Annotated in this window: 42 protein-coding genes and 1 pseudogene (2 of these 43 cut by a window edge); 12 read left to right on the plus strand and 31 right to left on the minus strand. The window is 47.1% G+C overall.

The features are described from left to right. Together ACX0G9_RS16635 and ACX0G9_RS16640 are read right to left on the minus strand one after the other, a co-directional pair. Positions 1–2,399: the 5' portion of a glycosyl hydrolase family 28-related protein gene (locus ACX0G9_RS16635; RefSeq protein ID WP_459066065.1), read on the minus strand. It extends 268 nt beyond the left edge of the window; the window shows 2,399 of its 2,667 coding nt (coding positions 1–2,399); the start codon lies at positions 2,397–2,399; the stop codon falls past the left edge of the window. A gap of 151 nt (positions 2,400–2,550) precedes the next feature. Then, positions 2,551–2,757, minus strand: coding sequence for a hypothetical protein (locus ACX0G9_RS16640; RefSeq protein ID WP_459066066.1), 207 nt, complete (start codon positions 2,755–2,757; stop codon positions 2,551–2,553). Positions 2,758–2,849: 92 nt separating this feature from the next. Between ACX0G9_RS16640 and ACX0G9_RS16645 the strand changes: the two genes are divergently transcribed. Next, positions 2,850–3,524, plus strand: a complete 675-nt coding sequence (locus ACX0G9_RS16645; protein WP_459066067.1) for a DUF4242 domain-containing protein — start codon at positions 2,850–2,852, stop codon at positions 3,522–3,524. Here the strand turns inward: ACX0G9_RS16645 and ACX0G9_RS16650 are convergent. From ACX0G9_RS16650 to ACX0G9_RS16675, 6 genes and pseudogenes are all read right to left on the minus strand, one after another. Beyond that, positions 3,521–3,865 (minus strand): cytochrome P460 family protein, encoded by a 345-nt coding sequence (locus ACX0G9_RS16650; protein WP_459066117.1) that lies wholly within the window; start codon positions 3,863–3,865, stop codon positions 3,521–3,523. The two genes, ACX0G9_RS16645 and ACX0G9_RS16650, sit on opposite strands and share 4 nt — an antisense overlap. 33 nt (positions 3,866–3,898) lie before the next feature. Then, positions 3,899–4,089 (minus strand): annotated as a pseudogene (locus ACX0G9_RS16655) (cytochrome P460 family protein); the annotation flags it as partial. Next, positions 4,076–4,408 (minus strand): heme-binding domain-containing protein, encoded by a 333-nt coding sequence (locus tag ACX0G9_RS16660; RefSeq protein WP_459066068.1) that lies wholly within the window; start codon positions 4,406–4,408, stop codon positions 4,076–4,078. The gene ACX0G9_RS16660 and the pseudogene ACX0G9_RS16655, both read right to left, overlap by 14 nt. Before the next feature lie 80 nt (positions 4,409–4,488). Then, a complete protein-coding gene (locus ACX0G9_RS16665) occupies positions 4,489–5,172 on the minus strand; it encodes an START domain-containing protein (RefSeq protein WP_459066069.1) in 684 nt (227 codons plus the stop codon). Positions 5,173–5,378: 206 nt separating this feature from the next. Continuing rightward, positions 5,379–5,663 carry a hypothetical protein gene (locus tag ACX0G9_RS16670; protein ID WP_459066070.1) on the minus strand — a complete coding sequence of 95 codons (285 nt, stop codon included), beginning with the start codon at positions 5,661–5,663 and terminating at the stop codon, positions 5,379–5,381. Between the two features lie 30 nt (positions 5,664–5,693). Then, positions 5,694–6,104, minus strand: a complete 411-nt coding sequence (locus tag ACX0G9_RS16675; protein WP_459066071.1) for a globin domain-containing protein — start codon at positions 6,102–6,104, stop codon at positions 5,694–5,696. A gap of 217 nt (positions 6,105–6,321) precedes the next feature. Between ACX0G9_RS16675 and ACX0G9_RS16680 the strand changes: the two genes are divergently transcribed. From ACX0G9_RS16680 to ACX0G9_RS16695, 4 genes are read left to right on the plus strand one after another with little or no spacing between them, the layout of a single operon-like run. Next, on the plus strand, positions 6,322–7,338 hold the full coding sequence (locus ACX0G9_RS16680; protein ID WP_459066072.1) for an NAD-dependent epimerase/dehydratase family protein: 1,017 nt from the start codon (positions 6,322–6,324) through the stop codon (positions 7,336–7,338). A gap of 9 nt (positions 7,339–7,347) precedes the next feature. After that, complete coding sequence (locus ACX0G9_RS16685) at positions 7,348–8,439, plus strand: dihydrodipicolinate synthase family protein (RefSeq protein ID WP_459066073.1); 1,092 nt, start codon at positions 7,348–7,350, stop codon at positions 8,437–8,439. Between the two features lie 37 nt (positions 8,440–8,476). Next, entirely contained in the window at positions 8,477–9,682 is a 1,206-nt protein-coding gene (locus ACX0G9_RS16690; protein WP_459066074.1) for an MFS transporter, read from the plus strand. Further along, the gene (locus tag ACX0G9_RS16695; RefSeq protein WP_459066075.1) at positions 9,679–10,620 is read left to right on the plus strand and encodes a GNAT family N-acetyltransferase; all 942 of its coding nucleotides are present in this window, start codon (positions 9,679–9,681) and stop codon (positions 10,618–10,620) included. Before ACX0G9_RS16690 ends, ACX0G9_RS16695 begins: the two co-directional genes overlap by 4 nt. Positions 10,621–10,671: 51 nt before the next feature. On the opposite strand, the gene ACX0G9_RS16700 is transcribed toward ACX0G9_RS16695, so the two are convergent. From ACX0G9_RS16700 to ACX0G9_RS16755, 12 genes are all read right to left on the minus strand, one after another. After that, positions 10,672–11,853, minus strand: coding sequence for a hypothetical protein (locus tag ACX0G9_RS16700; RefSeq protein ID WP_459066076.1), 1,182 nt, complete (start codon positions 11,851–11,853; stop codon positions 10,672–10,674). Positions 11,854–11,981: 128 nt separating this feature from the next. After that, entirely contained in the window at positions 11,982–13,787 is a 1,806-nt protein-coding gene (locus ACX0G9_RS16705; protein WP_459066077.1) for a DUF4082 domain-containing protein, read from the minus strand. Positions 13,788–13,937: 150 nt separating this feature from the next. Continuing rightward, positions 13,938–15,080 carry a M24 family metallopeptidase gene (locus ACX0G9_RS16710; RefSeq protein ID WP_459066078.1) on the minus strand — a complete coding sequence of 381 codons (1,143 nt, stop codon included), beginning with the start codon at positions 15,078–15,080 and terminating at the stop codon, positions 13,938–13,940. 48 nt (positions 15,081–15,128) lie between these two features. Continuing rightward, positions 15,129–16,253: a mandelate racemase/muconate lactonizing enzyme family protein gene (locus ACX0G9_RS16715; RefSeq protein WP_459066079.1), complete on the minus strand. Its 1,125-nt coding sequence runs from the start codon at positions 16,251–16,253 to the stop codon at positions 15,129–15,131. Positions 16,254–16,291: 38 nt separating this feature from the next. Beyond that, positions 16,292–17,251, minus strand: coding sequence for a DMT family transporter (locus ACX0G9_RS16720; protein WP_459066080.1), 960 nt, complete (start codon positions 17,249–17,251; stop codon positions 16,292–16,294). Positions 17,252–17,330: 79 nt separating this feature from the next. Next, positions 17,331–18,158, minus strand: coding sequence for an SDR family NAD(P)-dependent oxidoreductase (locus ACX0G9_RS16725; protein ID WP_459066081.1), 828 nt, complete (start codon positions 18,156–18,158; stop codon positions 17,331–17,333). Further along, on the minus strand, positions 18,158–18,850 hold the full coding sequence (locus tag ACX0G9_RS16730; RefSeq protein WP_459066082.1) for an RraA family protein: 693 nt from the start codon (positions 18,848–18,850) through the stop codon (positions 18,158–18,160). The genes ACX0G9_RS16725 and ACX0G9_RS16730 overlap by 1 nt, the downstream gene beginning before the upstream one ends. Before the next feature lie 157 nt (positions 18,851–19,007). Continuing rightward, a complete protein-coding gene (locus ACX0G9_RS16735; RefSeq protein WP_459066083.1) occupies positions 19,008–20,432 on the minus strand; it encodes a RagB/SusD family nutrient uptake outer membrane protein in 1,425 nt (474 codons plus the stop codon). 57 nt (positions 20,433–20,489) lie between these two features. After that, a complete protein-coding gene (locus ACX0G9_RS16740; protein WP_459066084.1) occupies positions 20,490–23,591 on the minus strand; it encodes a SusC/RagA family TonB-linked outer membrane protein in 3,102 nt (1,033 codons plus the stop codon). A 198-nt stretch (positions 23,592–23,789) separates the two neighbouring features. Continuing rightward, complete coding sequence (locus ACX0G9_RS16745; protein WP_459066085.1) at positions 23,790–25,535, minus strand: GMC oxidoreductase; 1,746 nt, start codon at positions 25,533–25,535, stop codon at positions 23,790–23,792. 3 nt (positions 25,536–25,538) lie between these two features. Next, positions 25,539–27,443 (minus strand): hypothetical protein, encoded by a 1,905-nt coding sequence (locus tag ACX0G9_RS16750; protein ID WP_459066086.1) that lies wholly within the window; start codon positions 27,441–27,443, stop codon positions 25,539–25,541. A gap of 10 nt (positions 27,444–27,453) precedes the next feature. After that, a complete protein-coding gene (locus tag ACX0G9_RS16755) occupies positions 27,454–30,306 on the minus strand; it encodes a CehA/McbA family metallohydrolase (RefSeq protein WP_459066087.1) in 2,853 nt (950 codons plus the stop codon). A 152-nt stretch (positions 30,307–30,458) separates the two neighbouring features. Between ACX0G9_RS16755 and ACX0G9_RS16760 the strand changes: the two genes are divergently transcribed. Continuing rightward, positions 30,459–31,334, plus strand: coding sequence for an AraC family transcriptional regulator (locus tag ACX0G9_RS16760; protein ID WP_459066088.1), 876 nt, complete (start codon positions 30,459–30,461; stop codon positions 31,332–31,334). A gap of 44 nt (positions 31,335–31,378) precedes the next feature. Here the strand turns inward: ACX0G9_RS16760 and ACX0G9_RS16765 are convergent, their stop codons facing one another. From ACX0G9_RS16765 to ACX0G9_RS16795, 7 genes are all read right to left on the minus strand, one after another. Next, entirely contained in the window at positions 31,379–32,635 is a 1,257-nt protein-coding gene (locus tag ACX0G9_RS16765; RefSeq protein ID WP_459066089.1) for a glycoside hydrolase family 71/99-like protein, read from the minus strand. Between the two features lie 6 nt (positions 32,636–32,641). Next, positions 32,642–33,634: a family 43 glycosylhydrolase gene (locus tag ACX0G9_RS16770; RefSeq protein WP_459066090.1), complete on the minus strand. Its 993-nt coding sequence runs from the start codon at positions 33,632–33,634 to the stop codon at positions 32,642–32,644. 12 nt (positions 33,635–33,646) lie between these two features. Then, positions 33,647–34,789, minus strand: coding sequence for a hypothetical protein (locus ACX0G9_RS16775; protein ID WP_459066091.1), 1,143 nt, complete (start codon positions 34,787–34,789; stop codon positions 33,647–33,649). A 103-nt stretch (positions 34,790–34,892) separates the two neighbouring features. Next, complete coding sequence (locus ACX0G9_RS16780; RefSeq protein WP_459066092.1) at positions 34,893–36,215, minus strand: glycoside hydrolase family 71/99-like protein; 1,323 nt, start codon at positions 36,213–36,215, stop codon at positions 34,893–34,895. A 60-nt stretch (positions 36,216–36,275) separates the two neighbouring features. Further along, positions 36,276–37,001 (minus strand): DUF3823 domain-containing protein, encoded by a 726-nt coding sequence (locus tag ACX0G9_RS16785; protein ID WP_459066093.1) that lies wholly within the window; start codon positions 36,999–37,001, stop codon positions 36,276–36,278. Positions 37,002–37,020: 19 nt separating this feature from the next. Next, positions 37,021–38,880: a RagB/SusD family nutrient uptake outer membrane protein gene (locus ACX0G9_RS16790; protein WP_459066094.1), complete on the minus strand. Its 1,860-nt coding sequence runs from the start codon at positions 38,878–38,880 to the stop codon at positions 37,021–37,023. Positions 38,881–38,890: 10 nt separating this feature from the next. Next, on the minus strand, positions 38,891–42,046 hold the full coding sequence (locus ACX0G9_RS16795) for a SusC/RagA family TonB-linked outer membrane protein (RefSeq protein ID WP_459066095.1): 3,156 nt from the start codon (positions 42,044–42,046) through the stop codon (positions 38,891–38,893). A gap of 678 nt (positions 42,047–42,724) precedes the next feature. On the opposite strand from ACX0G9_RS16795, the gene ACX0G9_RS16800 reads away from it, so the two are divergent. Further along, positions 42,725–46,192 (plus strand): transglutaminase family protein, encoded by a 3,468-nt coding sequence (locus ACX0G9_RS16800; protein ID WP_459066096.1) that lies wholly within the window; start codon positions 42,725–42,727, stop codon positions 46,190–46,192. A 72-nt stretch (positions 46,193–46,264) separates the two neighbouring features. Here ACX0G9_RS16800 and ACX0G9_RS16805 read toward each other — a convergent pair whose 3' ends face one another. Beyond that, the gene (locus ACX0G9_RS16805) at positions 46,265–47,485 is read right to left on the minus strand and encodes a zinc-binding metallopeptidase family protein (protein ID WP_459066097.1); all 1,221 of its coding nucleotides are present in this window, start codon (positions 47,483–47,485) and stop codon (positions 46,265–46,267) included. A 201-nt stretch (positions 47,486–47,686) separates the two neighbouring features. Here ACX0G9_RS16805 and ACX0G9_RS16810 point away from each other — a divergent pair, with 201 nt between their 5' ends. From ACX0G9_RS16810 to ACX0G9_RS16825, 4 genes are all read left to right on the plus strand, one after another. Next, on the plus strand, positions 47,687–49,075 hold the full coding sequence (locus ACX0G9_RS16810) for an alpha/beta hydrolase family protein (RefSeq protein WP_459066098.1): 1,389 nt from the start codon (positions 47,687–47,689) through the stop codon (positions 49,073–49,075). Between the two features lie 84 nt (positions 49,076–49,159). Next, the gene (locus tag ACX0G9_RS16815) at positions 49,160–51,118 is read left to right on the plus strand and encodes a T9SS type A sorting domain-containing protein (RefSeq protein WP_459066099.1); all 1,959 of its coding nucleotides are present in this window, start codon (positions 49,160–49,162) and stop codon (positions 51,116–51,118) included. A 162-nt stretch (positions 51,119–51,280) separates the two neighbouring features. Then, the gene (locus ACX0G9_RS16820) at positions 51,281–51,793 is read left to right on the plus strand and encodes a hypothetical protein (protein WP_459066100.1); all 513 of its coding nucleotides are present in this window, start codon (positions 51,281–51,283) and stop codon (positions 51,791–51,793) included. Next, positions 51,790–52,059 carry a hypothetical protein gene (locus tag ACX0G9_RS16825; RefSeq protein WP_459066101.1) on the plus strand — a complete coding sequence of 90 codons (270 nt, stop codon included), beginning with the start codon at positions 51,790–51,792 and terminating at the stop codon, positions 52,057–52,059. Before ACX0G9_RS16820 ends, ACX0G9_RS16825 begins: the two co-directional genes overlap by 4 nt. 486 nt (positions 52,060–52,545) lie before the next feature. On the opposite strand, the gene ACX0G9_RS16830 is transcribed toward ACX0G9_RS16825, so the two are convergent. From ACX0G9_RS16830 to ACX0G9_RS16840, 3 genes are read right to left on the minus strand one after another with little or no spacing between them, the layout of a single operon-like run. Then, positions 52,546–53,454, minus strand: coding sequence for a transglutaminase family protein (locus ACX0G9_RS16830; protein WP_459066102.1), 909 nt, complete (start codon positions 53,452–53,454; stop codon positions 52,546–52,548). Continuing rightward, complete coding sequence (locus ACX0G9_RS16835; protein WP_459066103.1) at positions 53,451–55,997, minus strand: circularly permuted type 2 ATP-grasp protein; 2,547 nt, start codon at positions 55,995–55,997, stop codon at positions 53,451–53,453. The genes ACX0G9_RS16830 and ACX0G9_RS16835 overlap by 4 nt, the downstream gene beginning before the upstream one ends. A 51-nt stretch (positions 55,998–56,048) precedes the next feature. After that, positions 56,049–56,843: a hypothetical protein gene (locus ACX0G9_RS16840; RefSeq protein WP_459066104.1), complete on the minus strand. Its 795-nt coding sequence runs from the start codon at positions 56,841–56,843 to the stop codon at positions 56,049–56,051. Positions 56,844–56,987: 144 nt separating this feature from the next. On the opposite strand from ACX0G9_RS16840, the gene ACX0G9_RS16845 reads away from it, so the two are divergent. Continuing rightward, positions 56,988–57,671: the 5' portion of a DUF6090 family protein gene (locus tag ACX0G9_RS16845; protein ID WP_459066105.1), read on the plus strand. It continues 75 nt past the right edge of the window; 684 of the gene's 759 nt are visible here — the first part of the coding sequence; the start codon lies at positions 56,988–56,990; the stop codon falls past the right edge of the window.

A 57,671-nucleotide genomic window follows, 5' to 3' on the forward strand; every position in this document is an offset into this window, starting at 1 on the left:
TTAATGGTAGGATCAACTTCATTCCATTGTGCCTGTCTGGTCTCTCCCCCTCCAATTGCGGCTGCATTCAAAAATCCTTCCCTTGTCACCAGATATCGTTTTTCGATTCCAGGAATTTCGGAAACAAAAATCTCGCTGCGAATCGTTAACAGGGTATTACTTGGGAAAGCATTAACACTGGCTCCCGGACTACCTTTTAAGGTTTTTTTTACTTCTCCGAGACTGAGATAAGCTCCTTTTTGACTAAGATTAGGCGCTTGGTCCAGCGTGATCGTCCGGGTCCCGGAGTTATAAGCTATAATTTTGGCTATATTTTGGTAATACCCGGTAAATGCAAAATTGACAATAAACGGGAATTCTATCAGCGTACCGACAATCCTCGTTGTATCTACTCCATATTTATCAAACACCACATTAGTGATCGAAGTGCTGTTGGCGGTTATGTCACCCAAAAATGCTCCAAAATAGGCCTTAGGATATACACAGGCCAATACATAACTATTCCCGCTGACAATTCCTGGCGGGATATAGTTGATTGTAATCTGATTTGTGGTGAAATTAATGGTTCCCACTATGCCAACAATACCATTATCCTTTTCTACTACAATGTTACCCAACTGAAATTTATTGATATGAATAGCTCCTACCGTCACAACTGCATTTCTGTTGGCATCAATATTTATTTGGAACTGCCCAGTATTGTTATATACTGTTGCCCAATATTCCAGGGTAGGGCTTTGGCCTCCGTCAATTTCCAATGTTTCCCAGCGCCCGGATCCATATTGAACGACATCGGTTGTTTTTACCTTGCCGTAAATGAGTTCGCCCTCAAAGAAGGTAGGCTGAATAAACATCTCTTGTTGCATTCCCAGATTGACGGCTCCAACTATACAATTTGTAAATACGGAAATACCGTATTGATTTTGATTGCTGACCAATTCTGAAGGGCAATAAGGAGTGGCTTCGAATGAACAATTTTGAAAATAGTGGCGCCCTTTTATTGATACTGGCAAGCCTGTGTTGTACATCCGCAGCATACAATTAAAAAACAGGGTATTGAAACCATCAATGTGATAATCATATAAGCCTGATTCCGTTTCTGGAATTGCAAAATTAATAACACCATTACAGATGGAAGACTGCAAATTCGATCCTATAAATCCAATCTTTCCCAGTTTTTCTGCATAAATTTTTTCAAAATGAGATGGAAAATACCCCGCACCATTGTTATAGACGAATTGATTTACGTTTCCGGCTAAATTTACCAGCTCGCAAAACCAGTTTCCAGGAGTTCTTGCACCATATAATCCAGTTGCAAAAACAGTATGGGTATTTGACCAGCACATAATATCATAAAATTTGCAGGATTTTTCCTGGGGCTGCCCACCGGATATCGCTACTTTACAATTCCCAAACCTGACCTTTTCAATGGCCGTAAATTCCGCATTACTGGTAAACGGATTGGGTGAAGAACATATCCCCACTACAAAATTGAATATCATGCAATTTTTAATGGAAATAGCGGTACTACCATTATTACTTCCGCGATCACCGCTATACCAATCCGTAAAACCTGGATAGGCATTTGCCATCCCTCCCGGAAGAGGCAAATCCTGCCCATTGGTAAACGGATCGATTACGATACCCGAATAGGGTGAATATCGATTATCACGGGACACCCCATCCGTAAATTGATCCAGGGTAAGGGAATACCATGAATACTCAACAGGACCGGTAACAGCCGGAGGTTCGAATTTGCCTAAAATATTCAGGTTGGCTATTTCACAGTTTTCTCCCTGCTGTATTCCTATAGCAAAGGTGTCTCTAAAATTAGTATAAATCCGGCTGCCATTGCCGCTTTGAGAGAAATCCGTTTCTCCCTGAAGTCTGATAGAAACCTGTTGATATATTGCCGACCGGCGAACTCCTATCGATTTATAGAGAATAATCGGACTAAAGATCAAATAACTTCCCTGCGGAAAAAAGATCGTTTTTATCTTATTTTGATTGGCGATAACCGTATCGATTGTTTTCTGAATGACCGGCTGATCATCTCCCGAATCATCTCCTCTGGCTCCGTACCAAAGAACAGAAAACATCTCTCCGGCAATTTTGCAATTGGTTAGGGTAATGGTGATATCAAAAAGTTTTTGGCGGTAACCTGCGTCAATAATGTGATTGTCAATAGTACCTGCCCCTGTAAAATAATTACCGGAGTAATATAGTATGGTTTTTCCATTGGCATTAACAGTAGTTGAAATATATACGGCTCCACCTACATCCAGTATTAATCCTGTGTAACTGGGGTTTAGGAGCAATGCATTGATAGCCGGCGCCTGATCGATAGTACCTCCTAGCGCTATTCCGCTGGCTTGGGCTGAAACATAAGAAGATGGCATAGAAACTGGTTTATTTAGATAAACTAAATTTAATAGCTTTCAAGTATGTGAAAACGTTATATTTTGTTTGTTTAACAAAAATTTAATGTAAACCTCAGGCGATTGATTTATTTAATTCGTGGCGGAGAGAATAAAATTTTGCGGGAAACCCTTACTTGAAAGCAAACGTATAATATACCTGCCAATTATCTGTCCTGAAAGGGGCGACAGGCAAACTTTCCGTATTACACAGGTCGCCTGGCAGCCAATCCTTAAATCCATAGCGTACAGCGACAGGTGCCTTTACGCTATCACATTCTACGGAGATCCCCTTAACGGTGATCCTGATCCTTACCGGAAAAATGCCAGGAACTGCCATTGGGAAGTTGGAGGAGCATGGACTCGTAACAGCTATATACTTTCGCACCTGAAAAGAGGAATCTCATTTCATCATTCTTAAATCAATTTATCATGAAGGTTTTTTTAGTGTTGATCCTGCTTGTTGCTGTCAACCTTTATTCGTCCCACATTTTTGCCCAAACGGCTAAAACACAAACTGCTAAAATAGATACGGAAACCGGTAAAACAGTTGCATCTTCCAATTCAACTGCAGCTCCTAAATATTTGTATTTGGATGTCCATCACCTGGAGCCGGGAAAGGTAACTTATGAAGGGGTTGCAATGGCGCACGCCAAAGATCTGGCTACCCAACATAAATATGGCGCAAATTTCCTCAAATTCTGGGTGGATGAACCCGGAGGAACAGTTTATTGCCTTGTATCCGCAGCCGATTCGCAATCCATCCGCAAAACACACGGAGAAGCACATGGGCTTATGCCTGATCAGATCTTTTTGGTGACAGGAGGTCAGGATGCTCTGGCTAACAATGGAAAGGATTTTTACCTGGACATTCATGAATTGGGTGCGGGAAATGTTACGGCGAAAGATGGAGCCGCTACACATCAAAAGGATCTGGCAGTGCAGTCAAAGTATGGAGTGAACTTTGTTAATTACTGGGTGGATGAAAAAGAAGGCCGCGTATATTGTTTGGCGCAGGCATCGGATTCTTCAGACATTATCAAAGCCCATAAAGAAGCACACGGACTGATCCCCGTGTCAATCGTAAAAGTCAAACAGGGTAATTAGGGCATCACTGAAGGTTTTTGACTTACGACGTTGGCTACATGTATTTCTTCGATAGATTTAATTGCCGCAGGAATATTGGCGCCGAAATAATGTTTGTCTGCCTTTTGAAACCAGGTAACCAGGGACAGGACCGATCCGGGGGGGTAGGCTACCGTTGTCCCTGCCCTGGCGGCAGACACCGCCAAATCATTCCCATAAAGGGTGGACATGGTTTGATCGCGTTTGTTAACGGAGGTATTGATCACCTTCCATTCGAAAAGATTAACAGGCGGGGATTTTTCCTTTTTTGTTTTTTCACTGAGATCCAGCGGTATCGTAAATACAAAATCGTTTTCCTTCATCGGCTGATGGCAATTCACGCACTCGGTGGTAAAAAGGGCGGTCTTACCATAAGGCACTAACTCCAGACCCTTCACCCACCGGGCAAAACCCCATCCGGCCAGGGATTGGTCTGCTGATGGCTGATCGCCTTCACGGCTATATCGTTGCCCACGATCAGCCGGAGGGAACCATTATCAAATCTTTCTGTAGTACTGATGGCTGTCCAGTTCTTATAATCCGGCAAGAAATCGATTCCGTTCAGGCTGGGCTTTGGTCAGGCTGTCCCAGTTCGAAAAATTAAGCACAGCTCTTCCCTCTTTTATATGACCGGTAACCAACCAATTGGCGGGAGTTATCTGATCGAACCAGGCCAGTTTGGTTTGATTCGAATGACAATCATAACAAGCTTGTCGAAGAATCTGTTTTATTTCATCCGGGGCCTGCAAATCCGCTGTTACCGGCGGGTTATCCAGCCTGGGCCTGATGAATTGTAGGGCTCCGAAGACCAGCAATAACAAGAGGAGTATCCGGGGCCATTTCGTTTTAAAGAAAGGTGTCGCCATATATTTCCTGTTATAATTTGCTAACAAAGATGAACATAAAAATCTTAGCCAGGGTAATTTTTCTGCCAACGGCCTAAACGCTAGTTTACAATGAAGGGAAGACGAGCCTGTGTATAAACAGGTTTTTGCAGGTGTACCTTTAATTTTTTGAAGGATTCATAAGGCCCTTTAGTGGCAAACATATTGATCAGCCAGGCCGGAACATTCCCCCCCGGATCTACACGTAGTGTATATTCTACTTTAACCCGGTTTCCTGCAATAGGCGTGATTATCCATTTTCCTTCTGATCGCAATACCCGTACAATGTCTTTTTTTTCGGGGATATAATCCGGAATGGTAGGACCGTAGATGGTAACAACCTTGGTACCGGGATCCTGGACTGCTTTAAGATGGGCGATAAAATCGCGGTTGCTGACTGGCCAGGGAACGCTTACTTCCGAATAATAATACAATTCCGATGGGGAAACTTGTTTTAACAGAATAGAGGACTTGGTGCTGTATTCCCATTCCGTTCCGGTATTTACGTCCAGGATAACGGCGACAAACTGGCTAAGCGTTGCGGTCAGGGTGCATTCCACTTTAACGGCATTAAACCGGGAATCCGGTAATGTCCGCGTATAGATAGCAATGCCTTCCTTATCGGCCTTTAATTTCCAGTTCTCCTTTACGTTTGCCTGCCCATTCCCTTGTCCAAATCCCTGAAAATAAAGCCCTGCCAACAACAGTCCATAAAAAATAGCCCTTCCGATAGCACTTCCAGTCATAGGCAACAAAATAAATATTTATTTACGTACCGGCAACCCTGATCAGATCCATTTATCACAATTAGATCTGTTTCTCCTTAAAAACTAATAGTTTATAACTTTTAAGGGATGCTGCCGGCTGGTAAACAAACTGTGCCTTGAAAAGTTGTCGGAAATGAACGCTTTCTTTATTATTCCGGGCCTTATCCCGGCCTAATGGCCGTCCATTAATTCCATTTTGGATTGGTTATAAGAAGGATCAGAAAAAAGGCGGCAAACAAAAAAGACGGAATGGCAAGCATCAGCAATACTCCTTTTGCTGCAAGCGGATGCTGATGACCATGCAGCCACCAACTGCCACCTAATATACCTATACAGGCGGCGACAATCAGGAACCAAAGACCCGCATTACGCTCGCCAACCGAACCATCCGTCAGACCGGTTATGAAAAACCCGAGAATGATGATTACGACAAGCGCATCAAAGGCCAGTAAAAACCTGAAAAATGTCATATGCTTTGGGGTTATGGGGTTGAAAAGGGTTTAAGCGGCCTGGGCCACTTCATAGACCATGGAGCGAAGGGTGAAATAGAATGATTGCCAGGCCCGCACCGTTTGCCTGTCCCAGGATGAACCCAGTCTTTTTTCCACCGCCCATAAAAGGGAGGTGCCTATAGCGGAATAATGCATGGCCCTCAGCCCTTCGGGTACGAAGGTATCGGCAATATGCGTAACCTCATAGATCGATTCTTCCAGGACTTCCAGTTTGTTGATCAACCTTCCGGCTGTCTCCATTAATTTGGAGGTTTGCAGTGAAACGGGACTGCGGAATATCGCCCTCGTTTCGGGGGATAAGGAGAAAAGGCGGTCGTAAAAAAGGATGCCCAGCATCAGTGGTTCTTCCCCCGCCGTTTGCCAGGAATTTCTTACGAGTTTTATTTGCCTTCTGGTCATGATGGATTGTTTTTTTGGTTATGTGTGTATTCTGGTTAAGGAAGGTAAAATTCGGATACTAAACCGAAATTTTTACAGGGAATCGAGCCAACGGTAGCAATTATCTATTGAATTGAGGAGTTTGGCCGTTCAACGGTTTGCCCATTACCAAAAAAGGTAAGGATTGGCCGGTATCGGGTAAAAGGCCGCCTGTTCCAGAAGGTAAATTTGCCTTACCATGAAGCCCATAGAAATAGCCTATCATCAATTGTTAGCCCCGTCCGATGCCCTTCTCCATGACATGACCAATACGGAAGGAGATATTATAATCCTGGGAGCCGGGGGCAAAATGGGTCCTTCCCTGGCCAGACTTGCCCGCCAGGCCATTGATCAGTCCGGGATCAAAAAAAAGGTGATCGCCGTCTCCCGTTTCTCCGAGCCTGGCTTAGTAATGGATCTGGAGGAATCAGGTATTCAAACCATTAGCGCCGATCTTTTGGATGACCGGCAGCTTCAGTCTCTTCCCGATGTTAAGAACGTACTTTATCTGGCTGGTACCAAGTTTGGCACTACCGGTAAAGAATCCTTCACCTGGGCGATGAATGCTTATTTGCCTGGACGCGTCGCAGACAAATACAGGGATTCCAATATCGTGGTTTTTTCAACAGGGAATGTATATCCGTTTACGCCCGTAGTAGCGGGTGGAGCATCGGAAGCCAGTCCGCCTGAGCCTCTGGGAGAATACGCGCAGTCCTGCCTGGGCAGGGAGCGCATTTTTCAATACCAATCTTCCAGATACGACACACCCCTGCTGATCTACCGGTTGAATTATGCCAATGATCTCAGCTATGGCGTATTACTGGAAATCGCTAAGTCCGTAAACGCAGGTAAACCCATCGATTTGAAAATGGGAAATGTAAATGTGATCTGGCAGGGGGATGCCAATGAGATAGCACTTCGCTCCTTACTTCATTGCTCCGTCCCTCCGAAAATTCTAAATGTTACCGGTCCGGAAATTTTATCTGTCCGGTGGATTGCAGAACAATTTGGAATGTTATTCGGGAAAAATCCCGTTTTTGTTCAGGAAGAACAGGCTACCGCACTCCTGAGCAATGCATCTGAATGTACCCGTCTTTTTGGTTATCCCCGGGTACCTCCAAAAAAAATAATTGAACTGCTCGCCGAATGGCTGGAAGCAGGAGGCAAAACTATAAATAAAGAAACCCATTTCCAGGAAAGAACCGGGAAATACTAATCCGTACCCATGAACAATCAAACAGCAACCCGTCTACCAGGGGACGGCGGAATCAAAGAGCTGCTAATGCAGGGAACCGTTATACCGGCGCACCCACTCGCACTTAATCAGGATCTGAGCCTGAACGAAACCCGTCAGCGTTTGCTCACCCGGTATTACCTGGCGAGCGGTTCAGGGGGAATTGCCGTAGGAGTACATACGACGCAATTCGAAATCCGAAAACCGGAATTCAATCTGCTGGAAAAAGTTTTCCGGCTGGCAGCCGAAGAAATAGACCAGGCCAGACCGGGAAGACCCTTTATCAAAGTGGCGGGTATCTGCGGCCCCACCGGACAAGCGATTGCCGAGGCCAGGCTGGCCGCAGACTATGGATATCACCTGGGCCTGGTAAGTATGGGTGGATTAAGGGATTATTCCGAGCAGGATCTTATCGAGCGGACAAGAGCAGTTGCGAAGATCATTCCTGTTTTTGGGTTTTATCTGCAGCCTGCTGTAGGCGGCCGTCTGTTAAGTTATGATTTCTGGCGGGCCATGGCAGAGATCCCCAACGTACAAGCCATTAAAGTAGCTGCCTTTAATAGATATCATACCCTGGACGTGGTCCGCGCTGTATGTGATTCTTCCCGGCGCGATGATATTGCCTTATATACCGGTAACGATGATAATATCGTGGCCGACTTGCTGACGCCTTACCGTTTTGTGGTAAAAGGAGAAACCGTTGAAAAAAGATTTGTCGGCGGCCTGCTGGGACATTGGGCAGTATGGACCCAAAAAGTAGTATCCCTTTTTGCAGGTATCAAACAATGTATCGCCAATGATTATGAGAACACAGAAAAATGGTTACAGGCCGGAACCGAAGTGACAGATATGAATGCGGTGATCTTCGATGTCAAACATTCCTTTAGGGGCTGCATCGCAGGCATTCATGAAATACTGAGAAGACAGGGATTGCTGGAAGGCTTATGGTGTTTGGATCCTGCCGAAAAATTATCGGAAGGCCAAACCGAAGAGATCGACCGGATACTAAATGCATATCCTCAATATTTGGATGACGATTTTGTAAAGGCCTTCCTGGAGGGGAGTCCTAAGGGGTTCAAATAAGATCAGGCCGGAACAAAGGAAACCGGGCAAATATACCATGACAAGAAAAAAAACCAAAACAACCAGACTGGATTCCGGGCAATATGTCGTTAGCGCAACTGCTTTTTTCAGCCTCTTCTCCCTCGTGGGTATTATGTTCTACGGGCTTCCATTTTTTTATGATTTCTGGGTGAAGGACTTTGGATGGTCCAGAGCTACAGTCACCTCCGGAAATGCCTTTGGAAAGGTCATTGTCGGTCTGTTCGGGTTTGGTGCGGGATGGCTGATCGATCGTTTCGGCCCACGCCGGCTGCTCCTGTCCGGGATCCTGTTAAGCGGCGTTTCGCTGATGGCTTTAAGCAGGATGAATTCGTTGCCCCAATTTTATTTTTTTTATATACTCAGCGCGCTGGGTTACATGTGCGGCGGCCCTTTACCCAACCAGGTACTGATTTCCCGATGGTTTGCCAGCGCCAGGGGAAAGATGATGGGCCTTGCGTATATCGGAATTGGTATCGGCGGTATGCTGGTTCCACAGATTGCAAAAAAACTTTGTCTGGCTTTCGGCTGGCGTGAGGCGCTTTTTATCCTGGGTTTGCTGATCATCCTTATCGCCTTCCCAATAGCCTGGTTTGTCCGTGACAATCCGGAAAGGCTGCAGGAAAAGGAACCCGGCAGATTGCCGGCCCTGGGCACCATTTTAAAAAGCAGGTCATTCTATTTGCTGCTGACAGGAAGCATGTGTGCTATCGGAGCCGTAAGCGGAACTATCCAAAATCTGAAATTGTATTTCAGTCTTGATCTGAAATTCACGCAGGAGCATGCTGCCAATATTTTATCCCTGATCCTTTTGTCCAGTATCCTGGGTCGTCTTCTGATGGGCTGGCTGGCGGACCAGGTCCCGAAGAAATTTGTGATGATACTGATATCTCTTATCGTCGCAGCCTCCATCCTCCTTCTTTATTTTGTTTCCATTCCCTGGATCATTTATCTTTTTTCTTTTCTTTTTGGCATCGGGCTGGGCGGGGATTACATGATCATTCCCTTAATGGCTGCCGAATTATTCGGCGTAAAGGTTATGGGCCGTATCATGGGGCTTATTCTCGCAGCAGATGGATTTGCAGATGCCCTGGCGCCAACCCTGGTGGGCTGGTTACGCGACCGGCTGGGAAGTTATACCAACGGGTTCGCAGCCATGATCCTGTTTGCCGCTATGGGAATAATAGCCGTAAGCGGGTTACCCCGCAAAACTGCCAGGTCATGATCCGTTTGCGTATCATGAAACCGGAAGATATTCCTGCGGGTCTGTACCTCTGCCGCGCCAATCACTGGAATCAACTTGCCCGTGACTGGGAACTGTTCTTACAACTCGGCCCTGAAGACTGCCGGGTTGCCATAAAGGAAGGACCGGAAAACCAGGAAGACGGGGAAGATAAGGGTGGCCTTGAAAAAAACATCGTAGGTACGGTTACTACTCTTCGTTACCAGGACGCCTTTAGCTGGATCGGTATGGTACTCGTCGATCCGGTCTGTCAACGGCAGGGGATCGGCAAACAGTTACTCCGCGAAGCATTGCAGCTCTTAAGCCGGGAAGAAACCATAAAGCTGGACGCTACTCCTGCGGGTCGGGAAGTCTATCTAAAACTTGGTTTCAGGGATGAATACCCGCTGAGCAGGATGCAGGCTTATATTAAGGCCGAAAATCAGCCCCAAAAACGATTGTCGGAGAGAACCAGTATAAGACAGGGATACCATATCAGGCCAATACACAGAATCAGGCCGGTACAAAAAAATGATCTGCCCGCTATAGCCACCTTTGACCGGGCTATTTTTGGCGCTGACCGGCAAGCTCTTTTGGAATGGATGCAGACCGGAGCGCCTCATCTGGCTTTCCTGGCGGAAGAAAAGAACGAAATACAAGGTTATTGCCTGGGGCGTTATGGTCATACATTTACCCAGCTGGGGCCGGTCATTGCTGACAATGCAACCATTGCACAGGAGCTTGTTTCGGCAGCGCTTCCCCATTGCACCGGGCAATCGGTTATCCTCGATATTCCCCTCCATGATCCGCAATGGTCAACCTGGATGACCGCTGCCGGTTTTTCGCAGCAGCGGCCTTTTATCCGGATGTTCAGAGGTAACAATTCCTTTCCTGGTATGCCTGAAAAACAATTTGCCATTGCAGGCCCGGAATTCGGCTGATTACCAGGCAATCAGCCAGAACCCTTCCAGGGTCTGCTGATCGGTCTCTGGTCAGGGCAGCACTTTTCCGCTCCATCTCCACACTTCACCTCCGTAAAAATTACGCGCGTCCACAAAGCCATTGGGAAGATGCGGCATGCCGGCAGGCACATCGCCGGAGGGTGCAGTAGCCGGGTTGGTTACATGTTCTCCATTGGGTGCCCAGGCATTCGTACTGTCCCAGTAAATGACCGTAGGATTGGCAAGTGCATATGTTTTATTATAGGTCACGTTCATGGAATTAAAATCGCATTCGCGGCCCCATTTACTGGAATCCCCGAAAAAGTTGCCGGTATAACGCACATTTTTGATATAGGTCCCAACCCCTTGGTTGAACCAGCGGGTAAGCACCGGCGAAGTTCCGCCATCAATATAATTATCCTGGATGACAACCGGGTTCCCTGTGGTGCAATTACCAAAGTCCGTGGTGATATTGACACAGGACTGATCTGTATTGGTTGCGATCTCCAGACGGGAACGCAGCACCAGGATATTGTCTGAGGAATAGATCTCCATCCCGTCGGGATGTGTGCCACCTCCGCCTGTAGGAGAAGAGATAAAACATTCCGAAACGGAAGATCCGGAAGAACGATACTGGTGAATGCCGATATTATTACCGCACCCCTGCAAACGGCAACGGTAAAGCGTAAAAGAAGCTCCGGTCGTGGAGGGATTGGCATCGCCGCGTTCGCCAAACTGGGCGTTGCAGGTCTCGAAATTGCCTTGTGGTCCGCGCAGACCCGGATCAAAATCACACCAGTTGCAGATCACTGAACCGGCAGCGGCTCCTCCGTTATATTGCTGAAGCTGCGCCGATGCTTCGGGCGGAGCATAAGTGAATGAACAAAATTCGAAGGTGACTTTTCCTCCGGTAACCAGGACCTTTCCGGTAAATTGTTTGTTACGGATAGTTTGCGTGGTAGAATAGGTTTTGTTGCCGCTGACGGCAGTCAGGGTCGGGTTATAGTTGACGATATTAGCGGCTGCAGCACCGGCGCGTCCCACATTCGCTGCCGTAATCTGCTGTCCATGTATAACGGGGATAACTCCACCCGGACCATTGGGTAAGGGATTTCCTCCGGGAAATGGCAATTCATTCTTACATCCGGCGACGTTGATGCCTGTGCAGACCAGGAAAAGGGCAGCCGCTGCTAAAAATGATTTGGGCCGTTGAAGGCTATAGATTTTATCCATAAAAAAATAGTCATTGTTTTGGTGAAATGATGCAAAATGAAATGATGTAAAATAGAGGCTGCCCTGTCTAAAACCAGGGCAGCCTCACTAAAAACAAAACGAACATTGTTTTATTCAACCTTCCGGTTTTAGTATTCAGAGGTAGAGGTAGAATCATTTGGTTTGAGATACTGACCGGAATAGGGTCCGTCAGACCATTTGTTGTTCGACCAGGCGTTACCCCCCGTCTTGTAATTCGGCAGGGAAAGGCTGGTATTGACATAGACTGCCGGAGAATGATCCTTGTCCGGAGCCCCATAGGTCCATTTCCAGCGGTTGCCGGTAACCTTCATATTGGTAACGGGTTGTCCCAGCGGAGCATGTAAGCCGATACCGGTACTGTCCAGAATAATATAGTTATCCTTTATCGTTATATGATCGTAGCCGGAATAACCGACCTGGGAACCGTCGGTATACATGGCGATAAGACCGGAGAAAGAACCGTACGGATCGGGCGCATGGAACTGAAGATGGTTACGGGAAAAGTTCAGATAACGCTGTCCGCCCCAGGTCTGAATGCCATCAACATGTTCACCGGTCGAACTTGGGTCGGCAAATATCCAAGACTCAGTTACCGTGATATTATCCGCATACACATTTTCCAATCCGCTATGGGGGAAATAACAACGGTGGACGATGGCTTCGACTGGTTGTTCTCCGTCTTTCCGTCCGTTCGTATTGAATAATGTCAACTGACTGTAAAGAGCGGCTCCACCTCCTCCGGCGATGATCGAATTACGATATATGACTCCACCCTTGCAACCGCGAAGGACCAGCCAGCCGGAATAGACGGTGATCTGGGAACTTATGTCAGCCGCTTGCAGCACTACCGTTCCTGCAGGGAACCAGAAACCATCGATCGTCTCTCCACCCGCGGCAACGGTGCGGGCCAGGCTGCCCCATCCGGAAAGCGCGGTACCATAGAATGATCCGCCGGCAACGGTGGTGAATGAACTGATGGATATACCGGCTGGCCCAACCAGCGAAGTGGTCAGTTGTGACCCCTGTGTGATGGTTCCCGGATTGGTGGTGGTAAAATCGGCAAGATTGCTGGCAGTAGAGCGGTTACCGAAGGCATCCCTGGCAACTACCCAAAAACTATAGGGCGCGGCCGCGTTCAGATGAGGGATCGATTTGGTGGTGGCAGTGGTAGTATCGATCAGAAGGCCGTTTCGGTATATTTCATACCCGGTGACCGCGATGTTATCCGTAGAAGCCGTCCAGGTCAGTGTGACACTGCTGCTGGTTATACTGGATGCCGTCAGGCTGCCCGGAGCCGAAGGAGGGGTCGGATCGTCATTAGTGGGTACAAATACAATATCCCGGAAATAATTATTCCCGTTATACGTGTTGGTGGGGAAAGTACCAACTGAATAGGTATAAACGCCATTGTTATCGGCGATACTGCTCAGAGGGCCATTACTAATGACGGCGCCCAGCCCATAAGCCTTTGCCGCGTATTTGGTATTGGAATTTACGGAAACCACAAAGGTATCGGCTGAAACAGAAAAGGGAGTAGGCAGGGTAACGATCTGCCAGCCCGAGTCAATATCAGAAGAAAGGGGAAAGGAAATGGAATCCAGGAGTGACCCGGTCTTCGACCACAGGCTTGCCTTATGCGACCCTGTTTCACCGGGCAGTCTGAAGAACCTGAACTTGGTAATTGTACCGGGTACCAGGATTTTAAATTTCATCCCCAATTCCAGAGGACTTTCAGACACGTTCAGATCGGGAACCTGCGTGGTCAATACCGTATAGGTTCCGTCAAGCGACAGGGTATGTAACCCACCACCACTGCCGGACCGAAGCAAATCTCTTTTGCAACCCAGTACCCAGCATCCAGCGAGTAAAAAAATTATAGCTGTTCTGCTATAAAAACTGTTAATCTTTTTCATAAATAATAGTTGATAATTAAAGGTTTTTAAAATCGTGTTTGTTGTGGTTTTTTTGTTGTGGTTTTTTTTCGTGAGGTAGGGGCAATAGAATACCCTACCAATAAATTGGCTTTTTTTTTGAAGAAATATATTATAGGGTTTATTGTATGATTAACCGCTCAAACGGTCAGGTTGATTATCCTGTGTAAAACAATGTTTAAATTGGGTAAGAATTTCAGATCCTGTCTCTGTTACGAGCACAAGGTGCTCCAATCGTATTCCATAATCTTTCTTATAAATGGCAGGTTCCAGCGCAATGATCATGTCCGGTACCAAAACGGTTTTATTATGGGCCACAATCCGGGGCTCTTCATGATATAATACGCCTACCCCATGACCACCATGATGAGGATAGTCCCCGGTAAGCCCGCGCATTCTGGCATCTATTTCCAAAGCCTTTATTCCCGGACGGATTGCCTCGATGCCTGTAGCCAGGGCCTCTTTTACCCTTTCAAAATCTTTATTCCTGACGGCATCCGGCTGTCCGACCGACAGGGTGCTGCAGGAGTCGCCCCAATAACCATCCAGACAAACGGTCAGATCGGTCAGCAGCAAATCTCCCTTGTCCAATAACTTATTCGTCGGACCGCCGCCTCCGGAAGATGTCCTGGCTCCGCTGATAAAGTCTGCCATCAGGGGTACCCTCTTGCCGGCAGCTGCCTCCATTTCTGCACGAACAAGCGCAAACAAGTTCAGCTCGCTTATCCCCGGCCTCGCGTTTTTCAATACAGCGGTCTGCCCGATATCACACAGTGTGGCTGCTGCACGGATCCCTTCTATCTCATCTCTGTCCTTGACCGCACGGATCCTGGCGATATCGGATCCGATATCCACCCATCCTATTTTTTGAAATTCATGGCCCAGGGTTTGGCCGATAATAAAAGGCAAAGAATTAGCCTCGATACCGATATGGCCATCCCAAAGCTTATGGCTGGTAATCAGTTTATGGAGGATACTCAGGAATTGTTTGGTAAAATCAAGGGGCTTGGTATACACGTAACTTGAACTGTGAAGGATAACCATGTCGGAATCCAATCCGTGCGCCTGATCCAGTTCATTATCGGCAAGGATAAGAAATCCTCCCTTCCCCGGTATGACGAGTAAAGCCGAAGGCAAAAGATGAAAGGGGGAAGGCCCGGTCTCGAAATTATAAAAATAGCCGCTGAAATAATTTACCGAGGCAGGAGAGGTTACCAGGAAAGCATCCAGTTTCTTTGATTTAGCGATCTTGTTAAGTTTGTCAATTCGTCTCATTAGCCTTTTGTTATCGTCGTTATTCTTAACCTTTTTTTTCGGTTCGGCTTATTTGTCCATCCTGACCCCATATTTTCGGATCACTTCCTGGTTTAATTCAATTCCTAATCCCGGGGTTTGCGGGACGTCCACGAATCCATCTTTTTGTACAAAGGGTTTACTTAATAATTCTTTACGGATAGCCGACGAGGTGACTGAGAACTCCAAAAAGGGAGCATGCGGTACAGACGCGATCAAATGGATGGAGGCTGCAACAAGCACTCCCGTCTTGAACGCATGGGGAACGCAAAGGATATTACTATCCTCGGCCAGCATGGCAATTTTTTTTGCTTCGGTCAGTCCTCCGCAACGCGACATATCGGGCTGAATCACATCCACATGGGTTTCCAGGATCAGGCGTTCAAAGGCCCTTCTCCCACTTTCTTCCTCGCCCGTGGCAATACGCAGTGTCGTCGATTCGGCCAGCCTTTTATACCCCTGGTAATCTTCGGCAGGCAGGGGTTCTTCCAGCCAATAAATATTAAGCTGTTCCAGGGCCTTAGCCACATAGATGGCCTGCTTGAGCCGGTAACGTTTGCCGATATCGATCATCAGCTCCACCTTATCCCCGGCAGCCTTCCTCGCCGTTCTGACCAGATCGATATCCAATTCGGTATTAAAACCCAAGGGGCCCCATCCGAACTTAATAGCTGTGAACCCTTGTGCGACATAGGTATCCACCGCCTTTTTTACCTCGTCCTTCGTGGACGGCATCAGCGCACTTGCATAGGCCCTCACTTTATCCGTATAGCTGCCCCCCAATAATTTATGTACAGGTTTTCCCGTTGCCTTACCCATTATATCCCAGATGGCCATGTCAATGCCGCTCATCACATGCATGACCGGGCCGCTGCGGCCATAATAATAGGTTTTATCCCACATATCCCTCCAGATCTGTTCGTAGTCAAAAGGGTCCGCACCCACTACAACTTCCCGCAGACCATAACAGGTCCCGTGAGACATATACGCATCAACAACCGCCTTTCCGACATAGGGAGCTGTATCTACTTCTCCATATCCCGTGATTCCTTCGTCCGTTTCGACAATAATGATAAGGTCGTCTTGTGTTCCATCCGCCTCACTGGATATCTCCGGTAGTTTCAGCACGATGGCCTGAACATTTGTTATTTTCATTTGGTAATTTTCAGTTTATATTTTTTACTTGATTGCTTTCATCGGGTAATTTTAAATCGCTTAAAAAAGGCCAGCAGATATTCCTCGGAAACAGAGACCATCAATGTGCTTACCATGATGATCGAACCACCGATCACCATCAGGGGCGTTATTTTTTCACCCAGCAGGAAGATTCCCATCAAAGCAATAAAAAAGGGAAGTAAATAATTACCCAAAACGGCCTGGGTTACATCCATCCTTTTCAACACATAAAAGAACAACAACATGGAAAAACCATACACCACCACACCTAATTCCAAAATAGCGAAGAGAGTAAGTTTTCCGCTATTCATAAAAGTGGAGAAATGAAAAGGCTCCACCCAGATCAACAGCGGGATACTTGCGATACTCCCTACCAGGGAGCTGTATACCAATATTTCCAGCTCTGTATATCCTTTGTCGACCAGTCTTTTACAAAAAGTATTAAAAAAACCACAGCAGCAACAGGCAAACAAAAAAATCAGATCACCCTGCAGGTATTGACCCTGTTTGAAATCCGCACCGGAAATATCGGATATGGAGGTCATCAGCACGCCTGCGATAGCAAGGATAAAACTCAGGATACGGATAAAATTCAGTTTTTCCTTCAGCCAGATCGTCGCAAAGATGGCGACGATCACGGGTATGGTCAGGGTAATGATCCCCGCGTTCGCTGCCAACGTCATTCGGGATCCCAGGGTATAGGCATATTGCATCACAAAGACCCCGATCAATCCGGGCAGGATAAAGTATTTACTATCATTCCATCTCCAGCGCATCTTTATATTGCGTTTACGGTTTTCCATCCAAAGGGCGGGTAAAAAGATAAGCGTGCTCAGGATCATGGGTACAAACGCGACGGTAATAGGCCCAAGGCTATCGCCGATCAACCTGATGACAGGAACCTGTGTCGCCCACATAAAATTTACCAGAATGACGATCGACCAGTCTACCGTTTTTTGCCTCCCGGAAATATGCATAATTAATGTCAAAGGGTTAAACCATTAAAAAAAACGAACAGCCTCTTTCTGTCCCGCCTGTCTCTTTCTAAAACCGGCTTTAAAACTTCGGCGGCAGGCCCGAGCCAAACCCGCCATCCACTACCATGGAAGAGCCTGTGATAAAGGAGGCGTCGTCACTGGCCAGGAAAACGGCCAGTTTGCCCACTTCCTCCGGTTTGCCGATACGGTTCAATGCATGGAGCTTGCCTGCTTCGGAACGTGCCTTCACAGGATCTTGCTGGACCCGGAAGTATTCTTCCGCCAGGCCTGAATCTATATAACCGGGGCAAATGCAATTCACGCGGATACCATCCTGGCCATGATCGATGGCCATCGCCTTGGTAAGACCGATAATGGCTGCCTTGGTAGCGCAATACCCCGCGCAGGTCGGTTCCACAAAAAAACCATTGACAGAAGACATATTTACAATACTTCCCTTTGACTCCCGTAAATGGGGAAGGAAATATTTTGAACATAAAAAAACACCTCCCAGGTTGATGGAAAGCTGTCGGTTCCATTCTTCCCAGGTAGTATGCTCCACCGTTTTATTCACCTGGATAGCGGCATTATTCACCAAGGTATGGATAGAGCCATATTTTTTTATGACCAGTTCTGCCAGCTGTTTGACGGATCCCGGTTCAGATACATCCGTTTTAACAGCAAGGGCATGACCGCCTGCATCCTCTATCAGGCTGACCGTTTGTCGTGCACCTTCCAGATCGATATCGGCAATTACGAGGTTAGCCCCTTCCCTGGCAAATTCCAGGGCGCAAGCTCGTCCGATCCCGGAGCCGGAACCAGTAATCACCACGGTACGGTCTTTGAATTTATTCGTTCCCACCGCCCCTCCCGAAGAACCGCTTGTCTTTCCTTTTGTAGCTTCCATTAGAGTGATTTATATTTATCATATACCTTACGTAACGATATTCCTTCCATAAGCTCAAGGCGAGAAAGGTTTTCACTATGTACCTTTTCCCTGGCCAGCCTGATCACTTCCTTCTCCACAAGCTTGGGTATCACGATGATGCCATCGAAATCGGCATAAATCAGATCCCCCGGGTTCACCAATACGCCTCCGCAATTGATGGGTACATCATAGGCGGTAACATAACCCCGACCCTTCGAATTCACCGGTCTGATCCCCGTATAATATACGGGAAAACCCATTTCGATGATCTTGACACAATCCCTTATCTGGCTGTCGCAAACGCAGCCGGCCACCCCCTTTTGTTTGGCCACGGTCGACATCAATTCTCCCCATGGTGCGTTCGTCCCGTTCCAGTCCGTATTATGTACAACGACATCTCCCGCATTCAAAGAATCCATGGCTTCTATCTCCAGTTTAAAGGTCTCTTCTTCATCTATTAACTCCGACTCCACCCATTCAAAGGTCCTTGCCCTGCCGATCAGACCGCAATTATTGATATCCGGCAAAATGGGTCTCAACCGCTGATGCATGGCCTGATGGCGGTAGCCCAGGTCGTCCAGGATATCACAGATCGCAGCCACGTAAATTTGTTGTTTGATCTCCGCTAAAAAAACAGCTTCCCCCTCCTTTAACGCTCCATCCTGTAACATAATAAATAAGGTTTGATTTTGTTTAATATTACAAATTTTAATATAGGTTATTCCACGAGTATTAATCTATTGGCTGTTCCGCAACGCGAGGCTGTTCTGCGACGCATAGGATATTAAAAATGCAGTGCGACATCTTTTACAAAGGAGCACAGCGTTTTCAATATCCTTTATTCTGTGAAAGATTGGGGTTTACATCAAGTTCGGTTTGCGGAATCGGCATCAGTAAATGATTCTCGTCGATAGTAAACCCTCCGGCTGCTTTTATCTGCTGGAATTTTTTTAACCGGATCAGGTCATTACGACGGAGCCCTTCCGTGGCAAATTCCCAAAGCCTCTCATTGACGAGCGCGTTGATAAAATCATCGCTGCCTGCCGTATTAGACAAGGAAAGTAATTTGGCTCCCAGACCCGCCCTGGTCCGGACAGCATTTATTCCATTGAATTTACCGGCATCGGCAGGGTTCAGGTTATTCATCGCCTCGGATTGCATTAGCAATACATCGGCAAACCGTAAAATGATCCAGTTGTTGCGGCCTAAAGAACCTGGCGATACACCGGGATCGCGAAACTTGGATATATAGGCGACCCCATTGTCGACAGTGCCAACATTCCCCGCTTTGCGCAGATCATCCGCATCAAAGGAATTAACAAAAGCAGGCAAGGGAAGGAACGAAGCAAACCCACCCAGCGATTCCGGATCGAACATCAGGTTGGTTATATTGATATTATTCGGAGGATCGCCATATTGTACGGCAAAGATGCTTTCCGGACCATTCTTCGTATCTACGCTAAATATATCCTGATAAACAGGGCTCAGCGAAAGTACAGCCGGATGGCCGGCCGAATAAGCAATAACCTTATTACATGCATCCAGGGCATCCTGGTTATCCGATGCTTTGGCAAAAGCCGAAGCCGCTCTTTTTAAATAGACACGTGCGAGCATGGCAGAAGCCGCTTCGGAGGTTACCCTGCCCACATCGCTGGCGGGAAGGCCATCGATGTGCCAACAATTCGTTTCGGCATATTTCAGATCGCTGATAATCTGCTGAAATACGGAGTCCGCGGATTTACGGGCCGGGAAAAGTTCCGGATTCTTACCATCGACAAGAAGAGGCACTGCCCCGTAAAGAGTAGACAGATCATAATAAGCCATACCTCTCAGAAAATAAGCATTGCCGGTAAGGTTATTCCGTTTGGCACCATCCATACTAATACCAGGCACATAGGCAATCACCTCGTTGGCATTTTTTATCAACACATACGAGTTAAGCCACCAGGCGTTGAGCACGGCATTATTCGCGGTGTATTTGCCCGTGTACAATTCCTGTCTGTCGGAGTTGGCATTGTTAGGCTGGAAAACATCTCCGGGCAATTCATTGACAAGATATACTCCTCTTTGATAATAGGGCTGGAATTGCATATTGGAAAAAACCCCGTTTACCGCTGATTCTGCATCTGCCTCATTCCTGTAGAAATTATTCGGGGTTAAGGTACTGTGTAATTTTTCCGTCAGGGCCTTTTTACAGGATCCTATACTGACCACCGTGAAGATAACCGCTGTGAGGATTATATATTTTTTCATGTTTTTAGAATTTATTGCAGATCTGTTCTTGTTGATCAGGCATTTGAAAAGATGGTTTTAAAACCCAAGTTTAACGCCAATTAAATAGGTTCGGTAATTCGGATAGGCATTATAATCCGTACCTAAGGAAAGGGAATTACCATCTGTAAAAGAGTTCACTTCCGGATCATAGCCGCTGTATTTGGTAAAGGTCACCAGGTTCTGCGCGGTCACATAAATATTAGCCGTCTTAAATACATGGGTGATCTCCGGCAGGGGCAGGTTATACGACAGCGTGACTGTCTTCAGCCGGAGGAAACTTCCGTTCTCCAACACATCGCTCGTAACGCCCAAGGCTCTCCGCAAGGTGCTGCTGACCGCCGGCAAGGTATTGCTGGTTCCGGCACCATGCCAGGAGTCTTTTCCTACATAAGCGAGTTTATTAAAGGTAGGATCGCCATTCTGGATCTCATACAAATTCTCGTTGAGGATTTTATTTCCGTATACGCCCTGGAAAAAAACATTCAGGTTGAACCGGCCAATGCTAAGGTTATTGGTTATTCCATAGATAAATTTAGGAAGGGCCTGACCGATGATTTTCCGGTCATTACCTGTTGTCAGGCTGTCTCCATCAAGATCCCTGAAAATGGGATCTCCCGGATTAACCGCATCTTTTGTTCCGCTCTTGGTAATCTGGTCCTTCGATTGCCAGATACCATCGAATACATATCCGTAAAAAGAACCGATGGGCTTACCTGGAGTCAATATCCCGGAATAACCACCGCCGCCGTTAAATACACTGGCGCTAAGTTCACCGGCAAAAATATGTTTGTTGGTAGACACACTGATCACTTTGTTTACATTCGTCGAAAAGTTTAGGGTGGTGCTCCATTTGATATTACTATGCTCGATATTCCTGCTCGTCAATGAAAATTCAAAACCCTTGTTGGAAACGGATCCAGCATTGACCAGTGTGGTGGTGTAACCGGATGTTTCCGGGATATTGATATTCAGCAGCAGGTTGGACGTTTTTTTATAATAAATATCCGCTGTGACATAAATCCGGTTTTCCCATAGTCCCAGGTCCACTCCAAAATCGGAAGAGGCTGTCGACTCCCATTTTAAATTGGGATTGGGAATATTAATGGGTGAAAGGCCAACGACGAGCGATGGAGTAGATCCTAAAGAATATTGATTGGAGCCATACTGACTCAGGGAATTGTAATTACCTATTTCCTGGTTACCTGTAACGCCATAACTGGCCCTTACTTTCAGATCGCTGATGGATCTGACGCTCTTCATGAAATTTTCCTGCGACAAACGCCAGGCAAAAGCTCCCGACGGGAAATAACCCCATTTACTATTCGCACCGAACCGGGATGAACCATCCGCCCGCATAGTAACAGTAAAGAGGTATTTATCCATCAACCTGTAATTGGCCCTGCCAAAATAAGAGGCCAATACATTCTCTTCAAAATGGGACGAAGGACTGGAGGGGATACCAATCCCCAGGTTATCAGACCCCAGTATGTTCGTTGACAGGTTCGTGATCCCGGTATTAAAAGATTTATTATACCAATGCTGAAAGGTAAAACCGCCCGACAGATCGATAAAGTTATTTCTGTCGATCTCTTTGGAATAGGTCAGCGTATTCTCATTCAGCCATTCGTAATACCTGCCGGAAGACTGGGTGGCGCTTCCGATACCGGAGGCAACGAACAGATAAGTAGGCAGGAATCCTTCCCTGCCGGCACTGGTATAGTTGGCTCCGATACTGCTTTTAAACTTCAGGCCTTTGATAATTTCATATTCGCCGTAAAAATTGGCAAATACACTCAGGTTATAAATGCCATCCTTGGCTTCATTGATATAGGCGATAGGGTTGCCAAGCGGCGAAACCAATCCTGAAGGGCCATGGTTCACATAGGTATATTCGCCGGTATTGTCTCTGGGGGCAAGGATCGGGTTAAATCGAACAGCATCCCATAAGACGCTTGCCTGGGTTGAACCTCCGGAGGTATTGACAGTGGTCAGGTTCTGATAATTGTAACCGATCTGTGAAGACATTCCAAATTTTACTTTTGAGCTGACCTGCTGATCGATATTATACCTGATGGTTCCCTTACGGTATTGAGACCCTTTGATGATACCGCCCTGGTCAAAGAAATTAAAGCTCAGATAATGTTTGGATTCGGCATTCCCTCCGTTAAAGGAAACGGAATAGTTGGAGATAGGCGCTGAACGGAAGATCTCTTTTTGCCAGTCCGTACCTGCACCCAGGGTATCGAGCCCCGCCTGCGTATAGGGAATGGGGGCGCTGGTATTGAGCAATTCATTTTTCTCGGTCTGCAGGGTATTCATAAAATCCCCATATTGCCGGGCATTCATCATTTTATATTGTTTGCCCACTTTTTGGAAACCTGTATAGGCATCCACGATGACCTTTGGTCCATTGGAGCTTCCTCTTTTTGTAGTGATGATGACCACGCCGTTGGCACCTCTGCTGCCATAAATGGCGGTTGCAGAGGCATCTTTTAGCACATCGATGGATAAGATATCGCTGGGATTCAGACCGCCGGCATTGCCGCCGGCATAACCGTCCACTACGAAAAGAGGGCCGCTACCTGAATTTATGGAATTCGTACCGCGGATACGGATAGAGAATACGGCCCCGGGCTGGGATTGATTCTGCGAGACCTGTACGCCGCTCACCCTTCCTTCCAGGAGTTGCTCTACCCCGAGTACCGGGGTCTTTTCCTGTTCATTCAATTTTACAGAGGCCACTGAACCGGTCAGGTCCTTTTTACGGGCTGTGCCATACCCGATTACAACCACGCTGTCGATCTCCTGGCGTTTTTCTTTAAGGATAACAGATAAAGTGGTCCGGTTAGCCACTTTTATACTGACCGTTTCATGATTGACTAAAGAGAAGATCAGGGTATTCCCCGGTTCGGCATCGAGCAAAAATTGCCCCCCGCTGTTGCTGGCCGTTCCTTTACCCGTTCCTTTTATGGTAACGGAAACAAGCGACAAGGGATTTCCCTGTTCATCTTTTACGGTCCCTGAAAATTTTTGTGTTTGTGCGATGGCAATTCCCGGGACAATCAAAAATGATCCCAGGAAACAAAGTAAAGCAAACACGGTTAGTGCTTTGCCTGAAAAAATGGTTAGAATCCTCATAAAGCTGATTGTTAATTTATGGTGCAATTAAATTCCGGTCAACAAATTTACTTTTGAATAGAAGCGTTTTTTTACCTGATACCGGCTAAGGAATACCCTATTTTGATCTGGATAGGACTTAATGGCTGAGGATTGGATTTAATAGCTGAGGATTGGGTTTAATGGTTGGGATATGATCTGATGGCGGGTAAATTATTCCTAAAGGTTTCCTCTCCTGAGTTCGTGAACAGCGAAATCACAGGCTCTTGCCGTTAAGGCCATATAGGTTAGTGAAGGCTCCTGGCAGGCAGAAGAGGCCATACAGGAACCATCCGTGATAAAGACATTTTTTACATCGTGCAGCTGATTATGTTGATTGAGTACCGATGTTTTGGGATCCCTGCCCATGCGTGCGGTACCCATTTCATGCACGCTGAAGATCCGCTGCCCTTCTTTTTCGGTACTGTCCCAGGTGCTGATATTCGTTAATCCCAGATCTTCCAGCATGGCAGCCGCGGTCTGCCGCATATCCCTGCGCATTTTTTTCTCATTGTCTTTCAGTTCGCAGTCGACGGCGATCAGGGGCAGACCCCATTTATCTTTTTTTCCCCGATCGAGGGATACTTTATTATAAAAATAGGGTAATACTTCACCAAGACCGGACAGATCGAAGGACCAGGGGCCTGGTTCAGTCAACAGGGCCTTTAATCCTGCGCCGATGGGTATACCATCCAGTTGCCGTTCTGCCTGGCCGCGCCATGCACCTCCTCCAAAAGAATAACCCCGTGTGAAATCCGATGGGATGGGTTTGGAATTCTCGGATACTACTCCAAGATTCCGGAAACGGGGCATATAGGCAATCGTAGGCCGGTTACCATAATAATATTTATCTTCAAAGCCTGACACCGATCCGCTTGCCCCCACCCCTAAATGATGGTCCATGAGGTTATGTCCCAACTGCCCGCTGCTGTTTCCAAATCCATTCGGGAAAACATCGGAAACGGAATGCAATAATATAAAGGCCGTGTTGATGGTGGATGCATTAATGAATACGATCCTGGAATAATATTCCACGGTCTGCCCTGTCTCAGAATCCAGTACCCGTACCCCGGTTGCCCGTTTTTTGTCCTTATCATATAAGACTTCCGTAACAATGGAATAAGGACGGATGGTAAGGTTGCCGGTCTTCAGCGCTGCAGGCAAGGTAGCGGAATTACTGCTGAAATAACCGCTGAACGGACATCCCTGCGAACACTTGTTGCGGAACTGGCAAGGGCCCCTCCCTTCTACCTGGCGGGTATGATTGGCGGTCCGTCCTACAATCAGTCTTCTTTCGTCTTTATAGATCTTTTTTATCCGCTCCGCAACATCTTTTTCTACGCAGTTCAGATCCATCGCCGGCAGAAATTTACTATCCGGCAACTGAGGCAGGTTTTCCTCCGAACCGCTGATCCCTACAAAAGGTTCGACATAATCGTACCAGGGTTCAAGGTCTTTATACCGGATAGGCCAGTCAATACCTATGCCTTCTTTGGCGTTCGCTTCGAAATCCAGATCGCTCCAACGGTAACACTGCCGGCCCCAAACCAGGGATCTTCCGCCTACCTGGTAACCCCGCATCCACAACCATGGTTTGGTTTGGATGTAAGGATTCTCCAAATCCTTTACAAAAAAATGTTTGGACACTTCATTATACGCATAAATCTTCGTCTGAACAGGGCTATTCCGTTTGTCTTCCCGGGTAATAGCTCCCCGATGTTCCAGTTCCCAGATATCTTTTGTCGCATCCGTATAATCTTTGATATGCTCCACCGGTCTGCCTCTCTCCAGCACCAGGGTCTTCAACCCTTTCTCACAAAGTTCTTTTGCCGCCCATCCACCACTGATCCCGGATCCCACCACGATAGCATCGTAGGTGTTTTGTTGTTTCGCCTTGTTTTTGATATGTAAGGAATCTTGCGGCATAGTCTAATAGGTTACTGCAATAGCATAATCCGTGCCCGGCTTTACCGTTATCAGCGCATATTCATATCCTTTTACTGACCGGACCGGGAAATTTAGGGGAGAACCATTAACAGTTATCTTTTTTATTTTCCGGCTATGAAAGCTATTAGGGATCATACAGGTAAGACCGCTGTTATGAGAAAGGGAAGAACGGAGCTTAAAAATTAATTGACCGTTCAGTTGATGGTCCTGAGAATCCTCCGGGTTATTCCTCCAATTCAGGTCGCTGAATAAAGCCTCGTCCCTGACTTTTAGAAAACCGAGCAAATTAGCCGCCGTCCAGACAGGTATGCCTTTTTCCCTTGCATAATTCAACATCCGGTATACAGGCAGATCCGAAAAGTAACACTCGTCATTATGGGCCTTTGCGGTAATGAAGGAATAGACTTCTTTATCCAGGCTACGGTCCAACAAACCTTTAAAACATTGATAAAAACCTTCCTGGTCCCTGTTCTCCATATACTGCTGATCGTAAACATTATTTAAAAGCTGGTAGATGGGGAGGACAGAACCGTCTGTCGCCGCAAACCTAAGGGGCAAACCGCTGCCGGTATAATTGCCCTGACCGTTACCTGTCGCACCCAAAAAATGGCGCTGTCCCGCATTGTTATCATAATGGGCGTAATTGGCATCCAGCTCCATACCATGATTGGCTTCCAGCCTGGCCTGCGCAACAAAATCCGGTTTGCCGTCAGCATCTTTTCCGCACCAGACAAACCAATGATTAACGACGGTCTTCATTCCAGGTAAACCATAACGGTCGTTCAATTCTTTTAATTTCGTAGTGATCGCCTCGTTCATACCAGCCCAGGTGGGGCTAACCGCTTCCCGGGTATCATCGATATGCCCGGAGATCTCAAACCCCTTTGCGGTCCATTTGTCGACCCAGGTCTTCGAGACCTTGTCCACATCCTTGATATACAAAGTCATTTTTGCTCCTTTTGCATCCAGGGCGCGGAACTGTGGATCGAACTCCGCTTCATTGGAATTTTCCCCGTCATTATTCAACACTACAAGGGATTTCAGGGAATCGGGAAAATACCACAAACGGGGAAGAGGTTTGTACAAACGAGTCATATTTTCGATACAATGCGATAAGAGCCGCATCGTTTCATCTGCCTGGTTGAAGGTATTCCTCGTCGTATCGACCCAACCATTGGTAAACATATCCATGGCGCGCAGGCCGGTTATCCCGTCCATTTCCTGTCCTGCCGTCCGATAGTTTCCCTGCCGGGTGAAGACGATACTTTGTGACAGGTTAAAACAAAAGGCGATAGTATGGCCCTTTCCGTATTGATTAGTCACTAAGGCGGGAAAAACCGTTGGGGTCGTTGCGTTTGAAAACAGGGAGGCAACTTTTTCCCCTCCCTTCAATCGGTATTTATCAGCCGTACCGTGAAACTGTAAAGCCTGTGTAGTGATCCCCTTTGCGATGCCCCTGGTATTGGGCGAATGTCCGTCAACGAGGATATAGCCTTCGGAAAGCGTATCTGCGGAACTGTCTGGTCGTCCGGTTGCCTCACTGATCCCGAAAAGAGAATACAGGCTTTTATCCGGCCGGAAGGCGATCAGGTTACCGCCTTCTTTTACAAAACGTACGAGGATATTTTTCTCCTGCAGGGATACGGTTGTCCCGGAAAGGATAACGATATCGGCCTTTTTTAATTTGTTAAGATCTAATTCGCCGCGGATTTGGCTCAGGGAATCTACTTCAAATTCATTGAACCCTTCTGCTTTCAGGATCTCGCCGGTATATAAACCAAAATTGGCAGCATTACCCAGGATGAGGATGGGAGCAGTTGCCTTTTGCCCAAAAATTGAGCCTGTAATGATAAGCAAGAAAATATAGAGCCCAACCAACTTTTTCATCCGTCTGTTTTTATTTTTTTGAATAACCTTTTTTGTCTTCCCTTTTCTCCTTTTCCGCTTCATCGCGTATCCTGCTATAGATGTCCCTGGCTTTTTTGTAACGATCCCGTGCTGCTTCCGGTTCCACGGTATAATAGCTGTTCCATTTTCCACCGGGTGCGATATTCTTCAAAATATTGTCGATCCAATTCACAAAGAATTGTGCATCGTCAGCGCTAGCCCGTATAGGTTTTTTATCTACATTCAGGTAGACCGGCGCTGTATGTGATTCATGACCTTTTTCATCCATTCGTCTGGCGCAAAGCCATCCGCTCGTTAGTATTTTTTCCGCAACAGTTAAAACTACCGGCGATCCCGGCAATGCGGTTCCCTGACGGACGGCAATGACTTTCCCGTCTTTTACCAACTCGATCCTTCCGGTCGTTGGCTGCTTATCCGTCCAGCGTATGGTAATATCAACTATAGTGCCTTTGTTCAGATCCAAAACGTCACCCGGACCTGCGTTTCCATTTACGACCATATCCAGGAATTCATTATGTCCGTTCCTGGATATAACGGTCCTCCCCTCCTTTATTCCATCTATCCATTTACGATAGGTAAGGAGTCCATCTTTCACGTTAACATAAGTGAGAAGGGAACCCAGTGGTTCCAGGTAGTTACAGGGGTAATCGGTACCAGCGGCCAGGCCGATCCGGAAACCGCAATTCAATAAGCGGTAATAAGCCTTCAGCGCACCATCGCTGTAATAGGTCCCGTTGTTGGCTATATTCCTGCTGAATACATCTTCGGATACAAAATCGATCGTTCCCAAAGCCGCTTCCACCGGATAATCGATCGGAATACAACAGTTTAATTCATTTTGGATCGAATCATTTAAATATTCCATGTGGGCAAATCCGCTAACCGCGTTTTGGTGCCGGCTTTCTTCCAGGATCTTATAGGTCGATTCGTTCCAGATCTGGTGTGCTCCTTTTAGCCCGAGCAGGACCAGGTGCCCGCCAAGCGCCTCGTGATTAAAATTGGAATAGGTAGCATCCCAATGCCACTCGGCATCCCAATGGATGATCCGGCCGGGTTTCGAAGCTGCAGCATCCCTGCCATCGACCTTTGGCAGATCCGTTCTGCTGTCCTTTACCTCTCCATTTCCATTATCGGCCAGCAGGGATATGACGGCCAGATCATTCGGCTCCATCATCGATGAAAGCTGCTCCTCACCGAAAACTGCTGTTCCATCCCCGCAGTTACGGTGCACATGAATATCCCCTGCATACCAACCGGATGGTTCGGGTTTTTCCTCTCCCACGAGCGTGAAGATGCAGTCAGGAGGGATCGTGGTCCTTACTATATTCCCGCTTACCTTCACCTCCTTGTCTTTATGCAGGTCATTTGTACTACTGGTAAAATACAGATCAAAATGATGAATTCCCGGTAAACCGTTCAGCTTATTTTCCAGGATTACAGCGCTGACCCCCCGGTTGACTCCGACGATGGTGAGCCTATGGGCCGATGTATCGCGAAAAGCCAGTACAATCAGGCTGTCGCCTTTCCGAAGTCCTTCTCCGGGAGGTAGGTCTTTCAGATAGGAATCATCATTATCCGTAGTCAGATTCCCCCTGTACAGGATTTCGTGGTTTGGCTTATTATCCGGTTCAGGATTTCTTTTTTGCTGAGACAGTCCTATCCGGAACGAACCCGGCAGAACAAACCGGGAGAGTTGGGAAATGGCATAAAAATGTTTGCGTGGTGCATAGGCTTTATTCAGGGAGTCATAACCCAGGATACCCCAATAACTGAACAGGCTGGGCACATGATGTTCATAGTAACTGTCATATCCCTCATAGGCCAGGCCTGCCGAGGCGCCATGTTGTATAAGCTGCAGGAGTTTGTACATACATTCGCTGGAGAAGGGGAAATCATAGACGCCGATCCGGCCATCGTCCAAACCATCTCTCCAGGAATTCCATTCCGTTACCCAGAAGTTTGGTGAAGATGAGCCGGATGAATGGGAGCCGGGCAGATTCGAGCCGGACCTTTTCAGAAACCCTTTTACATCGGCATAATATCCCCCATAACTATGAAGGCCCAAATGCGCAACCCTGGACATTACTGCGGAATCTTTCAGCAATACGGGAAGGTATTCCTCTATGCTCTTATACATCGAAGCGGCGTCCGGGGCAACGTAACGGACATCGCCCATACCGTTCGCCTGCATCCGGTCCATTAATTTTCGTAAAAGACGTACATATTGATCCCCACCCATACTGGGTCCTTCTTTTCGCATATCCGGCTCATTCATGGGGGAAATCAATCCGAATTGAAGATGTTCCGTAAAACGTGCATAATAGAAAAAGGAGACCAGCATTTCTATATACTCATCTTCCATTTCCGGTTTGACGATCTCTCCGCCTATCCATAAAGGAATACGCCCCATAAAATTGATCATCAGGTTACCGGTTATCCCCCGCTGGTTGAGATAACGGATCGTGTTAAAAGCCTTTTGAAATTTGGGTGTCCGGTAAAGCCGGTTATAATAATCCCAGTTAAAAACAAAAGGATCTGCGTTATCGTTTACGTCCTCCCAATTTTCAACCGTTTCCACAATTACCCGCCAAAGGGTGGCATGCAGGGAATCCAACAAAAGATCCAGGGCTGGTTCCAGCCTGTTCCCGTCCCAGCTCCGGGTATTTATATTCACCCCGAATCCATCGATCTGTTGAAATTTTTGAGAACCGTCTATAGTGAGTTTAACGACCGGACCTTTGTTAGGTTCACTGGGATGGCGGTAAATAACCTGGGCGGTTACACCATACATATAAAGAAGTGCGCATACCATTATCCCTATCACCATGGGTACTCTTTTCATGTTGCAGTCAATATTTAACGGGAATAACAAGGGACCAAATGTAGCCTTTTCGCCAGCCTTTTAATTACCCGATACTGTTCATTTAGTACCCTATTTTGCACCAGATTATGGGTTACCGGAATAAACACAACAAATAAGTGTACATTCAGCTCATGAAAGCGCATTATAAACATATCCCGGCCATCGAGTCGAATTTATTCAAATCGCTCATTCAAAAGAATAGTAAAGAGTTCGATTATCCCTGGCATTATCATCCCGAATTCGAACTGACCTATATTCTAAGCAGCCAGGGGGTTCGTTATGTGGGCAACAGTATGGAGAATTTTTCGGAAGAGGATCTGGTGCTGATTGGACCGAATATGCCCCATTGCTGGATCAAGACTGCCGTTGACCAGGAACCGTCAAAAGCCATCGTCGTATATTTAAAAGAAGATTTCGTAGATAAGACCTGGATGGGAAGTTATGAGTTCGACGCCATACGCCAATTGCTCAAATTATCGGGTAAAGGGGTCAAATTCGACAAATCGGTAGCCTTGAAATTAAAGGATAAATTCTATGAAATACTTACGCTTCCTCCCTTAAAAAAACTGATGCTTTTACTGGAGATTCTGCAGGAATTGGCGCAGACCTCGAAATTCCATCTATTATGCGAACAGGGGTTTTCCTATGAACTGAATCCCACCAATAATGAACGGATCAATATCGTGTATAAATACATACAGAACAATTACCATTTGAAGATCTCGCTGGCGGATATCGCCGCACAGGTTAATATGAGTGAAGAATATTTTTCACGGTTTTTCAGCAAGATCATGAACAAGTCTTTTTTCGAATTCCTGAATGAATATAAGATCAACAGGGCCTGCAAATTGCTGATCGAGACCGACAAACAGATAAGCGAGGTTTGTTACGCATCCGGATATGAAAGTATCCCGTTCTTTTACCGCCAGTTCAAAAAATTCAAGGACTGCCAGCCCAAAAGCTACCGGCAGAAGTACCAGAAAAGTCCTTCCCTGGTGATCTTATAATTAATTCAGGATAATCCGGTGATAATTTCAAGGTGACCATTTACTCATTTTACCGGTGTAGGCCGTATGGCGGTAAGTTTGATCTCCCCTTTCAGCATTTTCCCGCCGTCCCCGGTGAGCCGCATATAATAATCTGCGGAGCAGGCAGTGCCGTCTTCATCCAGGGGTATGAAATTTGATCCCTGGGGTATCATCGAAATATCTTCTGCCGTCTTGGCGATCTGATTGCCTTCATTATATTCATCAAACATGGAAATGTATATTCCCTGCACTCCCAATCGGGTCATATTATAAAACTGCCGCCACATAAAATCGCCGTGGACCCGCTGCTTCTGGCTCAGATCGCCGGGAAGCACGCATGGTTGGTAATCGATACCGTTCGTCTTGCAAAAACTCAGATCGGCCGTATTTACGTTGGCATAAAAATTATCCGATTCCATGATCTTACCGATGCGTCCCACCATCCAGGGCGACAGCATATCGAATGCCTTATAGGTATCTATAAAGGCGGGCCTGGAATCGCTGTTCTGGTCACGCCAGTGGGTAGGTACCCCCCCGATCACATAACAACCCTGGTTTTTAAACCAGTTGATGACATCAGTACAGGCAGCTGCTGACCAGGTATGATTGTTATCAGAGAACCCGAACCCCCAGATGCATACGACAGGTTTATTATTCTGCTTCGCATAAGCACTGGAAGAAGTATAGGTCTTCATCTTATTGGTCCAATCCGTCTTGAGCTCCGATTGCATATTGGTCCATCCGCTTACGTCGTACATGATATAGAATTTCCGGGCATATTTTTCGGCGGCCGTTTTCACCTTGGCGGTAACCGCATCCCGGATGGGCCCCTCGATGCCATTCGGATTAAAACGTTGTAGTGCTGCAACGTCGATATTGAATTGCTGCATCCAGGAGAACTGTACATCCACCGTCTGGTCGCTGAAAGAAGAATACAAAGTGGCCGGGTCGCCGTTGCCAAGGTTGGCATATCCCGTAGCATAGGTATTTTGGTAATCCCTTACATCGGGCCATGCAGAGATACCGATCACATCTTTGGCAGGGATCTTCGACCAGTCCGTGGACCAATGCCACCAGGCGTCAATGGGAGATCCATCCCCTTTACAGGCAAACCATCCCTGGTAGCCAACGGTTATTTTGCCGACTACGTCTCCCTTTGGAGAAGGCCATTCTTTATTATTTACAACGGGAGGAGTGGGCGTCTGGCCGGAATTGTCCTTTTTACAGCAGGTAAACGACACAGCGACTATCAATACTAGAAAAGATCGTACAATTTTCATGGTTGATTATTTTGTCTGGATTACTTTCTTAATACTCCCGTCGGCATTATACCCAAGCGTGTCGACACATATCGAACGCAGCCAGTCGTTATGAGAGAGGGAGCTGTTATGATAAAAGGCGTAGGATTGTCCTTTGTATTCTACGATAGAACCATGATCGGTATAACTGTCGGTCGGGTCGATATAGATCCCTTTGTAAGTCCAGGGCCCCAGGGGATGGCTGCTGACGGCATAACGCATTTGGTTATGTTTGCCACCTGCATCATGATTGTCCGCATAGGATAAATAATAGAGACCTTTCCGTTTATGAACCCAGGTTGCCTCATGGAAATCTACCAACCCCTGCATATTCTGTATGGCACCGTCCAACTCCATCATATTGTCCTTGAGTTTGCCTCCTTTACAGACTCCGCCGCCGCCATAATAAAAATAAGCCTGGCCATCGTCGTCGACAAAGACACAAGGGTCGATCATGGGTTCCAGACCCGCGATATATCCCTGCACCGTGAAATTACTGGCAGGCTTGGTACTGGTGGCTACGCCTATTTTCCAGGTTGAATTCCAGGGTTTGCCGCTGGGATGAGGAAAATAAAAATAATACACCCCATTCTTATAAGCACAATCCGGGGCCCACATAAAATCGCCATCCGGCGTGGTCCAGGGCACCTGGCTGGCTTCCAATATCTGTCCTTCATCCCGCCAATGCACCATATCATCCGTTGAAAAGACATGATATTGATCCATCAGATCGCAGCCGCGGGGCGGGTCGATATCGTGGGAGGGGTAAACATATAGCCGGCCGTCAGCCCAAACATGGGCTGACGGATCGGCTGTATACATACCGGTCACGAAAGGGTTTTTATGGTCCTTATCGAAAAGGGAAGGCACCGGCACAATGACCGGCTGTTCCTTTTTGGAGGAACAGGCTGCCAACGCTACGAAGACAAGCAGGGCAAGAACTCGTTTACCGTTTAGGAGGCGATGTTCTTTTTTTTGCATAGGTTTTTATTTTTACTGTCGTTGCTGTACAATAATACCGTCAATACCGAAATTCAGATCGGCTGTTGCCTTATCAGTTGTCCAGAAAAATATTTTTAAGAAGTTCATAGCTGTCAGGTCCGGACCCCCATCTCCGGAGACATAGCCGTCAGCCATGTTCAGGCTAAGGAGATTCCACCCGTTATGCAGCGTCGGGATGATCTTATCCATACCCCAGCCGATCCGCTTATTGTCAGGATCTTTCGCACTACTGAACTGGATTTGGCCGTCTACCTTCAACAGGGACACATCCGGCACATTAAACCAGAACTGCAATTGGCCGTTAGCCACGGTGACCTTGGTATCGATAGGGGATGACAGTGTCTTGATGAACTGGAGAAAATCATTAGTCTTGGTAATAGTACCCTGCAAGTATCCTTTCCCTTCTTTCGGCGCGGTGGTAACGATCACCGGGGCGCCTACTGTCTCCCAGCCGTCAGCCGCATCACAATTATCCACCACTACAGGAGGCGGAGAAGGAACGGCAACCACCTTGATATCGTCTAAGCCGAATTGCTGGTCAGCAGCGGCCTTGTCCGTAGTCCAGAAGAACATTTTTAAAAAGTTCATGGCCGTCAGATCGGGACCGCCATCACCGGATACATAGCCGTCTGAAAAATTCAGTTTCAAAAGATTCCACCCGTTATGCAGTGTCGGGATGATCTTGTCCATGCCCCAGCCAATCCGCTTATTGTCAGGATCCTTTGCACTGCTGAACTGGATCTGGCCGTCCAGCTTCAACAAAGACACATCAGGAACCAAAAACCAGAATTGCAGTTGCCCGTTGAACATCGTAGCCTTGGTGTCGATATTGGAAGATAGTGTCCTGATGAACTGGAGAAAATCATTACCCTTCGTAATGGTACCCTGCAGGTAGCCCTTCCCCTCCTTCGGCGCCGTGGTTACGATCACCGGTGAGCCTACGGTTTCCCAGCCGTCAGCCACATCGCAATTGTCGATCTCTACGGAATTGGAGACTACAGGTGGCGGCGGCGGGGGTGGTGTCGGCTTCAGACCGCTGATATCCCTTGACGAAAATTTTTGTTTGTTGCAGCCGGTCATAGTAAGGCCCGCCAGCGTGGTGAAGATTACTACTATTGATTTTATTACTTTCATTTCCTTAGCATTTAAAAGTTATTAGGAATTTTGTGCTATTAGATCCGCAGACCTTATTTTTTGGCAATACTTATTTTATTTGACCGGTTTTATCGGATTGGTTTTATCGGATTGGTTTTATTCTGCCGTAACCGGACGCACCGTGATACCAATTCGTCCCCTGCCCTGTCAGCCAGAGATAATAGTCTGTACTCAGGTCATTTTCGATCCCCACGAATTTCAGACCGCCGCCCCCGTTCAAGGGAACTTCTTTCTCCAACGCCGTTTTATAAATGGCCGTTCCTTCGTCGATCTCATCGAACATGGCTACATACAAGGACTTTGCTCCTGCTTCTTTCGACCCTGCTATCTGCTGCCAGAGAAAATCTCCTTTCAGACGGGGAATGGCATTATAGATCCTGGGATCCTTATGCATATTCCCCCAGCTAAAACCGGGAAATACCAGGGGAACATAGTCTATCCTGTTCGTTTTGCACCATTGGATATCGTCGTACACATTCCGCGGATTGTAGGTCCGGCTGTCAAATCTGCCCACTGCCCAGGGCATGACTATGTCGCACTTTTTTATCAGCGCAAACAGATCTGATGATTTCTCCGTATCGTCTCCCTGAGTCCGCCAGTAATAGGGAACACCCAACATAACGGCCAAACGGTTATCCGGTCCTTTGAGTTTGTCTACCAGGGTGCTAACGTCCGCCGTGGTGTATTTCCGGTTATCGTTAAACCCGACGCCCCAGATCGTCACCAATGGGCGGCCGTTGTGATACAGATAGGTAGGGTTCTCTTTGTTATCGGATAAATGAAAAAGGGTTTGCAATTCCTTCCAGTCTTCTTCTACATAGGCAATATCCGAACCGGTAGATCCGCTGAGATCATACATGACGCTGATGGCACGGCCGTATTTTTTCGACGCTTTAAGGGCACTGGCCAGGACTTTATTAAAGTGTCTTTTCCCCTTGGTGTTGGAGGATTTTATTTCACCTGCAAAACGCTGAATATGTACTCCATCGATGCCATACTCCTTCATCCATTTAAAATGCAGATCGATGCTTTCTTCATCATAAGAACTATACAGGAAGGCCTTCGCTCCACTGGTAAATGCAAACGGAGATTCATATTGTATGGGATATTCAGTAATGTCAGGCCAGAGATCTACATTCGTATTACCGGGAAAAAAACCTCCCGGTCCCTGGTAATGATACCATCCCCTTTGCGACTGATCCCCTTCGGCGGCAAACCAGCCCTGATATCCGGCCATGACCAGGTTGGTGTAGGATTTATATACCAAACCCGTGGTATCATAGACATGCCCGCCTCCCGGAGGATCTTCCGTTCCGCTTCCATCCCCTTCTTTATGTCTGGAACAGCCAAAGACAGCCGGTAGCCATACAAGAAGAAAAATTAAGAGTTTGCTGAACTTCCTCATCTGTTTACATTTTTGGTCCATCCGGAACTTACTCATTTTGATACCTCCCTATCCGGTGCATTATGATTTCGGTACGTCGACCTGGATGATCTCCGAAAGGTTGGAGCTCTTGTCGTCATTGTTAAACCGTACGCCTACCCGAACAAAAAAAGTGCGGCCGGGGATCAGGTTTGGTATGACTATCTGAGGAGCCTTATTCACGGGGGTCATATCCACCCACTCTTTATTGACCGGTGTTTTATTAACATCGGAAAAATCAAAGATCGAAGCACCGGGGCCTACAATTTTAGTCGTGTTCACATAAGGCTGTATCTCAATAATGGTGGGAATCCCCCCATCAATGGGCGCTTCCAGGTTAAAATTCAGGGTGAGCGTAGTACCGGACAGGTCGTGGGCCAGATTGGTGATCAGCAGATAGGGTGTCAGCTGGAAATCATTTTTGGCTCCCTGGGCGATATCCATTTCTATAGGCGCAACCGGCCAGAATGCCCCTCCTTTTATGGAAACACGGTAATGCCCCTTGAACAGTTGGGTATTTTGATAGGTTCCGTCAATTTTTACCGGGATGTCCTGCGGAGCAGGTGTTGCGCTCCAGCTTAATTGTTCGAGCCTGATATTGACATTACCGGTGCAGGTCTGGATATTTGTCTTTGAGGATGTGCCGTCCTGAAAAAGATTCCCTTCCAGGGAAGCATCGGGACCGGGATAATTGTCCTTTTTGATACAGGAAGAACCTGCAATCAATATAGACATCCCTAACAAGATTGTACTTAATCGTAGCTTCATATATCACAGTTTTTTTGTTCTAGTAATTGGGATTATTGGGATAAAGATTGGGGTTCTTGCCAAGTTCCCCACCCGGGATGGGCTCGTAATAGAATTTCTTTTCGAAATTGTAGTTCCTGCCGAATGTCTCTTGCTCTTTCAGGAAGATGAATTTATCCTCGCTAAATACATAATAAGGCATCAATCCCTTAAAGCGGGCATTGTTCAATACCACGTCCGCGATCCTCCATCTTTTGATATCCCACCAGTAATGATTTTCGAAAGCCAGCTCTTTGCAGCGTTCATTCCGCACGACGTCAGTAGTCATGTCGGCCTGGGTCAAGGCCGGGGCACCGGCTCTGTCTCTGATATCGTTCAGGCAGATGAGCGCGTCTCCCAATTGATTGGTCTCTATATCCGCTTCCGCCCTGTTCAACAGGACCTCGGCATAACGGAACTCTATCCAGGGAGTAGTACTTGAAAAAAGGTTGATCTTTGAAATATCGGTTTCTTTATAATTGATGTATTTACGTACATAAAAACCCGTGCGTGTGTTATTATCGCCCGCAGTGCTCATCCCGGCATTGCCGACGATCAATTTGCCATTGTACATCGTAACATGATCACCGGAAAGCAGGTAAGTGCGGTTCCCTGACGGTTTGGCCACTTCATCGGCAGCCGTACCGGTAAAAGATGGATAGATCCCTCTTTGTGTATCGAAGGGTTTGCCTCTCAATGTCGCGCCAGGGAAATATATGGTAGCCAGCAGCCTGGGTTCCAGTCCTTGCTGGATATCGACCAGCTTATTGTAACGTTTGGGAGTTCCGTCCGATTCGGTTACATTCAGTGACCCAAAACGTTCTATCAATTCCAGCGTAGGATAAGCCCTCGACAATCCACCGGACGACATATAGTTCATATCGCTGTTAGGTGACATGGTCGCATCCCAGGAATGCATTCTTTCGGGTTCACCTCCGTAAAAACTCCGGATCAGGATGTTCTCCTTACTTTGCGGGTCCAGGAATACATCCGTATAATTCACAACTTTATCTGTCGCATTGCCCCTGTATAACGTATAATGGCCATCCAGCAACTTGGCCGCATCGATGGCTTTTTGGAAAAAGCCATCTGCTTTATCGGCAGGAATATCAACATACCCCTGTGCACGTGCAACACCATCCACAAAATTCACGGAACCATATTTGGCGATACTCCCTGCATACAACATGGCACGGGATTTTAAGGCGGCAGCCGCATATTTGTTTGCTTTTCCGGATACGCTGGTTTCCGGCATCGCGTTAAAGGCAGAGTCAAGGTCTTCACCTATAAAATTCCACAGGTCTTCTTCCTTATCGCGGAATACCTGCAGTTCCCCGATCGTTTGCTGCGGATAATTCTGGACGTTCTTTATGATGGGAATGCCGCCATATCGTTTGGCCAACGCAAAATAATAATAAGCCCGGAGGAAATGGCCTTCGCCGATCAGCTCATTCACCTTATTTCCTGCGAAGTTCTTGGCATATTTGGGCAGCGTCTCCATAAAATAGTTCACATCGCGGATATCGCTGTAAGGCCAGTAACCGAAACCACCGCCAATGTCCAAGCCACCGTATGGGCCAACCATTTCGCCGCAGGCAGCACCCGCATGATAAAAATGTTCCCATTCGTGATGCAGGTTAAAGCCCCCCTCGCCTGGGTTCCTGCCCGCCGGGCGGTAGGTAAAGTCTTCCATGGGAAGCTTCCGGTATACCTGCGCGAGATAGGCATTGATGCCGGCTTCATTCTGAAAGATCTGGTCGTCGCTCAGTATATTGGGCGGTTTAATATCCAGCTTTTGACAGGAAGAGAGAACAACTACTCCCAGTATAACAAATGCAAATAATTTATTTATGTAATTCATGTTCATAAGTTTAGAAGGTAACATTGGCGCCGACATTAAAAGTTCTGTTCAGCGGATATTTATAGCCACCCAGGCCGAAATTAAAATCTCCGTTAGGGATCTGACCCGGATGTTCCGGATCTACACCTTCAAGTCCGGTAAGCGTAAACAGGTTGTAGCCATTGACATAAACCCTGCAATTTTTTAATCCTACTTTGCTCAACAGGGAACGGGGTACGGAATAACCGAGCTCCAGTGTTTTTAAGCGTACATAGGTTGCGTCCAATACTCCTTTGGTGGTGTTTTTGATCTGGTCGTATTTATATCCCATGGCCGGATATTTCCCGGGTATCCATTTTGTATTCGGATCGAAGACATTATCGTCCGGATTAGCGGTGTGCCAGCTGTCCAGGAATTTGGCAAGCGCGCTTCCGCCATACATCAGGGGTTCTCCATATTGTTCGGCGTATTCCGTATAGAAACCGGTTGCTCCGGCAAAAAGCGCAGTCAGATCAAAACCCTTATAGGTAAGCCCGAGCGTAAATCCGAAATTCATCAAAGGAAGATCCTGTATGGCGATCGGGTGATTGTCATCCCCATTGATAACGCCGTCTCCATTCCAATCCTGCATATAATAATCGCCCGGTACGACATTATTGTTTCCGCCGCCGGTGTTCACCGTATGGTTATAGATCTGGTTATAGTCGGTAAATTGACCTCCATAATCTACGCCCCACCAGATATTCGTATTCCGGTTGGCCTGGCCATTTTTCCATTGCTGGTAGGCATTGCCGGCCTTTCCTTCAATGGTATTTCTGAGCATGGTACGGGTATAGGAAAGGTTTCCTCCCACCGTATAGCCAAGATCTCCGATCCTGCTCTTATGGATAAGGGAAAGTTCCCAGCCCTGTGTTCTATTGGCATTCAGGTTTTCATACGGAAGCGTAACACCCGCCGTTCCCGGAATGAGGGCATTTCTTAAAGCCAGCAGGCCTTTTTGATCGCGTCTGAATACTTCGAAAGTACCTTCGATCAACCCCCTGAAGGCGGTGAAATCCAACCCGATGTTTTTGGTATATGAGGTATACCAGGTGAGATCGTTATTTACCAGGCCGCGGCTCACGGCGCCATTCACGAACTGGCCGTTGAACACATATCCCAGTGGTTTATTATCGGCCGGATCGACGGAAGGGTAAGTATAACCCGATATGTACTGGAAGGGAACATTTTTATCCTCATCGTATCCCAATACCCCGTAGGAAGCTCTCAGTTTCAAATTGCTGATTACATTGGGGGAAACGAGATGCCCGAAGAAGGGCTCTTCACTCACTCTCCAGCCTGCGGAAAAGGCCGGAAAAAAACCCCATTGGCTGGGTCCCGGTTTGAATTTATTGGAGGCATCCCGGCGGAAGCTGAACTCTGCCAGGTATTTCCCTTTGTAATCATAGTTAACCCTTCCTACTATAGCCCTGGTAGCCAATTCCCTGATACCATTGACATTAGTACCTCCCTGCAGATCGGTGGTTTCTCCGCCGAAAAGATAATCCACCGGCAACAGTACATATCTCTGCGCATAAATATTATCGTCTTTCGAGTGGCTTTGTTCGTATAACAAGAGCGCGTTCACATTATGGTTGTGAAAAAAGGTGTTGGTATAATTCAGGGAAAGCTGGCTGAGAGTGGATATGTTGTTGCCATAGTCACGCTCCAGGGTTCCTTTACCATTTACCCCGTTTACGGAGGATGCATTATAAGTATCCGTAGTCGGATCGTACGAATACAGGTTGTATATTTTCCTATGCGCCGTATTATCATTTACATTATATCCATAGTTGAACATACCCTTTGCTTTCAGACCCTTGATACCCGGGATATCATACTCGAGGTTCAGCTGGCTTTGAATATTTTTTGCCGTGGCCTTTTTGAATCCCACCTTAGAAGCGTCTGTTATACCAACCGGGTTGGCATTATCGGGCATCACATTCAGGTAGTCACGATTGTTGTTGGCATAGATCTGGTTGATGGGTATCTGGTTCCAGGTATATTTAAAGATCGTATACAGCTCCTGGAAAGGCTGGTTCTTTTCATCAAGGTAGCCTGAGATCAATGCCTGGGCCCTTAACCTGTCGGTGATCTTAAGATTAATGTTACTCCGCATATTCCACCGGTTATAATTCAGGTCACCCGATTTATACAACCCATCCTGTTTCATATATCCCACACTAAAAAATGCGCTGACCTTGTCGCTGCCTCCCGAGATGTTGAGGTTATGCTGTACCTGCGGGGTCGTTGTTTTGAAGGCTTCGCCAATCCAGTCCGCCCCTTTGAATTTGCCATCGATCCATGGCTTTATGTTTTCATAGGTGTACGCGGGAGCGACATTGCCGACAAAATTGGCGGCGAAATCCCGCTTCAACTTTTCATTGGTCAACATCATGTAGTCTACCGGCCCCACTCCATCGGGCATTCCGAGGAACTGCTGCCAGGCCTGGTTGACAGAATAGTTGATGTCGAACTTGCCGTTCCGGTTGCTGCCTTTTTTTGTGGTAATCAGGACGACCCCATTGGCGGCCCGCACACCATATACTGCGGCAGCGCCATCTTTTAGCACGGAAATGCTTTCAATTTCATTAGGATCCATTCTTTCCACTCCCCCTCTCGGCACACCGTCGATAACAAACAGCGGAGGAGCGCCAAACCCCCTGATATCGAAGGAGTTTTCGTATCCTCCGGGCTCGGCGGTCCGCTGTACCATACGCAAACCGGGTACTTTACCGGTAAGCATGTTCAATACGTTTTCGTTCCTGGTTACGACAATCTCACTGGCCTTAAGCATGGTTACCGACCCTGTCAGGGTTGTCTTTTTTTGCGTTCCATACCCTACGACAACTACTTCACCCATGTCTTTCCCACCGAGATTCATGACTACATTGACCACTCCTCTCGCGTTTATCTTTTCCACCACGTCTTTAAAGCCCACGTAGGAAAAGGTCAATTCCCTTAAGCCGGGAGCAAGGGAAATGGTGAACTCGCCTTTATCATTGGTAGTGGCGGCAACCCTGCCAGCACCAGTTCCCGAAGAAACGGTCGCCCCTGATAATGGACTACCGTCTTTGGCATCCGTCACTTTCCCCTTGATGGCTCTTTGCTGTGCGGATACATACATGGGGAGAATGTATAGCAGCATGAGCATGCATTTTATAAAATTCGATTTCATAGCATTTTTATGTTAGTATTATGGAATTGCATAAAGCGCCACGGGCGCCAGGGCCGAAGGCTCATCATTATCTTTGCAGGTATAACTACAGTTTAATTACTCATGGCGGGAAAAATACGGGGGGTAGCATCGTTAGTGTTGGTTTATGATTTTTAAATATGAGCTGTTTGCCGGGTTGGGCGATAAAAATTTCCACCTGCTTCAAGGCAGATGAAAAAATCAGCTAAAAAAGATTATAAATACCGTTGGCAATTCGGTGCCGGAAGAAATAGAGGAAGGAGGGATCGTCGTCTAAAATAAAAGGACGGGAATACACCCAGGAGTATCTTTTTCATAAGCAATTCTATTCGTTAAGAGATGATACGAAATAAAGAGGAGGGCCTTAATCAATGGCTTAATAAAGCACTAATAAAAAAAATTAGTGCTCTACTTTTTTGTAACAGACTGAAAATCAAGCCAATTATTTTTAATAATTTCTTTTACTAAAAAAGAAAAGCATAAGAAATGCCTTCCCGATTTGTGAGGGGAATTGATTATCTTGGGCTAACCCGAAGATTTAAAGGGGTTTCCGGCAGTTCTGCCGCAGGAGGCTAAAATGATAAAAGGCCAAACGATTGCTTCGCTATTCATCCCAAACCATGCCGATCTATGTCTATACGGATAGCCATCAATCATCGAACCACGTACAGTTATGACCGGTACGTTTCCTTATCTCCCCATGTTTTCCGGTTAAGACCGGCCGTACATTCACGTACGCCGATCGAGGCCTATTCGTTTAAGGTGACCCCAAAGGAACATTTTATCAACTGGCAGCAGGATCCCTTTGGTAATTACCAGGCGCGGGTGGTTTTCCCCGAAAAAACGAAAGAGCTGAGTATAGAAGTCGAGGTGATCGCCGATATGATCGTCATCAACCCCTTTGATTTTTTTGTCGAGGAGTATGCGGAGAAATATCCTTTTGTGTATCAGGAACATCTTGCGGGCGAACTGCTTCCCTACCTGGAAACTAAGGAGCATGGCCCCTTGCTGGATCAATGGCTGGAAGCCATCGATAAAAGCCCCAGGAATATCAATGACTTTCTGGTGTATGTCAATCAAAAGATCAGCCGGGACATTAATTATAATATACGCATGGAAGCTGGGGTACAAACCTGCGAGGAAACCCTGTCCAAGGCATTGGGCTCCTGCAGGGATTCCGCGTGGCTCCTGGTGCATATTCTTCGCCGCTTAGGATTGGCGGGGCGGTTTGTATCCGGATACCTGGTTCAGTTAACGGCCGATATCAAATCACTGGACGGTCCTTCAGGCCCCGAAAAAGATTTTACCGATTTGCATGCCTGGGTGGAAGTGTATATTCCCGGCGCCGGATGGATAGGGATGGACCCGACTTCCGGTTTGTTTGCCGGCGAAGGACATATTCCCCTGGCCTGTACTCCCAACTATGTCAGTGCAGCTCCGGTGGTCGGTGCCACGGATGAATGTGAAACCGAATTTTCCTTTTCGAATACCGTAACCCGCATCCGCGAGGACCCCCGGGTGACCAAACCCTACTCGCAGGAACAATGGACCACGATCGAAGCGACAGGTTTGAAGGTAGATGAAGACCTGCTGGAAGGCGATCTGCGTCTCACTATGGGTGGTGAACCGACCTTTGTGTCTATTGACGATATGGAATCGGAACAATGGAATACCGCTGCAGATGGCGTGGAAAAGCGGGTGCTGGCGCATGATCTGATATTCCGCTTGCGGGATCAGTTCGGGCCAAACGGTATGATCCATTACGGTCAGGGAAAATGGTATCCCGGCGAAGCTCTTCCCCGCTGGCAGTATGGCCTTTTCTGGAGAAAGGATCTTGTCCCGATCTGGAGAAATGACCAGTTGATCGCCCATGAAAAAATAGAAAAAAAATATACGGCAGCCGACGCCCATGATTTCATACACGAATTAGCTAAACATTTAGGAGTGGGCGCGGACAACATCAGCGAGGCCTATGAGGATGTCTTCTATTTATTATGGTCTGAAGGCAAATTGCCGGTCAATATAGATCCCTTAAAGATCAAACTGGAGGATCCGATCGAACGCAAGACGTTATTCCGGCTTCTGGATATGGGTGCGAATGGGAAAAGCGTTGCCGGTGATGGTGGAGATACGGCTGGAGTTGGCCAGGGAGGTGGTATAGGTACTCCCGCTGGTTATACATTGCCGCTGAAATGGGATTATATTGCCGAAGAATGGCAGAGTTGTAAATGGGTATTAAAAAGAGGACATCTGTTCCTGGTTCCCGGTAATTCGCCGATCGGTCTGCGTTTACCCCTCGATTCGCTCCCTTTGATTGCCAAGGCAAAAGAACCGCAAAAGGTGGAAAGAAGTCTTTTCGAGGAGTTACCGTCGCTGGGAGATTACCAGCAAACAGTGAGCACCCGTTATGGACAGGCCTATGAGCTGGAAACGGCACGCCGTCGTTTTGCCGCAGCCCTGCAAAAGATCAACGACCAGGAGAGGATCGATGAGCTCGAAAGACCGATTGACATCGAAGTGATTAAAACAACTTTATGCGCAGAGGTACGCGATGGCATCCTCTATATTTTCCTGCCTCCGATGGATTACCTGGAGCACTATTTGGATACGGTCGCTTCTATCGAAGCCACAGCTGAAAAATTAAAGATCCCGGTCCGTATCGAAGGTTATGAGCCGCCGAGGGATTACCGGATGGAACGTCTAGTCGTATCTCCCGATCCCGGCGTCATCGAAGTTAACATTCAACCCGCGGCCAACTGGAAAGAATTAGTCCATACGATCGATACCTTATATGAACAGGCTTTCTTATCCCGTCTGGGCACCGAAAAATTCATGCTGGACGGCCGCCACACGGGCACCGGAGGCGGCAATCATATTACGATCGGAGGAGCCAAACCGGCCGACAGTCCCCTTCTCCGAAGACCTGATCTGCTGAGAAGCCTGATCGCCTACTGGCAACATCATCCCGGCCTCTCCTACCTGTTCTCCAGCGCTTTTATCGGCGCAACCAGCCAGGCCCCCCGTATGGATGAAGGGCTGGATGAAAAGTTATATGAAATGGAGATCGCCTTTGGCCAGGTACCGGATAACGGGTTTATTCCGTTCTACCTGGTGGATAGGATCTTCCGGCATTTGCTCACGGATCTTACCGGCAATACACACCGTTCGGAATTTTGTATCGATAAATTATATTCCCCCGATACCTCTTCCGGGAGATTGGGGATCCTGGAATTCCGTGCCTTCGATATGCCTCCGCACCGGCAAATGAGCCTGGTGCAAATGCTGCTGATCCGGGCACTGATCGCCAAATTCTGGAAGAAACCTTATAAACAGGACCTGGTACGGTGGGGAACGGAACTACATGATAAATTCATGCTTCCGCATTTTGTGCGGGAAGATATGCTGGAGGTAGTGCATGATCTTCAGGAGTCCGGATATCCTTTTGATATAAGTTGGTTCGATGCCTTTTTTGAATTCCGTTTTCCACGTTATGGGTCCGTAAAGTTACAGGGTATAGATATGGAGATCCGAATGGGCATAGAACCCTGGAATGTGCTGGGAGAAGAAATGTCCAGTTCCGGCACTGCGCGTTATGTCGATTCTTCTTTGGAAAAGGTGCAGGTCAAATTACAAGGTTTGAATGGCGACCGATATGCCTTGTTGTGTAATGGGCACCGTGTCCCGCTGATCTCCACCGGCATCAAAGAAGAATTTGTTTGCGGGGTCCGCTACCGGGCCTGGCAGCCTCCTTCCGCCCTGCATCCTACTATCGGCGTCGACACGCCCCTCACCTTCGATATTATCGACATCTGGAACAGCCGCTCCATCGGAGGCTGCACCTATTATGTCGCCCATCCCGGAGGCCGGCACTATGATGCCTTCCCGGTTAATGCTTATGAAGCCGAATCAAGACGTTTCAACCGTTTTGGCGTTACCTCGCATACGCAGGATGTATTACAGCCATCGCCTGGTCTTGCCGAAGTGAGCCGCTATATTGCCCAGGATCGTTTGCCTTTCCTTTGTGACCCTCCTGCGGAAGAGGTGAATAAGGAGTATCCGTATACCTTGGATCTAAGACGCTTCAGGAGGAAGAGTTAGGAATAGGTTGAACGGTTAAGGTTTGGCAGATGAGGTTTTGAAGTTCAGGTTTTGAAGTTCAGGTTTTGAAGTTCAGGTTTTGCTGTGGCAGACCTCGTGAATGAAACGAAGTTTTTCAATTACCCGGGCAGAAATGATAAAAGGATAAAAATCCGGGTGCCCCATACTACGGTTTAAACTATTGACGGCAAAACATAAAGGGATCCAGCCTTTGATGAGCCGGTCGAAACTCGTTCGGTCATAGGGATCCTGGCTGATCTTTGTCTTCATACCGGCTTCGGTCTCCAGTTCCACCGGATCGATATGGATTCCAAATGCCCAAGCCGTCTCCAGCGTATCCATCATATGTAAATAATGAGCCCAGGTTTCCGCCCAGTCCTCCCATGGATGAGATGTAGCGTATGGGCTAATAAAATGTTGGTTCCAGTCGGCCGGGGCGCCATTAGCATAATAAGTTTTCAGCGCCTCTGTATAATCCATTCTTTCATCCCCAAAAAGTTGTCGGAATTTTTCCTGGGAAGAGCCGTCCATAATAAGAGCATCCCAATAGAAATGACCTATTTCGTGGCGAAAATGTCCCAATAAAGTCCGATACCGTTCCCCAAGATCACGTTTGTGCCTGACCCTCTCCGCTTCGTCGGCCTCTTCGATATTGATGGTAATTACGCCGTTGTCATGCCCCGTCATTACTTTTTCCCCTGTCGGCGTATCGGCCATAAAATCAAATTCGATGAATTCTTCGGCTTGGCCGGTTAGCTCCGCGCCATTGATTTGGTCCGTCTGGCCATTTTCCGGTTTGCCCTTTTTAACCCGAAAGGGAAGGTGCAGACGGAGCAGGGAGTAGATAAGACGATGTTTTGCAACCTCCATATTTTTCCACCGCCGCAGATTCTCCTCATTATTCAGGTCGGGTATCACCCTGTTTAAGGCGCAGGCTATGCAGTAGCCTTCGTCGGGAGAGGAATCCTGAGGAGGGGAACCCTGAGGAACTGAACCCTGATGAAGTGAATTATTTGCAACAACAGGCACGGTCAAAACTGCCGGGATGAGCCAGTTGCAGGTGGCATATTCCGCATTCCGGCAATATTGATATAATTCTTTGTTATTAATAGCGTTAGAATAGGATTTCGTACCTGGAACAGAATCGGGTTTTCCCGGAGACTGATTAACAGGCGCCAGGGTGATCATAGTCAGGTTAACCGGATCAAACCCCACTTCATGCCCGCAGTTCAGGCATTGGCTGTTTTCGAAGTAGAGAGGGTTCTGACAATTGCTGCAGGTATATACTTTCATCTGGTCTGGTTGATTTTGGGTGGTTGTAGATTTTTAGGATTTATTATATTACAACAAGTATACCATGGCAAGCCGGTACCGACATATAAGTTCCATTATCCTAAAGGTCGCAAAAGTTTCACCGTTTTTGCAGGTTTAACAACTATTCATTAGCCGCAGTCTATCTTAGCATTAAAAAGTCTTCGTGGAGGGATTACAAAAATGAAAACAAGTAAGCTAATTATGCTGGTTCTGGTTTTCTATGTCAGTTCAGCCATGGGCAGAATAAGTCAGGTTCAGTCGCCTGAACAAATAAAGGCCGGCAAAATAACAGACACGGTCACCTGTAAAGCAGATCCTACTCAATCTTATGCCTTATATATTCCGGCAAAAATCACCAAAGAGCCATTGCCGGTCATTTATTTTTTCGATCCGCATGCCAATGGGGCAATTCCCCTGACTAAATATAAATCCCTTGCCGATGAATATGGTTTTATATTTATCGGCAGCAACAATTCAAAGAATGGGAATGACTGGGCAACCTCAGAAATCATCTGGCGACGTATGTTTGACGATACAAAAAACCGTTGGCCGATCAACCCCGGGCGGATCTATACCTGCGGGTTCTCAGGCGGTGCCAAAGTGGCGGGTTATATAGCCTTACAGCATCCCGATGTGAAAGGCGTTATCGCAAACGGAGCCGGGCTGCCCGATGGAACAACGCCTGCTGATTTCCACTTCAGTTTCACCGCCATTGCCGGTGAAGGCGATCTTAACCTGACCGATCTGGTAGCGATCAGCAAGGCCCTCGATAAAACACGAACCCGCCATCACCTGATTCTTTTCGACGGGAAACACGAATGGGCGCCCCTGAATACTATGAATACTGCCATTGCCGGGCTGCAACTCGACGCCATGCGACAAAAGGCAATCCCCGGCAGTGAGGCATTTATAAACCGTTATATAGAGAAAAGTAAAAAAAAGCTGGAGATCTATTCTCCTATGAATCAACTGGTAAAAGCCGGGCGGGAATACAAACTCTCCATAAGTTTTCTTGACGGATTAACTCCACAAGCCGGTTGGTTTGAAATAAAATTGGCTTCCCTTATCAACAATTCCCTATACCGGAAGCAACTACAAACAGAAGAAAATATATTGGTCACTGAACAAAATACCAAGGCGGGATACATGCGACAATTTCAGCAGTCAGACAGGCAATACTGGTTAAAAACCATTGATGAGCTTCAAACGGGGAGCCATGCGAAAACTGCCCAAAGCGCAATGAACGAACGTCTGCTTGCCTATCTATCCCTGGCATTTTACTCCTACAGCAACCACTTTATCAACAGTAATTCGAATAATGAAGCCGGATATTTTACAGATCTGTATAAAATAGCAGATTCCTCCAATAATGAAGCCTGGTATTTCTCTGCCATACTACATGCCCGGGGCAAACAGGCAAAAGCGGCAGAAAACGATTTACTGAAGGCCGTTAAATATGGGTTCAGGGACAAAGACCGTTTGATGCAACAACCGGAATTCCAACTGCTGGCAGCCCAAATAAATTTGTCAGGGATAACTAACCATATGCGGGGATCTGCTAAAAAATAGTAAATCCCCTATTCCACCCTGGTAGTTCGCCCCTGCTTGCAGTTACGAAGGGAGTTTTGTATTTTTAAGCCATAATCCAATCCCATGAAAGGGTCCATACCCATCGTTCTGCTAATGGTACTTCTCCTTTGTGGCTGCCTGAAAGGGTCGGCCCAATCCGTCCAGGGGATTGTCAATTCCTATTTTACGGTCACAACGGTGAACACTTCTGCGAATTCACTGATAGTAGATAATGCCGCCGGTCTGACATCCGGACAACGGATCCTGCTCATCCAGGCTAAAGGTGCGTCGATCAATTCCGCTAACGCATCTGCCTTTGGGGACATTACGAATATTAATAGCGCAGGTAACTATGAATTCAATACTGTCTGCAACGTCATCAATAACGAAGTGTGGCTTAAGGACCAATTAGCGAATTCGTATGATCCCGCGGGGCAATTGCAGATGGTTTCAGTGCTGAACTATCAATCGGTTACCCTATCAGGCGGGATCAGCAGTTCTGCGTGGGACCCTGTATCCGGTAAAGGGGGGATTGTTGCTATCGAAGCGGCGGACACGATCTATCTGAACGCAGATATTGATGTCAGTGGGCAGGGATTCAAAGGGGGAAATCTCGTGAATTATCCTGTTCCGCAGTATAATTGTGATTGGTTCGCTGCAGTGACTAATTATTACCTGCCCCTTCCGGCTTCCGGAGATTATACAGGAGGTAAAAAGGGAGAAGGAATTGCCGCCTATATTCTTAACGAAGAGTATGGCCGCGGCAAACTCGCCAATGGCGGCGGAGGCGGCAACAATGCGAATACAGGCGGGGCTGGAGGAGGCCACTATGGAGCAGGAGGAGCTGGCGGGGAAAGGACCGGAGAATCCACCTTCAGTTGTCATGGCGCAGACCCGGGTATCGGGGGCCTCAGCCTGGCTACTTATGGATATACAACATCTGTCAACAGGATCTTTTTTGGCGGCGGGGGCGGTAGCGGTCATGAGAATAACGGAGTAGGCCTGCCGGGCGGCAATGGTGGTGGTATTATTATTCTTTCAGCTTCGGTGGTCATGGGTAACGGCGGTAGATTGATGGCCAATGGGGTTTCTCCGCTCAACCCTGCGAATTCGGATCCGACCCAGGCCGAAGGAGATGGAGGCGGTGGCGGAGGAGCCGGCGGTACCGTTATCATCAATGCCGCTGTAGTCACAGGCCTTATTACGGCTCAGGCCAATGGCGCCCGGGGTTCCGATGCAAGCAATTTGGTGAATGATTGTACAGGCCCCGGAGGAGGTGGCGGCGGTGGAGTGATCTGGGCAGCAGGTTCAGTATTTCCGGCTGCAGTCAGTGCTTCCATAAACGGCGGTCCAAACGGAGTAGTAAGTAGCGGCAGTTCCAAAACGTCCTGCGTTGGCCAGCCCAATGGCGCCGGACCCGGACAAACCGGTAGCAGGCAGGCCAGTTATGCGCCTCCCCCGGTTACCGCCCAGGTATGTATAGTATTGGCTTCCTCCGCACTGAAATATTTTACCGGGCGCCTGCAAAACCAGGAAGTTTTGTTGTCCTGGGCTCTATATCAGTCAGGGATAACCGGTGATATCCGGTCCTATACGATTGAAAGGTCCGTTGACCAGGTGAACTTTACTGCATTAGCAACGCTGCCGGATCAACCCGGGGTGGAAAGTTTTCGCTATTCAGACCAGACTGTCCTGGCAGGGACGGTACTCTACCGGCTGGAATGGACTGACCGGCAAGGTTCTCATTTTTTTTCTCCCATAGTTGCGCTGACCCGAAATGATATTGTATTCCTGTCTGTCCGGTTACATCCTAATCCCGCCCGCGACCTATTAGGCGTAGACATGTTCTCACAGTGCGGAACGCAAGCTGTGCTGAGGATCTGCAATGTCCAGGGACAACTATTGTTTTCCCGTTCTGTTAGTCTTCATACCGGAGCCAATTCTTTCACCCTCCCTGTTCAATCCCTTGCTTCCGGCATCTATTTCCTGGTGATTGAAACAAAGGAATGGCAGCAGGTAGTGCGCTTTCTTAAGCAGGAATAAAGCGGGATTTGTTTGGGACCCGGATGGAAAGTTTGCCAACCAGTTTAGGTGGATATTAGAAGGCAGACAAAGATAAGTCATTGATTAATAGCTAGTATTGAAATAAAAGGTGTTATTTTGTTCGCTGTTTGCAAATCACGAACAAAGAACTAACTTTGGACTATGAAATCCCATAATGGCATGCGCCCACAGGATATCGTGTTACTTCTCAAAATATTGACCGTGGCTGAACCCCACTGGCAGTATAGGGACCTTGCTGCCTCACTTTACCTCAGCATTTCAGAGGTATCCGAATCCTTACACCGAAGCCATACTGCAGGACTGGTCGATGAAAGCAAACGAAAGATTCATCGCCAGTCATTAATGGAGTTTATACGCTATGGGCTTCCTTATGTATTCCCCCAGGTACCAGGGACCATGGTCACGGGTATACCTACTGCTCATTCCTACTCTTACTACAGTAAATTATTTAAAAGTGAACTAAACTACGTCTGGCCGGATACTGAAGGAAATATGAGAGGGCTAGCCATTCAACCATTGTATAAATCCGTTGTTAAAGCCGCAAAAAAGGACGAGCTATTATATAAATTGCTTGCGAGTATTGATATAATCAGGGTCGGCCGCACAAGAGAGCTAAAAGTTGCCCTTGAAGAATTGCAAAAAATCATCTTATGAGTCACCGCGAAAATATAGCCAGGATTAAAGCTGTCCATCTGGCGTTGGAAGAGCTTGCTTCAGACGTCGTCTTCGTAGGCGGAGCAACCGTCTCACTTTATTCTACGAGGCCAGAGACGGAAACAAGACCTACAGACGATGTCGATATAGTTGTCCAGATAATTCAATATAAAGAATACGCTGCTATTGAAGATAACCGAGCGAAGCGAAGGTTAGGAACAAGGAGGAGCAAGAGACGAAGCTCCGACAAAGTTCGTGAGAAGTAAGGGCTTTGCTAATGATGTAGCATCGGGAATTATCTGTCGCTATACTATCCATGGCATCACGGTGGATGTTATGCCCACATCTGAGGATATATTAGGGTTTTCAAATAAATGGTACCCGCCGGCATTTTCCAATTCAATCCACATGACACTGGAGAAAGGTATAACCATTCGAATATTTTCTGCACCATATTTTCTGGCTACCAAACTGGATGCATTTGTGGATCGGGGAGAAAATGAAGGTAGATTCAGTTCTGACTTTGAGGATGTTGTCCATGTGTTAAATAACCGTATGAAATCTCAATAATTAGTGCAGACGTAATTTCAAATAGCGATTTCAATTCATCAGCCGAAACTTTAGCAAGGATAAACCATATAAACCTGATTAAGAGAAACCTACTTGACAAACTGATTTCAGAACATGATGTAACTCTTCAAAACGTGACAAAACATGAAGCACAACGAATGCAGCGAGTATAGCCAACGCCCTTACCCCTCCCTCCTTACATCGACCGACACGGCCAAACCATGGGAACCGCTGCTGATGATTATCCCTTTCAGCGGCGCGATATCTGCATAATCCCTGCCCCAACCAATGGTGATATGCTGATCTCCGGGCAATACGTTATTGGTGGGATCGAGGTCTATCCAGCCCAAATGAGAGATATAAACGCTGAACCAGGCATGGGAGGCATCCACGCCGATTAGTTTTTCTACGCCCGGCGGCGAAAGCGTTTCTATATAGCCGCTTACATAACGCGCAGGCAATCCAACAGACCTGACACAGGCAATCGCCAGATGGGCAAAGTCCTGGCATACTCCCTTTCGTTCGCGCATCACTTCGGCGACCGGCGTGGAGACCGTTGTAAAACCCGGTGTGAACCGGAAATCCGAAAAGATCCGTCGCATAAGTTCCGTGGCCGCCTCCAGGACAGGCCTTCCGGGTCGGAAAGAGACCCTGGCATAGGCTTCTATTTCATCATTCCAGGCCGTCATTGGGGTTTCAAAGACATATTGTTTGATTTCGCCAGCCTCCTGTAAACCAGAAACCTGCATCCCTGCCTTTTGCCCAACTTCCATCAGACTCTGTCTTACCGTCCCGACGTTAGTCTGATCGAACAGATTGATCTCCCTGCTTCCCTTTGCCTTTTTTTCCATTTCGGAATGTACATGGACTGTCAATTGCGCATGTTCTTTTTCAATAGAAAAATAAATTACTTTGTTGCCGAAGAAATCGGTGTATTCATGGAGCGTATCCGGTTCGGGAAAAATCCGGACAGTTGCATTCAGGCAATACTGACCATCGGTATTCCGGGGAACCAGCCGCAACACATTGTGACAAAGACTTACCGGTTCAAAATAAGTATAGGTCGTATTATGGGTAATATGATAAGTCATCGGAAGGTAATAGTTTTCGGGGTGAGCTCATGTTTGAAATACGTCCTGGAGATTACATCCGGGATAGCGGATAACAGACCGTACATTTTGGATAAGAACCCATCCAGTTTGGAATATTCATCCTCGGTTCCGCCCGAAGCGAGCTCCCGTTTGTCCGCCAGTTTCAGCAGGGTATCCGCTTCCAGGATCAGCCGTTCATATTCGGTCAGTAAATAACCCGTTTGGTTCTTGGGCAAATTTTTGAGATAGGCCTTCAAACGATCCACCTGGTAAGTCAGGGACCGGGGGTTATTCGGATCGAAAAGCATAAGGTCCAATACCAGTTCATTATTGAGCGGCATCCGGTACTTATACCGGTAATTCACCAGGCTTTCGTTACTCATCAATACACTCTGCTGAAGGTTGTACTCTACCAGGTCACTGTATTTGGCTACCATTGTCGTTCGCAGCATGGTGATCAATAAAAGGCTTTGCTCTATCTTACGGCCGACATCCAGCATGATCCATCCTTGTTCCCGGGAGATGCTTTCCCTGTTCAGACCGATGAAGGCAACCATAGAGGTAATCAGATCATCCAGGGTATGCAGCATCCGCAAATGCCCCTGATGCGTTAAGGGAATATCCTGCCGGAACTCTTCTTCTATAGCCCTTAATACCCTCCAGGTATCCGTGGACCAATGCTCGCGGACCTCATGGATCGCCCGGTAGAATTGCAAAAAATTATTTTTCAGGCTCCCTGCCCTTTTTTCATTCAACAAAATATCCTTTAATTCTTTCCAGGGATCGTCCAGCTTTTCTTCGCTTCCCTCTCCTGCAAATCCGGGATATGTATAACTATATTGGGTCAACGCCACCAAAAGACTACGCTCCGTCTGGCTGTTATTTTCAGTAAGGAGTTTATTGCCTTCCGCTACGAATTGCATGACTGTCCGCAGGAACCGCGCATTGCCCAGCACTCTTTCTGTATAACGGCCTACCCAGAATAAATTTTCTGCAGCATGACTTGGCAACATGTCGTTATAGGTCACCGTAGATCTTTCCGGGGTTTCCTTCAAAGGTGTCACCAACCGGACAGGTTCAGGAGAAAGGATCCAGGCATCCTTGCTGATACCACCCAATTGGTTGGAGATCAAAAAATTTCCGGCCTCCGAAGAGGTCCGGCACAAGCCTCCGGTCATCGCTACATAACCTTCTTTATTACTCACCAGGAAACTCCGGAACAAAACTTTACGGGATTCGATCTTCCCGTTGATCAGGGAGGGAGTAGAAGAAATATCGACTTTCTCCTGGCCGACAAACAAAGAAGGGTGGGCCTTGATCCGTTGTTTGAGTTCAGACAGTTCCTTGACCGAAAGGGAAGCTCCATCGATAGATGAACTCCCTGTCGGACTGCGGTGGATACGTTTGACGACTAAGGAAGGTAAATTTGCCAGGACATAATCCAGTTCTTTCGGCTGGCCGCACCACCAGGAGGCAATGGTCGGAATGAGGAGGTCTTCCGATAAAAAATAACGGGATACCTGTTGCAAAAAAGGCATAAGCCCCGGATTTTCCAGAATGCCGCTGCCGATCGGGTTGGCAATACTTACATTTCCGCTTCGGACCGCCTGTAACAGACCCGGGATACCCAATTGCGAATCTTCTTTTAATTCAAGGGGGTCGCAATAAAGCTCGTCCACCCGGCGCAGGATCACATCCACCCTTTCCAGACCGCCCATGGTCTTTAACCAGACATAATTGTTTTTTACGATCAGGTCATTACCCTGTACGAGGGTAAAACCGAGGTAAGAGGACAAATAGGCATGTTCAAAGTAAGTTTCATTATTGGAACCGGGGGTAAGGATGACGATCCGGGGGTTCAGCCCCTGGTTGGGGGCTATTTCATTCAGACCGTTACGCAGCGCATTAAAGTAGGGCGAAAGATGCCGCACTTTCAATCCGTCAAACAATTCCGGCATGATCCGGGTCATGGCAGTCCTGTTTTCAAGGGCATACCCGGAACCGGAAGGGGCCTGGGTACGGTCATTGACGACCCATACCTTCCCATCCCTGCTTCTGGCCAGATCGGCGGAATATAAAACCAGATGGTGCCGTCCGGGGAGCCGGATACCGGAACACTGACGAATAAAACCGGCATGGTTGTAAATCAGTTCTGCAGGCAGGATCCCGTTTCGGATCAGTTTCCGCTCACCATAAATATCGCCCAATACGAGGTTTAAAAGACCGGCTCGTTGTAAAAGACCTGATTCGATACCTGGCCATTCATTTTTACCGATGAGGAAGGGTATGATGTCAAGATTCCAGGGCCGATTCATTCCCGAAGGCTCGCCATAAATATTATACGTGACCCCGTTTTCCTTTAGCAGACGCATCATACCCTCGTTACGGCCTGCTATTTCTTCGTTCCCTAATTGGCAATAGGACTGAAAAAAAGTCTCCCAGTGAGGGCGGAGTTTGCCATCTTCCCCTAATAATTCATCATACCCATGATTATTACTGAAATAGTCTTTAAATAGAGGGTTTGAATGCAGGTCAGGTGTCATAGTTTTCTCTTATATCCATCAGCAGCAATGTTCCGGTAGTTAAAAATAACGTTATTTCTCTATTTTCTTTTGAAAAGCCGGATTTAAAAAGGGATAAAGGGAAGGATAGGAATAGGTTAAGGAATAGTCTGGATCAAAACCACCGGACGAAGCAAGGGGACAGGGATCGATAATTTCTATTCCCTTGCCGGTTATGATAAAATTGTTCATTTGAACGGTATCCTTACAATCTTTATCGATCGTTTGAATCATCTCTGCATAGGTATCCTTAGAGATTTCTTTTTTCTTTAGCGCATTTTTCAAATTGATCGTCTCATGTCGCTTTAGGAATCTTCGTTTATCCTGCAATAATTTATGGGTAAAACTATCCAGTTTATCCTCCCTGATCAGATCGGTGATGCCAATGCCCTCTCCTGTCCTTATGTTGAAATTAAAATAATACTCGTTTCTGACAATATGATGCCCTCCACTCTCTTCGACATATACATGAAGGGAAAGCAGGTTATTTCTGTTGAAAGTGACGCTATAAGAGAGGTCCGATAGCCCGTCTTCAATAAAATCCCTTAGCGCCTTTCTGACTTTTTGGGTGAAAGGCTTTTTGGCAGTCTTTAGGTCCTCCTCGTCATCCAACGACGGCAGTGCGACACTCCTTATCGTTTCATTCATCAATTTATCCGCTAAAGGATTTTTGCTGGCTATGATGGGATAAATAATGGTGGAATCTCCGGGATCATATATTTCAGGTTTCGGACGGTATTTTATTTCCCGGATTCGCACGGCCTGAGCGGAAGTAAGGGAAGCAGATGCAGAAAAACATACTATCAATAAAAGGGACAGGACTTTCATAACATATTATTACTTTAATTAATCTGAGTGGGCAATCCGGAAACCGGCCCATTCCAACAGGCATTGAAGGGTGTTAACGCGAATGATCAGCAAAAATTATGAACATAAAATAATACCTTCGAAAATTAAACCAGTAAGAATACCATGGCGGAAAATGAAATAATCAAACACACGGAAGCAGCTTATAAGACCATCAAAGACCCGCATACATCCTGGAAGCATAAGATTAAAGAGATCCTGATCGAAATAGTGATCATTGTATTTGCCGTTACCATTTCCATCTGGTTCCATAACTGGAGCGACCGATCCCGCGAGAAAAAAGAAGAAAAAGAGTTTCTCACCGGCTTAAAAAAAGACCTGAAGGATGATATTGAAGATATAAACGGCTCCCTGAAATTTTACCAGTTTGCAATCAGTGGAATGGATTATTTTATCAGGGTTGGCAGCGAACCAGCTCTGCCTAAAAAGGGAAACGAAACAATTTTTAACAGTGATAGCCTAAACAAATACCAGGGTATTTTTTTTAGCAGTGCAGACTTTCAGCCCAGAAATAGCAGATATGAAGGATTAAAGGCCAGCGGTAAATTTACGATCATAGAAAATAAAGAGTTGCTAAACGATATCATCAGCCTGCATGAATCTTATTTCCCGCGAATCATGACGTTGAATAAATACTATTACGAAGAGATCTCCAATAAGGTCACTCCTTTTTTAAACGCCCATTTCCAGTTGGCCCTGAATGGGGGTATTGCCAATGCGGATGAGGTTTTGAGGATCTCGGAAATGCGCCTGCTGCTGAGATTTAATAAAAGTTATATAACAAATAAT

The organism is Flavitalea flava (assembly GCF_054461575.1).

Excerpts from the sequence above, each read along its gene's own strand:
- ACX0G9_RS16640 (WP_459066066.1), bottom strand. The coding sequence starts at position 2,757 with ATGGCAGTTCCTGGCATTTTTCCGGTAAGGATCAGGATCACCGTTAAG.
- ACX0G9_RS16645 (WP_459066067.1), top strand. The coding sequence starts at position 2,850 with ATGAAGGTTTTTTTAGTGTTGATCCTGCTTGTTGCTGTCAACCTTTAT.
- ACX0G9_RS16650 (WP_459066117.1), bottom strand. The coding sequence starts at position 3,865 with ATGAAGGAAAACGATTTTGTATTTACGATACCGCTGGATCTCAGTGAA.
- ACX0G9_RS16660 (WP_459066068.1), bottom strand. The coding sequence starts at position 4,408 with ATGGCGACACCTTTCTTTAAAACGAAATGGCCCCGGATACTCCTCTTG.
- ACX0G9_RS16665 (WP_459066069.1), bottom strand. The coding sequence starts at position 5,172 with ATGACTGGAAGTGCTATCGGAAGGGCTATTTTTTATGGACTGTTGTTG.
- ACX0G9_RS16670 (WP_459066070.1), bottom strand. The coding sequence starts at position 5,663 with ATGACATTTTTCAGGTTTTTACTGGCCTTTGATGCGCTTGTCGTAATC.
- ACX0G9_RS16675 (WP_459066071.1), bottom strand. The coding sequence starts at position 6,104 with ATGACCAGAAGGCAAATAAAACTCGTAAGAAATTCCTGGCAAACGGCG.
- ACX0G9_RS16680 (WP_459066072.1), top strand. The coding sequence starts at position 6,322 with ATGAAGCCCATAGAAATAGCCTATCATCAATTGTTAGCCCCGTCCGAT.
- ACX0G9_RS16685 (WP_459066073.1), top strand. The coding sequence starts at position 7,348 with ATGAACAATCAAACAGCAACCCGTCTACCAGGGGACGGCGGAATCAAA.
- ACX0G9_RS16690 (WP_459066074.1), top strand. The coding sequence starts at position 8,477 with ATGACAAGAAAAAAAACCAAAACAACCAGACTGGATTCCGGGCAATAT.
- ACX0G9_RS16695 (WP_459066075.1), top strand. The coding sequence starts at position 9,679 with ATGATCCGTTTGCGTATCATGAAACCGGAAGATATTCCTGCGGGTCTG.
- ACX0G9_RS16700 (WP_459066076.1), bottom strand. The coding sequence starts at position 11,853 with ATGGATAAAATCTATAGCCTTCAACGGCCCAAATCATTTTTAGCAGCG.
- ACX0G9_RS16705 (WP_459066077.1), bottom strand. The coding sequence starts at position 13,787 with ATGAAAAAGATTAACAGTTTTTATAGCAGAACAGCTATAATTTTTTTA.
- ACX0G9_RS16710 (WP_459066078.1), bottom strand. The coding sequence starts at position 15,080 with ATGAGACGAATTGACAAACTTAACAAGATCGCTAAATCAAAGAAACTG.
- ACX0G9_RS16715 (WP_459066079.1), bottom strand. The coding sequence starts at position 16,253 with ATGAAAATAACAAATGTTCAGGCCATCGTGCTGAAACTACCGGAGATA.
- ACX0G9_RS16720 (WP_459066080.1), bottom strand. The coding sequence starts at position 17,251 with ATGCATATTTCCGGGAGGCAAAAAACGGTAGACTGGTCGATCGTCATT.
- ACX0G9_RS16725 (WP_459066081.1), bottom strand. The coding sequence starts at position 18,158 with ATGGAAGCTACAAAAGGAAAGACAAGCGGTTCTTCGGGAGGGGCGGTG.
- ACX0G9_RS16730 (WP_459066082.1), bottom strand. The coding sequence starts at position 18,850 with ATGTTACAGGATGGAGCGTTAAAGGAGGGGGAAGCTGTTTTTTTAGCG.
- ACX0G9_RS16735 (WP_459066083.1), bottom strand. The coding sequence starts at position 20,432 with ATGAAAAAATATATAATCCTCACAGCGGTTATCTTCACGGTGGTCAGT.
- ACX0G9_RS16740 (WP_459066084.1), bottom strand. The coding sequence starts at position 23,591 with ATGAGGATTCTAACCATTTTTTCAGGCAAAGCACTAACCGTGTTTGCT.
- ACX0G9_RS16745 (WP_459066085.1), bottom strand. The coding sequence starts at position 25,535 with ATGCCGCAAGATTCCTTACATATCAAAAACAAGGCGAAACAACAAAAC.
- ACX0G9_RS16750 (WP_459066086.1), bottom strand. The coding sequence starts at position 27,443 with ATGAAAAAGTTGGTTGGGCTCTATATTTTCTTGCTTATCATTACAGGC.
- ACX0G9_RS16755 (WP_459066087.1), bottom strand. The coding sequence starts at position 30,306 with ATGAAAAGAGTACCCATGGTGATAGGGATAATGGTATGCGCACTTCTT.
- ACX0G9_RS16760 (WP_459066088.1), top strand. The coding sequence starts at position 30,459 with ATGAAAGCGCATTATAAACATATCCCGGCCATCGAGTCGAATTTATTC.
- ACX0G9_RS16765 (WP_459066089.1), bottom strand. The coding sequence starts at position 32,635 with ATGAAAATTGTACGATCTTTTCTAGTATTGATAGTCGCTGTGTCGTTT.
- ACX0G9_RS16770 (WP_459066090.1), bottom strand. The coding sequence starts at position 33,634 with ATGCAAAAAAAAGAACATCGCCTCCTAAACGGTAAACGAGTTCTTGCC.
- ACX0G9_RS16775 (WP_459066091.1), bottom strand. The coding sequence starts at position 34,789 with ATGAAAGTAATAAAATCAATAGTAGTAATCTTCACCACGCTGGCGGGC.
- ACX0G9_RS16780 (WP_459066092.1), bottom strand. The coding sequence starts at position 36,215 with ATGAGGAAGTTCAGCAAACTCTTAATTTTTCTTCTTGTATGGCTACCG.
- ACX0G9_RS16785 (WP_459066093.1), bottom strand. The coding sequence starts at position 37,001 with ATGAAGCTACGATTAAGTACAATCTTGTTAGGGATGTCTATATTGATT.
- ACX0G9_RS16790 (WP_459066094.1), bottom strand. The coding sequence starts at position 38,880 with ATGAATTACATAAATAAATTATTTGCATTTGTTATACTGGGAGTAGTT.
- ACX0G9_RS16795 (WP_459066095.1), bottom strand. The coding sequence starts at position 42,046 with ATGCTGCTATACATTCTCCCCATGTATGTATCCGCACAGCAAAGAGCC.
- ACX0G9_RS16800 (WP_459066096.1), top strand. The coding sequence starts at position 42,725 with ATGTCTATACGGATAGCCATCAATCATCGAACCACGTACAGTTATGAC.
- ACX0G9_RS16805 (WP_459066097.1), bottom strand. The coding sequence starts at position 47,485 with ATGAAAGTATATACCTGCAGCAATTGTCAGAACCCTCTCTACTTCGAA.
- ACX0G9_RS16810 (WP_459066098.1), top strand. The coding sequence starts at position 47,687 with ATGAAAACAAGTAAGCTAATTATGCTGGTTCTGGTTTTCTATGTCAGT.
- ACX0G9_RS16815 (WP_459066099.1), top strand. The coding sequence starts at position 49,160 with ATGAAAGGGTCCATACCCATCGTTCTGCTAATGGTACTTCTCCTTTGT.
- ACX0G9_RS16820 (WP_459066100.1), top strand. The coding sequence starts at position 51,281 with ATGAAATCCCATAATGGCATGCGCCCACAGGATATCGTGTTACTTCTC.
- ACX0G9_RS16825 (WP_459066101.1), top strand. The coding sequence starts at position 51,790 with ATGAGTCACCGCGAAAATATAGCCAGGATTAAAGCTGTCCATCTGGCG.
- ACX0G9_RS16830 (WP_459066102.1), bottom strand. The coding sequence starts at position 53,454 with ATGACTTATCATATTACCCATAATACGACCTATACTTATTTTGAACCG.
- ACX0G9_RS16835 (WP_459066103.1), bottom strand. The coding sequence starts at position 55,997 with ATGACACCTGACCTGCATTCAAACCCTCTATTTAAAGACTATTTCAGT.
- ACX0G9_RS16840 (WP_459066104.1), bottom strand. The coding sequence starts at position 56,843 with ATGAAAGTCCTGTCCCTTTTATTGATAGTATGTTTTTCTGCATCTGCT.